The 57218-nt window shown below is 71.2% G+C and carries 51 protein-coding genes (2 of these 51 running past the window's edge); 22 read left to right on the top strand and 29 right to left on the bottom strand.

Annotated features, from left to right (window positions below; all coding sequences use genetic code 11):
- The 4 genes from ACFY1E_RS33450 to ACFY1E_RS33465 form a co-directional block, all read left to right on the top strand.
- Positions 1-204: the 3' portion of an SH3 domain-containing protein gene (locus tag ACFY1E_RS33450; protein ID WP_389082637.1), read on the top strand. The gene continues 195 nt to the left of window position 1, outside the view; the window shows 204 of its 399 coding nt (coding positions 196-399); its start codon lies off the left edge, out of view; it ends in the stop codon at positions 202-204.
- A gap of 43 nt (positions 205-247) precedes the next feature.
- Positions 248-1627, top strand: coding sequence for an FtsW/RodA/SpoVE family cell cycle protein (locus ACFY1E_RS33455; RefSeq protein WP_389082640.1), 1380 nt, complete (start codon positions 248-250; stop codon positions 1625-1627).
- On the top strand, positions 1627-3102 hold the full coding sequence (locus tag ACFY1E_RS33460; protein ID WP_389082642.1) for a penicillin-binding transpeptidase domain-containing protein: 1476 nt from the start codon (positions 1627-1629) through the stop codon (positions 3100-3102). The genes ACFY1E_RS33455 and ACFY1E_RS33460 overlap by 1 nt, the downstream gene beginning before the upstream one ends.
- An 89-nt stretch (positions 3103-3191) precedes the next feature.
- Positions 3192-3701, top strand: coding sequence for a DUF3291 domain-containing protein (locus ACFY1E_RS33465; RefSeq protein ID WP_389082644.1), 510 nt, complete (start codon positions 3192-3194; stop codon positions 3699-3701).
- Here ACFY1E_RS33465 and ACFY1E_RS33470 read toward each other — a convergent pair.
- Positions 3698-4813: a ferritin-like domain-containing protein gene (locus ACFY1E_RS33470; RefSeq protein ID WP_389082646.1), complete on the bottom strand. Its 1116-nt coding sequence runs from the start codon at positions 4811-4813 to the stop codon at positions 3698-3700. The genes ACFY1E_RS33465 and ACFY1E_RS33470 overlap by 4 nt on opposite strands.
- A gap of 127 nt (positions 4814-4940) precedes the next feature.
- Between ACFY1E_RS33470 and ACFY1E_RS33475 the strand changes: the two genes are divergently transcribed.
- The 4 genes from ACFY1E_RS33475 (at position 4941) to ACFY1E_RS33490 (ending at position 8138) form a co-directional block, all read left to right on the top strand.
- Positions 4941-5879 carry a diiron oxygenase gene (locus ACFY1E_RS33475; protein ID WP_389082648.1) on the top strand — a complete coding sequence of 313 codons (939 nt, stop codon included), beginning with the start codon at positions 4941-4943 and terminating at the stop codon, positions 5877-5879.
- A gap of 114 nt (positions 5880-5993) precedes the next feature.
- Entirely contained in the window at positions 5994-6641 is a 648-nt protein-coding gene (locus ACFY1E_RS33480) for a TetR/AcrR family transcriptional regulator (protein ID WP_389082650.1), read from the top strand.
- 10 nt (positions 6642-6651) lie between these two features.
- Positions 6652-6981, top strand: a complete 330-nt coding sequence (locus ACFY1E_RS33485) for a hypothetical protein (protein ID WP_389082653.1) — start codon at positions 6652-6654, stop codon at positions 6979-6981.
- A gap of 104 nt (positions 6982-7085) precedes the next feature.
- Positions 7086-8138: an NlpC/P60 family protein gene (locus ACFY1E_RS33490; RefSeq protein WP_389082655.1), complete on the top strand. Its 1053-nt coding sequence runs from the start codon at positions 7086-7088 to the stop codon at positions 8136-8138.
- Here ACFY1E_RS33490 and ACFY1E_RS33495 read toward each other — a convergent pair.
- The 5 genes from ACFY1E_RS33495 to ACFY1E_RS33515 all read right to left on the bottom strand — a co-directional run bounded on the left by ACFY1E_RS33495 (position 8135) and on the right by ACFY1E_RS33515 (position 13860).
- Positions 8135-9385 (bottom strand): styrene monooxygenase/indole monooxygenase family protein, encoded by a 1251-nt coding sequence (locus tag ACFY1E_RS33495; RefSeq protein ID WP_389082658.1) that lies wholly within the window; start codon positions 9383-9385, stop codon positions 8135-8137. The two genes, ACFY1E_RS33490 and ACFY1E_RS33495, sit on opposite strands and share 4 nt — an antisense overlap.
- Positions 9386-9454: 69 nt before the next feature.
- Entirely contained in the window at positions 9455-10081 is a 627-nt protein-coding gene (locus ACFY1E_RS33500; RefSeq protein WP_389082660.1) for an ATP/GTP-binding protein, read from the bottom strand.
- Entirely contained in the window at positions 10062-10472 is a 411-nt protein-coding gene (locus ACFY1E_RS33505; protein WP_115905942.1) for a DUF742 domain-containing protein, read from the bottom strand. Before ACFY1E_RS33505 ends, ACFY1E_RS33500 begins: the two co-directional genes overlap by 20 nt.
- Positions 10469-10972 (bottom strand): roadblock/LC7 domain-containing protein, encoded by a 504-nt coding sequence (locus tag ACFY1E_RS33510; protein ID WP_389082663.1) that lies wholly within the window; start codon positions 10970-10972, stop codon positions 10469-10471. Before ACFY1E_RS33510 ends, ACFY1E_RS33505 begins: the two co-directional genes overlap by 4 nt.
- Complete coding sequence (locus ACFY1E_RS33515) at positions 10969-13860, bottom strand: nitrate- and nitrite sensing domain-containing protein (protein ID WP_389082665.1); 2892 nt, start codon at positions 13858-13860, stop codon at positions 10969-10971. The genes ACFY1E_RS33510 and ACFY1E_RS33515 overlap by 4 nt, the downstream gene beginning before the upstream one ends.
- Before the next feature lie 379 nt (positions 13861-14239).
- Between ACFY1E_RS33515 and ACFY1E_RS33520 the strand changes: the two genes are divergently transcribed.
- A complete protein-coding gene (locus ACFY1E_RS33520; RefSeq protein WP_389082668.1) occupies positions 14240-15028 on the top strand; it encodes a protein phosphatase 2C domain-containing protein in 789 nt (262 codons plus the stop codon).
- 1 nt (position 15029) lies between these two features.
- Here ACFY1E_RS33520 and ACFY1E_RS33525 read toward each other — a convergent pair whose 3' ends face one another.
- Both ACFY1E_RS33525 and ACFY1E_RS33530 read right to left on the bottom strand, forming a co-directional pair.
- Positions 15030-15170, bottom strand: a complete 141-nt coding sequence (locus ACFY1E_RS33525) for a DUF397 domain-containing protein (protein WP_389082670.1) — start codon at positions 15168-15170, stop codon at positions 15030-15032.
- 288 nt (positions 15171-15458) lie between these two features.
- A complete protein-coding gene (locus tag ACFY1E_RS33530; protein WP_389082673.1) occupies positions 15459-15950 on the bottom strand; it encodes a MarR family winged helix-turn-helix transcriptional regulator in 492 nt (163 codons plus the stop codon).
- A gap of 236 nt (positions 15951-16186) precedes the next feature.
- Between ACFY1E_RS33530 and ACFY1E_RS33535 the strand changes: the two genes are divergently transcribed.
- Complete coding sequence (locus ACFY1E_RS33535; protein ID WP_389082675.1) at positions 16187-17011, top strand: lysozyme; 825 nt, start codon at positions 16187-16189, stop codon at positions 17009-17011.
- Between the two features lie 70 nt (positions 17012-17081).
- Here ACFY1E_RS33535 and lon read toward each other — a convergent pair whose 3' ends face one another.
- The 5 genes from lon to ACFY1E_RS33560 all read right to left on the bottom strand — a co-directional run bounded on the left by lon (position 17082) and on the right by ACFY1E_RS33560 (position 25145).
- The gene (lon, locus tag ACFY1E_RS33540; protein WP_389082678.1) at positions 17082-19496 is read right to left on the bottom strand and encodes an endopeptidase La; all 2415 of its coding nucleotides are present in this window, start codon (positions 19494-19496) and stop codon (positions 17082-17084) included.
- 236 nt (positions 19497-19732) lie between these two features.
- Positions 19733-20497: a rhomboid-like protein gene (locus ACFY1E_RS33545; RefSeq protein WP_389082680.1), complete on the bottom strand. Its 765-nt coding sequence runs from the start codon at positions 20495-20497 to the stop codon at positions 19733-19735.
- A gap of 145 nt (positions 20498-20642) precedes the next feature.
- On the bottom strand, positions 20643-21065 hold the full coding sequence (locus ACFY1E_RS33550; RefSeq protein WP_389082683.1) for a hypothetical protein: 423 nt from the start codon (positions 21063-21065) through the stop codon (positions 20643-20645).
- Positions 21062-21436, bottom strand: coding sequence for a hypothetical protein (locus tag ACFY1E_RS33555; RefSeq protein ID WP_389082685.1), 375 nt, complete (start codon positions 21434-21436; stop codon positions 21062-21064). Before ACFY1E_RS33555 ends, ACFY1E_RS33550 begins: the two co-directional genes overlap by 4 nt.
- A gap of 82 nt (positions 21437-21518) precedes the next feature.
- Positions 21519-25145, bottom strand: a complete 3627-nt coding sequence (locus ACFY1E_RS33560) for an ATP-binding protein (RefSeq protein WP_389082688.1) — start codon at positions 25143-25145, stop codon at positions 21519-21521.
- A 197-nt stretch (positions 25146-25342) separates the two neighbouring features.
- Here ACFY1E_RS33560 and ACFY1E_RS33565 point away from each other — a divergent pair, with 197 nt between their 5' ends.
- The 4 genes from ACFY1E_RS33565 (at position 25343) to ACFY1E_RS33580 (ending at position 32091) form a co-directional block, all read left to right on the top strand.
- Positions 25343-26020 carry a spermidine synthase gene (locus ACFY1E_RS33565; protein ID WP_389082827.1) on the top strand — a complete coding sequence of 226 codons (678 nt, stop codon included), beginning with the start codon at positions 25343-25345 and terminating at the stop codon, positions 26018-26020.
- Between the two features lie 132 nt (positions 26021-26152).
- A complete protein-coding gene (locus ACFY1E_RS33570; protein WP_123967420.1) occupies positions 26153-26890 on the top strand; it encodes a response regulator transcription factor in 738 nt (245 codons plus the stop codon).
- Positions 26887-27993 (top strand): ATP-binding protein, encoded by a 1107-nt coding sequence (locus ACFY1E_RS33575; protein ID WP_389082691.1) that lies wholly within the window; start codon positions 26887-26889, stop codon positions 27991-27993. The genes ACFY1E_RS33570 and ACFY1E_RS33575 overlap by 4 nt, the downstream gene beginning before the upstream one ends.
- A gap of 291 nt (positions 27994-28284) precedes the next feature.
- Positions 28285-32091, top strand: a complete 3807-nt coding sequence (locus ACFY1E_RS33580) for a multifunctional oxoglutarate decarboxylase/oxoglutarate dehydrogenase thiamine pyrophosphate-binding subunit/dihydrolipoyllysine-residue succinyltransferase subunit (RefSeq protein WP_389082693.1) — start codon at positions 28285-28287, stop codon at positions 32089-32091.
- Between the two features lie 66 nt (positions 32092-32157).
- On the opposite strand, the gene fxsT is transcribed toward ACFY1E_RS33580, so the two are convergent.
- From fxsT to ACFY1E_RS33615, 7 genes are all read right to left on the bottom strand, one after another.
- Complete coding sequence (gene fxsT / locus ACFY1E_RS33585) at positions 32158-35118, bottom strand: FxSxx-COOH system tetratricopeptide repeat protein (RefSeq protein ID WP_389082695.1); 2961 nt, start codon at positions 35116-35118, stop codon at positions 32158-32160.
- A 101-nt stretch (positions 35119-35219) separates the two neighbouring features.
- On the bottom strand, positions 35220-36419 hold the full coding sequence (locus ACFY1E_RS33590; protein ID WP_389082697.1) for an FxsB family cyclophane-forming radical SAM/SPASM peptide maturase: 1200 nt from the start codon (positions 36417-36419) through the stop codon (positions 35220-35222).
- Entirely contained in the window at positions 36416-36568 is a 153-nt protein-coding gene (locus ACFY1E_RS33595; RefSeq protein WP_389082700.1) for a hypothetical protein, read from the bottom strand. Before ACFY1E_RS33595 ends, ACFY1E_RS33590 begins: the two co-directional genes overlap by 4 nt.
- Entirely contained in the window at positions 36565-39900 is a 3336-nt protein-coding gene (locus ACFY1E_RS33600; protein WP_389082702.1) for an SAV_2336 N-terminal domain-related protein, read from the bottom strand. The genes ACFY1E_RS33595 and ACFY1E_RS33600 overlap by 4 nt, the downstream gene beginning before the upstream one ends.
- A 2-nt stretch (positions 39901-39902) precedes the next feature.
- On the bottom strand, positions 39903-40913 hold the full coding sequence (locus ACFY1E_RS33605; RefSeq protein WP_389082705.1) for an AAA family ATPase: 1011 nt from the start codon (positions 40911-40913) through the stop codon (positions 39903-39905).
- Positions 40914-41061: 148 nt separating this feature from the next.
- The gene (locus tag ACFY1E_RS33610) at positions 41062-43026 is read right to left on the bottom strand and encodes a trypsin-like peptidase domain-containing protein (protein WP_389082708.1); all 1965 of its coding nucleotides are present in this window, start codon (positions 43024-43026) and stop codon (positions 41062-41064) included.
- On the bottom strand, positions 43023-43406 hold the full coding sequence (locus tag ACFY1E_RS33615) for a CU044_2847 family protein (protein ID WP_389082710.1): 384 nt from the start codon (positions 43404-43406) through the stop codon (positions 43023-43025). Before ACFY1E_RS33615 ends, ACFY1E_RS33610 begins: the two co-directional genes overlap by 4 nt.
- Positions 43407-43591: 185 nt before the next feature.
- Here ACFY1E_RS33615 and ACFY1E_RS33620 point away from each other — a divergent pair, with 185 nt between their 5' ends.
- On the top strand, positions 43592-43771 hold the full coding sequence (locus tag ACFY1E_RS33620; protein ID WP_023586593.1) for a DUF6104 family protein: 180 nt from the start codon (positions 43592-43594) through the stop codon (positions 43769-43771).
- 114 nt (positions 43772-43885) lie between these two features.
- On the opposite strand, the gene ACFY1E_RS33625 is transcribed toward ACFY1E_RS33620, so the two are convergent.
- A complete protein-coding gene (locus tag ACFY1E_RS33625; RefSeq protein WP_389082713.1) occupies positions 43886-44695 on the bottom strand; it encodes a hypothetical protein in 810 nt (269 codons plus the stop codon).
- Positions 44696-44842: 147 nt separating this feature from the next.
- Between ACFY1E_RS33625 and ACFY1E_RS33630 the strand changes: the two genes are divergently transcribed.
- Positions 44843-45859, top strand: coding sequence for a DUF4097 domain-containing protein (locus ACFY1E_RS33630; protein WP_389082715.1), 1017 nt, complete (start codon positions 44843-44845; stop codon positions 45857-45859).
- A gap of 1 nt (position 45860) precedes the next feature.
- Positions 45861-46913 (top strand): PadR family transcriptional regulator, encoded by a 1053-nt coding sequence (locus ACFY1E_RS33635; RefSeq protein WP_389082716.1) that lies wholly within the window; start codon positions 45861-45863, stop codon positions 46911-46913.
- Positions 46914-46965: 52 nt separating this feature from the next.
- Here the strand turns inward: ACFY1E_RS33635 and ACFY1E_RS33640 are convergent, their stop codons facing one another.
- The 5 genes from ACFY1E_RS33640 to ACFY1E_RS33660 all read right to left on the bottom strand — a co-directional run bounded on the left by ACFY1E_RS33640 (position 46966) and on the right by ACFY1E_RS33660 (position 50962).
- A complete protein-coding gene (locus ACFY1E_RS33640) occupies positions 46966-47571 on the bottom strand; it encodes a hypothetical protein (protein WP_389082719.1) in 606 nt (201 codons plus the stop codon).
- A 110-nt stretch (positions 47572-47681) separates the two neighbouring features.
- Complete coding sequence (locus tag ACFY1E_RS33645; RefSeq protein ID WP_389082721.1) at positions 47682-48251, bottom strand: Clp protease N-terminal domain-containing protein; 570 nt, start codon at positions 48249-48251, stop codon at positions 47682-47684.
- On the bottom strand, positions 48251-48460 hold the full coding sequence (locus ACFY1E_RS33650; RefSeq protein ID WP_016437953.1) for a helix-turn-helix domain-containing protein: 210 nt from the start codon (positions 48458-48460) through the stop codon (positions 48251-48253). The genes ACFY1E_RS33645 and ACFY1E_RS33650 overlap by 1 nt, the downstream gene beginning before the upstream one ends.
- Before the next feature lie 103 nt (positions 48461-48563).
- Complete coding sequence (locus ACFY1E_RS33655; RefSeq protein WP_389082724.1) at positions 48564-49529, bottom strand: zinc-binding dehydrogenase; 966 nt, start codon at positions 49527-49529, stop codon at positions 48564-48566.
- Positions 49530-49738: 209 nt separating this feature from the next.
- Positions 49739-50962 carry an NADP-dependent malic enzyme gene (locus ACFY1E_RS33660; RefSeq protein WP_389082726.1) on the bottom strand — a complete coding sequence of 408 codons (1224 nt, stop codon included), beginning with the start codon at positions 50960-50962 and terminating at the stop codon, positions 49739-49741.
- A 579-nt stretch (positions 50963-51541) separates the two neighbouring features.
- Between ACFY1E_RS33660 and ACFY1E_RS33665 the strand changes: the two genes are divergently transcribed.
- From ACFY1E_RS33665 to ACFY1E_RS33675, 3 genes are read left to right on the top strand one after another with little or no spacing between them, the layout of a single operon-like run.
- The gene (locus ACFY1E_RS33665) at positions 51542-52501 is read left to right on the top strand and encodes an ABC transporter substrate-binding protein (RefSeq protein ID WP_389082728.1); all 960 of its coding nucleotides are present in this window, start codon (positions 51542-51544) and stop codon (positions 52499-52501) included.
- Between the two features lie 29 nt (positions 52502-52530).
- Positions 52531-53457, top strand: a complete 927-nt coding sequence (locus ACFY1E_RS33670) for an amino acid ABC transporter permease (RefSeq protein ID WP_389082730.1) — start codon at positions 52531-52533, stop codon at positions 53455-53457.
- A gap of 3 nt (positions 53458-53460) precedes the next feature.
- On the top strand, positions 53461-54222 hold the full coding sequence (locus ACFY1E_RS33675; RefSeq protein ID WP_389082733.1) for an amino acid ABC transporter ATP-binding protein: 762 nt from the start codon (positions 53461-53463) through the stop codon (positions 54220-54222).
- 67 nt (positions 54223-54289) lie between these two features.
- Here the strand turns inward: ACFY1E_RS33675 and ACFY1E_RS33680 are convergent, their stop codons facing one another.
- Entirely contained in the window at positions 54290-55069 is a 780-nt protein-coding gene (locus ACFY1E_RS33680; protein ID WP_389082735.1) for a class I SAM-dependent methyltransferase, read from the bottom strand.
- 98 nt (positions 55070-55167) lie between these two features.
- Between ACFY1E_RS33680 and ACFY1E_RS33685 the strand changes: the two genes are divergently transcribed.
- On the top strand, positions 55168-55797 hold the full coding sequence (locus tag ACFY1E_RS33685) for a CGNR zinc finger domain-containing protein (protein ID WP_389082737.1): 630 nt from the start codon (positions 55168-55170) through the stop codon (positions 55795-55797).
- Here the strand turns inward: ACFY1E_RS33685 and sodX are convergent.
- The gene (gene sodX / locus ACFY1E_RS33690; RefSeq protein WP_389082830.1) at positions 55701-56135 is read right to left on the bottom strand and encodes a nickel-type superoxide dismutase maturation protease; all 435 of its coding nucleotides are present in this window, start codon (positions 56133-56135) and stop codon (positions 55701-55703) included. The genes ACFY1E_RS33685 and sodX overlap by 97 nt on opposite strands.
- A gap of 145 nt (positions 56136-56280) precedes the next feature.
- Here sodX and sodN point away from each other — a divergent pair, with 145 nt between their 5' ends.
- The gene (gene sodN, locus ACFY1E_RS33695) at positions 56281-56676 is read left to right on the top strand and encodes a superoxide dismutase, Ni (protein WP_115905969.1); all 396 of its coding nucleotides are present in this window, start codon (positions 56281-56283) and stop codon (positions 56674-56676) included.
- 283 nt (positions 56677-56959) lie between these two features.
- Here the strand turns inward: sodN and ppk2 are convergent, their stop codons facing one another.
- Positions 56960-57218: the end of a polyphosphate kinase 2 gene (ppk2, locus tag ACFY1E_RS33700; RefSeq protein WP_389082740.1), read on the bottom strand. Its footprint extends 647 nt past the window's final position; only the last 259 of its 906 coding nucleotides appear in the window; its start codon lies off the right edge, out of view; its stop codon occupies positions 56960-56962.

Here is a 57218-nt window from a genome sequence, read left to right on the forward strand (position 1 = left end):
TTGTTCCTGCGCAGTGCGCCGAACCGCGGCAGTCAGGTGATCCGGGTGGCGCACCGGGGCGATCGGGTCTCGATCTTCTGCAAGACCCCGGGCCAGAGCGTCGACGGCGACAACATCTGGTACCTCCTCCCGGACGGCACCTGGGCGTGGGGCGCGGCCCGCTTCATCGAAGTCATCGGCCACGAACAACCGCGCTGGTGCTGAGACGCTGAGATCACAAGACCGACTATTTGGGTAGGTTCCGGACATGACCAACGCCGGACCCACCGTGGCACAGGCGGACGCCCCGGCCACTCCGGCCCAAGTGACCCGCCTGCCCCGGCGCCGCGGCGTCGAACTCGCCCTCATCGTCGTCGCCGTACTGCTGTGTGTGTACGGCTACTGCGCCGTGGGCCTCGCCAGGAACGGCACCGTCCCGCCCGGCGCCGCCGGTTACGGCGCCGGGCTCGGCGTGCTCGCGCTGCTCGCCCACTGGGCGGTGCGGATGCGGGCGCCGTACGCCGACCCGCTGCTGCTGCCCATCGGGGTACTGCTCAACGGCATCGGTCTGGTGCTGATCCACCGGCTCGACCTGGAGACTCCGCACGACCAGGCCGCCCCCACCCAACTCGTGTGGTCCACGCTGGGTGTGACCCTGTTCATCATGCTCGTGCTGATGGTCCGGGACTACCGGGTGCTCCAGCGGTACGCGTACGTCTTCGTCGTCGCCGCGCTCTTCCTGCTGGCGCTGCCGATCCTCTTCCCGGCCGTGAACGGCGCCCGGATCTGGGTGCGGATCGCCGGATTCTCCATCCAGCCGGGCGAGTTCGCGAAGGTGCTGCTCGCGGTGTTCTTCGCCGCGTATCTGGCGGCCAACCGCAGCGCGCTCGCGTACACCGGGCGTCAGGTCTGGCGGTTGCGGAGGGTGCAGCTGCCCAAGGGTCGGGCGCTCGGGCCGATCCTCGCGATCTGGCTGGTGAGCGTGGGTGTGCTGGTGCTGGAGCGGGACCTCGGCACCTCGCTGCTGTTCTTCGGGCTGTTCGTGGTCATGCTGTACGTCGCCACCGGGCGCATCGGCTGGATCGCGGTCGGACTGCTGCTGGCCGCCGCGGGCGCGGTGGCCGTCGGCTGGCTGGAACCGCATGTGAACAGCCGGGTCCAGGACTGGCTGCACCCCTTTGCGACGATCGAGGCGGGGCAGGGCCCCAACCAGATCGCACAGTCCCTGTTCGCCTTCGCGGCGGGCGGCGTCCTCGGCACCGGCCTGGGCCTCGGCCATGCCGTCCTCATCGGCTTCGCCACGAAGTCCGACTTCATCCTCGCGACGGCCGGGGAGGAACTGGGCCTCGCGGGCCTGTCCGCGCTCTTCCTCCTCTACGGCCTCCTCGTGGAGCGCGGTTACCGGGCCGGCCTCGCCCTGCGCGACCCCTTCGGCCGGCTGCTGGCCGTGGGGCTCGCCTCGATCGTGGCGCTGCAGGTGTTCGTGATCGCGGGCGGGGTGACCGGGCTGATCCCGCTGACCGGCATGGCGATGCCGTTTCTCGCGCAGGGCGGCTCCTCGCTGGTCACCAACTGGGCGATCGTGGCGCTGCTGATCCGGGTGAGCCATTCGGCACGGCGGCAGTACAACGGGGAGGTGGCGCCCTGATGGCGAGGCACATCCGGCACGCCGCCTTCTTCTGCGCCCTCCTGCTCGTCGCGCTCCTCGTCAACGCGGTGCGCATCCAGATCTTCAGCGCCAGGACCCTGGACGACAATCCCGCCAACCGCCGTGCCACCATCGCCCGTTACGAGCGGCCGCGCGGCAACATCCTGGTCGGCGGGCGGAGCGTCACCGGCTCCCGGGACTCCGGCGAGCAGCTCCGCTACGAACGGACGTACACGGACGGCCCGTTGTACGCGCCCGTCACCGGCTTCGCCTCGCAGGTGTACGGCACCACGCTGCTGGAGCACACCGGGGACTCGGTGCTGTCCGGCACCGACCCGATGCTCGCGCCGTTCCCCCTGGTGGGCGACCTCACGCGGACCCTGGGCCGGGGCGGCAACGTCGTGACGACACTCAACCCGGCGGCGCAGCGGGCGGCCTACCAGGGGCTCGACGGGCGCCGGGGTGCGGTGGCGGCGATCGAGCCGGCGACGGGGCGGGTACTGGCGCTGGTGTCGAGCCCGTCCTACGACCCGGCCGTGCTGTCGGGGAACGCCGCGGCGACGGAGCGGTCCTGGACGCGGCTGAACGAGGATCCGGACAAGCCGATGCTCAACCGGGCGGTGCGGCAGACGTATCCGCCGGGTTCGACGTTCAAGGTGGTCACCGCGGCGGCCGCGCTGGACGCCGGTGTCGTCCTGGACGTCGACCGGCCGACCGAGTCGCCGGATCCCTACCGGCTGCCGGGTACCACGACCCTGCTGATGAACGAGGGCGACGGCTGTGAGGACGCCCCGCTGCGGGATGCCTTCGCCTGGTCCTGCAACACGGTGTTCGCGAAGCTCGGCGTGGATGTGGGCGTGAAGCGCATGGGGGCCGCGGCGAAGGCCTTCGGCTTCAACGACCCCCGGCTGCGGATCCCCTTCTCCGTGGCGCCGAGCACCTTCGACACCCACGTCGACCGGGCGCAGCTCGCGCTGTCGTCGATCGGGCAGTACAACACGAGGGCCACGCCGCTGCAGATGGCGATGGTCGCGGCGGCCGTGGCGAACGGCGGGCAGGTGCGCTCGCCCTATCTGGTGGAGCGGACGACCACGGGCAACGGCGCCACGATGACGACGGCGGGCTCGCGCCCGGTGCGCCAGGCGATGCGCCCGGAGACCGCCGACGTCATGAAGCAGCTGATGGAGGACGTCGTGACGGAGGGCACCGGCACGAACGCCGCCATCCCCGGCGCGATCGTCGGCGGCAAGACCGGCACCGCCCAGCACGGCATCGGCAACTCCGGTATGCCGTACGCCTGGTTCGTGTCCTGGGCGCAGAGCGAGCGCGAGGTGCTGCCGAGGGTCGCGGTGGCCGTGGTGGTGGAGGACGCGTCGGCGGACCGCGACGACATCACCGGGGGCGGGGTGGCCGCGCCGATCGCCCGGGACGTGATGCGGGCGGTACTGAACTCCTCACCCGACAACAGCAGTTGACCGTGGCTCCTGGACGGGCTCGGCCGACAGGGCTCACATGCTGAGACGGGGTCTGGGATCACCAGGAACCCCGACCTATCGTTCGGTCCATGACGACACCCGATGCCGCGTACCAACTCGCCCAGGTCAACATCGGACGCCTCAAAGCCCCTCTGGACTCACCGCAGTTGAAGGACTTCGTCGACAACCTCGACCCCGTGAACGCGGACGCCGACGCGGCGGACGGTTTCGTCTGGCGGCTCGAGAGCGACTCGGGCAACGCGACGGACGTGCCCGTCTTCGGCGACGAGTGGCTGATCATCAACATGTCGGTGTGGCGCGACAGCAACGCCCTGACCGCGTACATGTACCAGGGCCGCCACCGCGAGATGCTGGCCCGCCGCCGCGAGTTCTTCGAACGGGTGCAGGAGGCGATGGTGGTCCTGTGGTGGGTCCCGGCGGGACACCGGCCGACCGTCGCGGAGGCCGAGCAGCGGCTGCTGCACCTGCGCGCGAACGGACCCACGCCGTACGCCTTCACGCTGCGCACGTCGTTCCCGGCGCAGGGGGCCGAGCCGGTGCCGCTGGTGGTGCCGGACGACCTGGGGTGCTCGGTCTAGCTCTCGCCCGCGGCCGCGGCCGCCTCGATCGCGTCCGTCACCTCGGCCACGCGTTCCTGCTCCTCCGCCGCGAACCGTTCCGCGTCCAGCTGTTCCGCGATCTCCTCGTCCTGGGCCATCAACAGGTCCAGGTTCGAGTCGCCCATCTCGAACACGCCCATGTCGACGTACGCCTGCTGCAGCCGCTTGCCCCACAGGCCGATGTCCTTGACGCAGGGGACGATGCGGGAGAACAGCAACTGCCGGAACAGCGCGAGGAATTCGGACTGTTCGCTGTACTCCTCCGCCTCGGCGGTCGGGATGCCGAAGTTCTCCAGGACCTCGACCCCGCGCAGCCGGTCCCGCATCAGATAGCAGCCCTCGATGACGAACTCCTCGCGTTCGCGCAGTTCGGCGTCGGTGAGCTGCTTGTAGTAGTCGCGCAGCGCCATCCGCCCGAAGGCCACGTGCCGGGCCTCGTCCTGCATGACGTAGGCGAGGATCTGCTTGGGCAGCGGCTTGTCGGTGGTGTCGCGGATCATGCCGAAGGCGGCCAGGGCCAGGCCTTCGATGAGGACCTGCATGCCGAGGTAGGGCATGTCCCAGCGGCTGTCGCGGAGGGTGTCGCCGAGCAGCGACTGCAGGTTGTCGTTGATCGGGTAGAGCATCCCGATCTTCTCGTGCAGGAAGCGGCCGTAGATCTCCGCGTGCCGTGCCTCGTCCATGGTCTGGGTCGCCGAGTAGAACTTGGCGTCCAGGTCGGGGACGGACTCCACGATCCGGGCGGCGCAGATCATCGCGCCCTGCTCGCCGTGCAGGAACTGGCTGAACTGCCAGGAGGCGTAGTGCTTGCGCAGCTCGCCCTTGTCCTTGTCGGTCATCCTGGCCCAGTGCTTGGTGCCGTACAGCGACATCGCCTCGTCGGGGGTGCCGAGGGGGTCGTAGGGATCGACTTCGAGATTCCAGTCGATGCGCTTCTGGCCGTCCCACTGCTTGTCCTTGCCCTTCTGGTACAGGGCGAGGAGGCGGTCGCGGCCATCGTCGTACTCCCAGCTGAAACGGGCCGCGCCGGTCGCCGGCACCTGCCAGAGAGGGTCTCCCGCGTCCATGGCGTACAGGTCGTAAGTCGGCATGCTTCGCAGGCTCACACGTGGTAGACGCCGGGTCAACAAGTCGCGCGCAGGGGATTGACGAGCTTGCTGACAAGCAGTCTCATAAGCGGTGGAGGATGTGACCCCGGGTAACAGAGGTGGGAGAACGATGACGACCCTGACGGAAGCCGACGCGCCGGCCGGTCTGCGCGACGCGCTCGGGCTGCTCAAGGACCGCGAACAGGTGGCCGAACGGCTCCTCGCCTCCTCCGCCAGGCACTCCTTCGACCCCGACGAGGAACTGGACTGGGACGCGCCCTTCGAGGACGGCAAGTGGTTCTGGCCGCCGGAGCTGGTGTCGCTGTACGACACGCCCCTGTGGAAGCGGATGGGCGAGGAGCAGCGGATCCTGCTCTCGCAGCACGAGGCGGCCGCGCTGGCCTCCCTCGGCATCTGGTTCGAGCTGATCCTCATGCAGCTGCTGGTACGGCACATCTACGACAAGGCGGCCACGAGCGCACATGTGCGGTACGCGCTGACCGAGATCGAGGACGAGTGCCGGCACTCCAAGATGTTCGCGCGGCTGATCTCGCGCGGCGACGCGCCGTGGTATCCGGTGGCCCGGGTGCACCAGAACCTGGGGCGGCTGTTCAAGACGATCTCGACCACGCCCGGCTCCTTCACGGCCACCCTCCTCGGTGAGGAGGTGCTCGACTGGATGCAGCGGCTGACGTTCCCGGACGAGCGGGTGCAGCCGCTGATCAGGGGGGTCACGCGGATCCATGTCGTGGAGGAGGCCCGGCATGTGCGGTACGCACGGGAGGAGCTGCGGCGGCAGATGGTGACGGCGCCGCGGTGGTCGCAGGAGTTCACCAGGGTGACGTCCGGTGAGTTCGCGCGGGTGTTCTCCGTCGCCTTCGTCAACCCCGAGGTGTACACGAATGTCGGTCTTGACAAGCGGGAGGCGATGGCGCAGGTTCGCGGCAGCGGGCACCGGAGGGAAGTCATGCAGACCGGTGCGAAGCGGTTGACCGACTTCCTGGACGACATCGGTGTGCTGCGGGGTGTCGGGCGACGGCTTTGGAAGAGCTCGGGGCTGCTTGCTTGAGTGCAGAGTGCGCGCCGGTGGGGGTTGCTCGCGCAGTTCCCCGCGCCCCTGAGGGGCGCGGGGAACTGCGCGACCAGCCACGACGCACCCGCAGCCGCCGACTACGCTGCACCCATGACCCCTGCCGCGCCGGCCTACCGCCGCCTCAGCGTCGAGGAACGCCGCAGCCAGCTGCTCGAAGCCGCGCTGACCCTGTTCGCTCACCGCGCCCCTGAGGACGTCTCCCTCGACGACGTGGCGGAGGCGGCCGGGGTCTCCCGCCCCCTGGTGTACCGGTACTTCCCCGGCGGGAAGCAGCAGCTCTACGAGGCGGCGCTGCGGTCCGCCGCGGACGAGCTGCAGCAGTGCTTCGACGAGGCGCGGGTCGGGCCGCTGCTGCCCCGGCTGGCCCGGGCCCTGGACCGGTATCTCGCGTTCGTCGACCAGCACGACGCCGGGTTCAGTGCGCTGCTGCAGGGCGGCAGCGTGGTGGAGACGTCACGGACGACCGCCATCGTGGACGGGGTGCGGCGGGCCGCCGCCGAGCACATCCTCAGTCATCTGGAGGTTCCGGACCCCGGGCTGCTGCTGCGGATGACCGTGCGGATGTGGATCACGGCGGTCGAGGCGGCCTCCCTGATCTGGCTCGACGAGGACAAGCATCCGCCGCTCGACGAGCTGCGGGACTGGCTGGTCGAGCAGTTCGTGGCCGTCCTCTCGGTGACCGCGGCCCGCGACCCGCAGACCGCCGCGCTGGTGCAGGCGCTGGCCGAGGATGTCTGAGACTGGTGCCGTGAAGAGCGAAGAGACACCGTTCGTGGGCGGGCCGATGGACGGCCGGGTGCTGCCGGTCCTCGTGGGCCCCACCGGGCACCCGCCCAAGACGTACCGCATCCCCGTGCCGGACGCGGCCGGTGGCCCGCCCACCGTGCTCGTCTACCGGCGCGTCCCGCGCGGCCACAGCAAGCGGCTCGGGCTGCCGCAGGGCTGGAAGTACGAGTACGACCCCGAGGGCTGGAAGGACAGCGGGAAGCCGAAGTGGCCGTGGTCCAGGCCGGACACTGCTCCGGACGCCGATCCAGACGCCACGCCGGGCCGCAAGCCGGACGACACGGACGGGTGACGAGCTTGCGCCGGCCGGCGCACACGCGGCGCGTTTTCGGCCGTGGAGACGTCAACACCTGACAGTGCGGAGCAGAGGGGCTGCCCCGCACCGGAGGTGATGATGTGTCAGGAAAGCTGCTGCGCCTGGTCTGCTCGGTGGCGATGGCCGCCGGCGCGCTCCTCGTACCGCCGCCCGCCGCGGCCGTGCCCGGGGCGGAGCCCGGCGGGCGTACCGTCGCCCAGCAGCTGACGGATCTCCAACGGCTGTACCGGGAGGCCGAGAAGGCCACCGAGACCTACAACGCCACCGCGGAGAAGCTGACGAAGCAGCGCGCGGAAGTGGCCCGCCTCGACCGCGAACTGGCCGGCGCCCGTCGCTCGCTGCACGACAGCCGGGCCGCCGCGGGACGTCTGGCCAGGCAGCAGTACCAGGGCAGCACCGAGATCTCCGCGTACGTACGGCTGCTGCTCGCCCGCAACCCCCAGCAGGCGCTCGACGAGGGACATGTGATCGGCCAGTTGGCGCGGGAGCGGGTCGAGGCGGTCGGACGGCTGACCGCGAGTGAGAAGCAGACCGGCGAGCTGGACCGCGCGGCGCGGAAGGCCCTCGACGAGCAACTGGCCCTCGCCGAGCGGCAGAAGAAGGACCGCGACGACGTACAGGCGCGGCTGAAGGACGTCGAGAAACTCCTCACCTCCCTCACCCCGCGACAGCTGGCCGCGCTCGGCGAGCTGGAGGAGAAGGGCACCGCCGCGGCGCAACAGCGGCTGATGGCGTCCGGTGTGCTGAGCAGCGCACGCCGCCCCTCGAAGAAGGGCGCCCGGGCCCTCGGCTACGCCGTGCGGCAGCTCGGGAAGCCGTACCGGTGGGGCGCCCAGGGCCCGAAGTCGTACGACTGCTCGGGCCTGACCTCCCAGGCCTGGGCCAAGGCCGGCAGGCCGATCCCCCGCACCAGCCAGGAGCAGTGGGCGCAGCTGCCGCGGATCCCGCTGAAGAAGCTGCGCCCGGGCGACCTCGTGATCTACTTCCCGGAGGCCACGCATGTGGCGATGTACCTGGGCGAGGGCATGGTGATCCAGGCGCCGCGGACGGGCGAGACGGTCAGGGTCTCGCCGGTCGCGTCCTTCCCGATCCTGGGAGCCGTGCGTCCGGACCGGCGCCCCAAGGGCACCTAGCCGGTCACTTCCGCGAGGTAGGCGGCCGTCTTCTCGGGCTCGTAGAAGAAGTTCTCGAAGTCGGCCGGGTCGTTGAAGGCGTTGGCGAAGCGGTCGGCGACCGGCTGGAGCTGGCCGGCCGCGCCGATCAGGTTGAGGATGTGCTCCGGCGGCGGGGCGAGCATCGCGTTCGTCCACTTGGTGACGTGCCGGGCGGTCTCCCAGTAGCGGTCGAACGTGCCCTGCATCCAGGTCTCGTCGAACTCCTTCTCGCCGTTCTCCAGGATCGACGCGAGATACGAAGCCGCGCACTTGGAGGCGGAGTTGGAGCCCTGTCCGGTGATCGGGTCGTTGGCGACGACGACGTCCGCGACGCCGAGGACCAGTCCGCCGCCGGGCAGCCGGCCGATGGGGTTGCGGACGGTGGGGGCGTAGCGGCCGGACAGCACGCCGCCCGCGTCGGTCAGTTCGACCCCCTTGGCCCGCTCGAACTCCCAGGGCGTGAACTTCTCCATGAGTTCCAGGGTCAGGGAGAGGTGCTCCGCCGGGTCCTTGACGCCGTTGAAGACGTCGAGCGGGCCGCCGGGTATGCCCTCCCAGAAGAGGATGTCGGCGCGGCCGGAGGTGGTGAGCGTCGGCATGACGAACAGCTCGCCCACGCCGGGGACCAGGTTGCAGCGGACCGCTTCGTGGTCGGGGTGCTCGGGGCGGGGGCCGAGGCCGTGGACGTACGAGACGGCCAGGGCCCGCTGCGGCTCGCTGTACGGCGAACGGGAGGCGTCGCGGCCGAACATGGACACCAGCTCGCCCTTGCCCGCCGAGACGAGGACCAGGTCGTACGTACGCGAGAAGTAGTCGAGGTCGGAGACCGCCGCGCCGTGGATGACCAGCTGGCCGCCGCGCTGGGCGAAGGTCTCCATCCAGCCGGCCATCTTCACCCGCTGGTCCACCGACTGCGCATACCCGTCGAGCCTGCCCACCCAGTCGATCGCACGCTGCGTCGGCCCCGGGTCGTGCGAGCCGGGGGCCGCCACCGAGACGCCGAGTCCTTCGATCTTCGGGGCCTGGGACTCCCAGAAGTTCAGCTGGAGATCGCGCTCGTGCTGCAGTGCCGTGTGGAACATGCACTGCGTCGACATGACCCGGCCGGAGCGGATCTCGTCCGCCGTCCGGTTCGACATCAGGGTGACCTCGTACCCGTGCGACTGGAGTCCGAGGGCGATCTGGAGACCGGACTGGCCGGCTCCTACGACGAGTATCTTCCGCATGCGGGGCTGTTCTCCTACTCGGGGACTGCTCGTGGACTGCTCGGGGACTGCTCCGGGGGCTGCCGGGGGCTACTCGGGGGTGACGTCCAGGGCGTGGCCCACCAGGGACAGCAGGGTCTCGATCACCGAGATCCGGCGGCGCGCGTCCATGATCATTACAGGTATGTGCGCGGGGATCGTCAACGCCTCCCGCACGTCCTCCGGTTCGAACAGCTCACTGCCGTCGAAGTGGTTGACCGCGACGACGTACGGCAGTCCGCAGCTCTCGAAGTAGTCGAGGGCGGGGAAGCAGTCCTTCAGGCGACGGGTGTCGGCCATGACGACCGCGCCGATCGCGCCGCGCACCAGGTCGTCCCACATGAACCAGAACCGCTGCTGGCCCGGCGTGCCGAACAGATAGAGCACCAGGTCGTCGTCGAGCGTGAGACGGCCGAAGTCCATGGCCACCGTGGTGGTCAGCTTGCCCGGTGTGGCGGTGAGGTCGTCGGTCTCCTCGCTCGCCTCCGTCATCAGCGCCTCGGTCTGCAGGGGCGTGATCTCCGAGACGGCGGTGACCAGGGTGGTCTTGCCGACGCCGAAACCGCCCGCCACGACTATCTTCGTCGCGATCGGGGCCCGGGTGCGGTCCGTCTGCCAGGACTTCAGGTCCTCGTCGGTGTCCGTGAAGGCGGTGTCTCTAAAGACGACGGAGTCCACTCAGCACCCTTTCCAGCAGAGCGCGGTCCGGGCGGCCCGTGCCGTGACCGGTACCTGTTCCGTACACGCGGATCCTGCCCTGGTCCGCGAGATCGCTGAGCAGCACGCGGACCACGCCCAGCGGCATCTTCAGCAGTGCTGCGATCTCGGCCACCGTGCGCATACGGCGGCACAGTTCGACGATGGCCTGCATCTCGGGCATGACCCGGGTGCTGAGGGAACCATTCGTCAGCTCTTTGCGCTCCTCCGGGGCGTCGAGCGCGGCCACGAACGTCTCCACGAGGAGGACGTGGCCGAAGCGGGTACGGCCGCCGGTGAGCGAGTACGGGCGCACGCGGGCCGGCCTGCGGTCGCCGCCGCGGACGGGAAGCTTCTTGGGCGAACTGCTCATCGGTGGCTCCCGGCGGACTCCGACTCCAGGGATTTTCGTAGCTCGCTGCGGAGTTCGGGCGTCAGGACGTGTCCGGCGCGGCCCACGAACAGGGCCATGTGGTACGCCACCACGCTCATGTCGCAGTCCGCGGAGCCGTGCACGCCGAGGAGGCTGCCGTCGCTGATCGACATCACGAACAGGCTGCCCTCGTCCATCGCGACCATCGTGTGCTTCACGGGGCCGGAGTCCATCAGGCGGGCCGCGCCGATGGTGAGGCTGCCGATGCCCGAGACGATGGTGGCGAGGTCGGCGGAGGAGCCCCGGGGGCCGGTCCGCCGCTGCTTGGCCTGGTCCTTGGCCGCTGCGTTCCGGCCGGGGTCCGAGGAGAGCAGGAGCAGGCCGTCCGAGGAGACCACCGCTACTGACTGGATGCCCGGCACCTCCTCGACCAGGTTCGTCAGCAGCCAGTGCAGGTTGCGGGCTTCACTGCTCAGTCCGAAGGTACTGGGCGCGGTCAACTGCTTGCCTCCTCGACGGTGCCCCCCGTGGTTTCTTCGGATACGGCTGGTGCGGTGCCCGGCATCTGGTCCTGGGCGGTCTGTTCGGCGATCTCCGCCTCCACGGCGCGGTAGCCGGCCTGGGCGCCGGTGCGGAAGCCGCCGAGTCGTCGGCGGAGGGCGTCCGCGTCCACCGTGCGGGGGCGTTGCGCCGGGGGCGCGGCCGGGGTGGTGATCTTGGGGGTGCGCTTGGGCAGGCCCTTGTCGGTGAGCTGCTCCTCGTCCGGGGCGCGGGTGTGCTCCGCCTCGGCTTCACCTTCGGCGGGGACGTTCCCAACCGCACTACCCGTACCACTTTCGTCGTCGGGTGCGGGTGGCCCCTGTGGGGTGGACTCGCCGTCGGCGGCTGCCGGTCGGGCTTGGGGCGGGATGGTCCCGGACGCGAGACGCGGGTGGGCCTCGGTCGCCTCGGGCGCGGGCCCCCCATGGCTCTCCGTCCCCTCGGCGGCCGACCGGCCATGGGCCTCCGTCCCCTCGGCGGACGGCTCGCCATGAGCCTCCGTCCCCGCGGCGGACGGCCGGCCATGGGCCTCGGGCGCCAGGTCCGGGAGCAGGAGTTCCATCGTGGTTTCGGCCGGCGTCGGCGCCTCGTGCTGGAGGGCCTTCTCCGCCAGGGCCACCAGGGGATCCGTCGGCTTCGGGCGGGCCGGCAGCTCGTTGGAGTTGGCCTCCGCGTCCGCGCCCGGGAGGGAGAAGGTGAGCGTGCCGCCGGTCGTCGGGGAGGAGGACGACGGGACCGCTGCGGGCGGGGCCGCCGCCAGCAGGGGGTTCGGCAGGACCACCACCGCCGCCACGCCGCCCTGCTTCTGTTCGCGCAGCTGGACGCGGACGCCGTGGCGGTGGGCGAGGCGGGCGACGACGTAGAGGCCGAGGCCCAGGCCCTCCTCGCCCTCCTGGTCGTAGGGGGACTCGGGGTCGAACTCGGCGAGGCGGGCGTTGAGGCGGGTCAGGCGTTCGGCGGTCATGCCGATGCCCTCGTCCTGGACGGAGAGCATGACCTCGCCGCTCTCCAGGAGCCAGCCGGAGACCTCGACGGGCAGGTCCGGCGGGGAGAACGAGGTGGCGTTCTCCATCAGTTCGGCCAGCAGGTGCGAGAGGTCGTCCGCGGCGAAGCCCGCCACATGCGCGTGCGGCGGCAGCACGGCGATGCGGACGCGCTCGTAGCGCTCGATCTCGCTGACCGCGGCACGCACGACGTCGACGAGCGGGACGGGCCCCGCGTGCTGCTGGACGTGCTCGGTGCCGGCGAGGACCAGGAGGTTCTCGCTGTGGCGGCGCATGACCGTCGCGAAGTGGTCCAGCTTGAAGAGGGTGGCCAGGCGCTCGGGGTCCTGCTCGCGCTCCTCCAGGCTCTCGATGACGGCGAGCTGGCGCTCGACCAGGCCGAGGGTGCGCAGCGAGAGGTTCACGAACGTGCCGCCGATGCTCTCCCGCAACCGCTCCAGCTGGGCTGCGGACTCGGCGAGTTCGGCGCGCAGTTCCTCACGGGCGTCCGCCATCATCTGGCGCTGGCCGACCAGGTGCTTGCGGTCGGCCTCCAGGGTGACGATCCGCTCGCTCAGGGCGGCCGCGTGCGCGTGCAGGGCGTTGACGGAGCGGACGACCTGCGCGAACTCGTCGTTGCGGCCGGTGAAGGTGATGGGCTCCTCGGCGGCGGGGTCCGCCGCCTCCGCGAGCCGGGCCGAGCCGCGGCGCAGCACGGACAGCGGCCGGGTGAGGGTGCGGGCCATCGCCGTGGCGATGCCGACGGCGAGCAGCATCAGGGCGCCGAGGACGGCGATCCGCAGCTCCAGCGCACTGACGTCGTCGTCGCGCAGCTGGGCCAGGTCCTTGGTACGGCGGTCGTAGAGGGCGGACTCCGCGCCGCGCATCGCGTCGATACGGGCGGAGAGCGCGGCGTCGACCTTCGAGGCGCTGGTGCCGAGTTCCGACTCGGAGAGCGTCGGCTGGTCCGTGAGCCTGGCCAGGTACTTCTCGGCGGAGTTGACCTCCGGGCCGGTGACCGTGGAGTCGTACGACGTCCGGGCGGCCTTGGTCGCGGTGTCGTGGAAGTCGGCCAGGGCCGCGTCGGAGCGCAGCCGGGCCTGCTGGGCGGCCACGGTCAACGCGTTGCGTTGCTTGGTGTCGGCGGCCGAGGAGGAGCTGACCGTGGTCGGCAGTCCGGTGACCGGGCTGATGACCGTCTGGGTGGTGCTGGGCACGTTGAGAGCCGCGAGGAGCAGTCCGCGAGCAGCGGCGGCCTGCTGCACGGCCGTGTCCAGCTCGGCGAGGGCGTACGCGCCCGATCCGGCCCGGGGCGGCATCTGCTGCGCCAGCTGCTCGGCGAGCCGGTGCAGCTCGGTGATGGCGGCGGAGTAGGCGTCGTGGGTCTGCAGGGCGTCGCTCTTGCCGGTGAGCGCGGCGCGGCGCAGCGCGGCGATGCCGTCCAGGTCACCGCGGAGGGCGGCGGGGGTGTCGGTGTCCTGCTGCAGCTCCTCCACCTGCCGGTCGACGCGGGTGCTGCGCTGCTCGGAGGGCGCCTTGGACTTGGGCCGTCCCGCGGCGATGTAGGAGGTCACCTCGTCCCGCTCGTCGGCGAGCGAATGCGCCAGGGCGAGCGCGTTCTGGGTCTGTCCGGCGAGCGTCACCAGGTCCTGGGAGTCGCTGAGCTGCCCGGAGGCGGTGAGGACGGAAGGGACACCGGCCCCGGCTATCGCGGCGGCCACCACGGCCACGGCGACGACGAGCCGGTTGCGTACATGCGTGGGCCGGCCCTTGCCGGTGGTGGTGGCGGTGCTGCCGGACGTGTGCTCCACGCCCGCTGCGGGGTCCGTCTGCTTGCCTGTGCGACGAGGCCGCGTCTTCTGCACCGGTGCTCGCAATCCTGACTCGTGGTACTCATGGGCCCGGGTGTGACGCTCCGTCAACCGACGTCGACTGTACGTACGCCCAGTACGGTGCCGACCCTCCCAGTGCCGGTGGGCAGTGGACGAGCATCACCTGACCCGCCACCCGAAGGAGTGAACATCGGAGGGGAGTTGGCGAGCAAGTTCCTGGGAAGGGTTCAGCGCCCCTGTGCGGCAGGCCGGTTGGACGTCCGCGCCGGGCGGTGGCAGTATTCGCCGACACGGCTTCCCGGAACAACGGATTCCACCCCAAACAGGGCGCCTGACCTGCACGAGTGCGTCAATTCCGCGACCGATGCCAGGCTTTGGCGAACCTTGTGAAGACGTCGTGCAGACTGGCCGAATGCATACGGAACTTGTCTCGGAGCCGGGTGATCCCACCTACCCCAACGAGGACTTCGCCGCGGCCACGCTCCCCGCTTCCGGCCAGGGCGGGACCCTCGTCGTCCTGGACGGGGTGACGCCACCGCGCGGTGGGGCGGGCTGTCTGCATTCAGTCCCCTGGTTCACGTCCCGTCTCGGCGGCGCCCTGACCGAACTGACCGTTTCCCTCCCGGATGTTCCGCTGCAGGAGGCGCTGGCCCGCGCCATCACTCGTACGGCCGAGGCCCATGCGACCACCTGTGACCTTTCTCACCCACGCACCCCACAGGCAACGGTGGTCGTGGCGCGGTGGGGCGTGGAGACGCTGGAGTACCTGGTCCTGTCGGACTCGGCCCTGCTGGTCGAGTCACCGGAGGGCACGGTCACCTCCCTCCTGGACGACCGCCTGTCCCGGCTGCCGCGCTCGTCCCTGGCCACGGACGCCATCGTGGACTCGACGGTCCGGAACAAAGAGGGCGGCTTCTATACGGCCGCCGCGGATCCGTCCGTGGCGGCACGGGCGGTGACAGGGGTGCTGTCGCGGGGCGATGTGCGGGCCCTGGCCGCCCTGACGGACGGCGCCACACGGTGGGTGGAGAAGTTCCGGGAGGGCGACTGGGCGGACTGCTTCCGTTTCGTACGGAAGGAGGGGGCACAGGCGCTGGTCGACCGGGTACGGATGCTGGAGCGGGCCGACGCGGAGGAGCGGAGGTATCTGCGGCGCAGCAAGACGCATGACGACGCGACGGTCGTGTACGTCGTCCTGTGACCTACTTGGCGGCTGCGTGGATGAAGGACGACCAGGCCGCGGGCGACAACAGCAGGATCGGGCCGTCGGGAACCTTGCTGTCGCGGACTGGTATGACGCCGGGGAGGCCGTCGGCCCCTCGACGCACTCCCCCCGTCCGCATTGCTGTACGACGACTTGCGCCGGCGCGCGGAATGCAGGTCGTGCGTGCTCTTCACGGTCCGTAGTCCTCCGCGAGCAGTACAGCAGGTCTCCGAGACCGGACTGAGAGCCCCGCACCCTCGCGGCGGCGCGGCAACTCGCAAACTCGCTCGCCGTAGAACTCCTTCGTGACTCCTCCACGCCCGGAAGGGGTGGCTTCTCGCTGTGCAATTCGTCGGGGGCCCGCCGCCTGAAGCGCGGCCGGCCAGGCACGACTGCTCGGCGCCCGCCTGAGGCAGCCGGGCGAGGCCTACTTCTCCATGCCCCGGTTCAACTCCCCCAGCAGCCGCGCCAGTTCGGCCACCTCGCGCCGGTCCCAGTGGGCCAGTTGGCTGACGTAGCGCGCCCGCCGGGCATCCCGGACCCTGCTCACCCGGCGGTGTCCCTCCTCGGTGAGGTGGACGAGCCAGGCCCGGCCGTCCGCCGGGTCGGGTTCGCGGGCGACCAGGCCCAGGTCCTCCAGGGCGCGCAGCTGCCGGGACATGGTGGCCTTGCCCACGCCGATGTAGGCCGCGAGCTCGGTGGCGCGCAGCCGGTCGTGCTCGTCGAGGCGCACGAGGAGGCCGTACGCGGCGGACTCCAGGTCGGGGTGGACCTCGCGGGCCATCTCGCCCTGGCTCGCCCGGGCGCGCCGCAGCAGAACCGTCAGCTCGCGCTCCAGGGACAGGTACTCCTGGTCCGCGCCGCTCGGTGCCGACCGGTCCGGGAGCCGGCTCTCGTCCCCGTTTCCGCCTTCGTGCACGTCAGCCCCTGCCTCGGTTTTCCCGATCCTGAAAGTTTCCGCCAGACCCCGTCGTTGCCGCAGCTCCTCAAGTATTTCGCAGGGCTAGACCAACGGCAGACTCCGGGCCCCCTTCCCACCCGCTCTTCTACGTGCGTAGCTTCCTTACCAGGAAATGGCCGACATGCCCACGCCAACAGCATCTCGGCGCTGCAGCGCTTCCCCACCGAGCATCACCGAGCCTTCGGAGGCACGCTATGCCCGTGCACAGACCCGGATCGGTCCGCCCCCGGCGCCTCTTTCTCGCCGCGCTCCTGCTCGCCGCCCTCTCCCTCGCACTGCCCTTCGCCGTCCCGGCCTCCGCCGCTGACCAGCCCGCCCGCGGCTCCGCCCACATGGGCATGGGCGTCCTCGCCCACGACGGGCGGAAGGGCAGCCCCGCCCCGACCGCCGTCACCCAGACGGAGGGCGTCGACGTCTCCGCCCACCAGGGCAACGTCGCCTGGTCGACGCTGTGGAGCAGCGGGGTCAAATGGGCCTACACGAAGGCGACCGAGGGGACGTACTACACGAACTCGTACTTCGCCCAGCAGTACAACGGCTCGTACAACGTCGGCATGATCCGCGGCGCGTACCACTTCGCCACCCCCGACACCACCAGCGGCGCCACCCAGGCGAACTACTTCGTCGACCACGGCGGCGGCTGGTCCAGGGACGGCAAGACCCTCCCCGGGACCCTCGACATCGAGTGGAACCCGTACGGCGCCGAGTGCTACGGCAAGTCGGCGAGCGCGATGGTCAGCTGGATCGCCGACTTCCTGAACACGTACAAGGCGCGCACGGGGCGGGATGCCGTGATCTACACGGCGACGAGCTGGTGGAGCGACTGCACCGGGAACTACGCGGGCTTCGCCTCGGCGAACCCGCTGTGGATCGCACGGTACGCATCGGATGCCGGGACGCTGCCGGCGGGCTGGGGGTACTACACCATGTGGCAGTACACCTCGTCCGGCCCGACCGTCGGCGACCACGACAAGTTCAATGGAGCGCTCGACCGGGTCCAGGCACTCGCCAACGGCTGATCCCGTACACACGGGCGAAGGCCCGGGCCTCCCTCACGGGACCCGGGCCTTGCCTGTCCGGTGGCGTCCGTCACGCCGCCACCGGAACCTCCGGCTTCGCGTCGCTCGTGGCAGGCGCGAGGGCCAGCTCCAGGACCTGGCGGACGTCGGTCACGGTGTGGACGTCGAGCTTGTCCAGCACCTCCGCGGGGACGTCGTCCAGGTCGGCTTCGTTGCGCTTGGGGATGATCACCGTGGTGACACCCGCCCGGTGCGCGGCGAGCAGCTTCTGCTTCACGCCGCCGATGGGCAGGACACGGCCGGTCAGCGAGACCTCGCCGGTCATCGCCACGTCCGTGCGGACCAGCCGCCCGGACAGGAGGGACGCCAGGGCCGTCGTCATCGTGACACCCGCGCTGGGGCCGTCCTTCGGGACCGCGCCCGCCGGGAAGTGGATGTGCACTCCACGGTCCTTCAGGTCCGCGACCGGCAGCTCCAGTTCGGCACCGTGGCTGCGCAGGAAGCTCAGCGCGATCTGCGCCGACTCCTTCATCACGTCACCCAGCTGGCCGGTGAGGGTCAGACCCGCCGCACCCGTCTCCGGGTCGGCCAGGGACGCCTCCACGTAGAGGACGTCGCCGCCCGCGCCGGTGACCGCGAGACCCGTCGCCACGCCCGGAACCGCCGTACGGCGCTCCGCCGGGTCCTGGGCGGACTCGGGCACGTGGTGCGGCCGCCCGATCAGACCGCGCAGCTCACCCTCCGTGATGGTGAACGGCAGCTCCCGGTCGCCCAGTTCGTGCTGCGCCGCGACCTTGCGGAGCAGCCGGGCGATCGAGCGCTCCAGGGTACGGACGCCCGCCTCGCGGGTGTACTCGCCGGCGAGCTTGCGCAGCGCGCTCTCGTCGATGGTGACCTCGTCCGACTGCAGCCCCGCGCGCTCCAGCTGACGCGGCAGCAGGTGATCCCGCGCGATGACCACCTTCTCGTCCTCGGTGTAGCCGTCCAGGCGGACCAGCTCCATACGGTCCAGCAGGGCCTCCGGGATGGCCTCCAGGACGTTCGCCGTGGCGAGGAAGACGACGTCGCTGAGGTCGAGTTCGACCTCCAGGTAGTGGTCGCGGAAGGTGTGGTTCTGGGCCGGGTCCAGGACCTCCAGGAGGGCGGCCGCGGGGTCGCCGCGGAAGTCCGAGCCCACCTTGTCGATCTCGTCGAGGAGGACGACCGGGTTCATCGAACCGGCCTCCTTGATGGCGCGGACGACACGGCCGGGCAGCGCACCGACGTACGTACGGCGGTGGCCGCGGATCTCCGCCTCGTCGCGCACACCGCCGAGGGCGACGCGGACGAACTTGCGGCCCATGGCGTGCGCGACGGACTCGCCGAGCGAGGTCTTGCCGACGCCGGGCGGGCCGACGAGGGCCAGTACGGCACCGCCGCGCCGGCCGCCCACGACGCCGAGGCCCCGCTCGCTGCGGCGCTTGCGCACCGCCAGGTACTCGGTGATGCGCTCCTTCACGTCCTCCAGGCCCGCGTGCTCGGCGTCGAGGATCGCCTTGGCGCCCTGGATGTCGTACGCGTCCTCGGTCCGCTCGTTCCAGGGGAGTTCGAGGACGGTGTCCAGCCAGGTGCGGATCCAGGAGCCCTCCGGGGACTGGTCGCTGGACCGCTCCAGCTTGTCGACCTCCTTGAGCGCCGCCTCGCGGACCTTCTCCGGCAGGTCGGCGGCCTCCACACGGGCCCGGTAGTCGTCGGACTCCTCGCCGTCCTGCTCGCCGTTGAGCTCGCGCAGCTCCTTGCGTACGGCTTCCAGCTGGCGGCGGAGCAGGAACTCGCGCTGCTGCTTGTCGACGCCCTCCTGGACGTCCTTGGCGATGGTCTCGGCGACGTCCTGCTCGGCGAGGTGGTCGCGCAGGTGCTGGGTGGCGAGCTTGAGGCGGGCGACCGGGTCGGAGGTCTCCAGCAGCTCGACCTTCTGATCGGTCGTCAGGAAGGGCGAGTATCCGGAGTTGTCGGCCAGGGCGGACACGTCGTCGATGGCCTGCACCCGGTCGACCACCTGCCAGGCGCCGCGCTTGCGCAGCCAGGCGGTGGCAAGGGCCTTGTACTCCTTGACCAGTTCGGTGACGTGACCGGGCAGCGGCTCGGGCACGCTCTCGTCGATCCTCGTCCCCTCGACCCACAGCGCCGCACCCGGGCCGGTGGTGCCCGCGCCGATCTTCACGCGGCCGCGGCCGCGGATCAGGGCGCCCGGGTCACCGTCGGCGAGCCGGCCGACCTGCTCGACGGTGCCGAGCACACCGGTGCCCGGGTATGTGCCGTCGATGCGTGGCACCAGCAGGACCCTGGGCTTTCCCGGCTCGGAGCGGGCGGCGGCCTGGGCGGCCTCCACCGCGGCGCGTACGTCGGTGTCGTTCAGGTCCAGCGGCACCACCATGCCGGGCAGCACGACCTCGTCGTCGAGCGGCAGCACGGGCAGGGTGAGCGGTGTGGACGTCGATGCCATGATCTACCCTCCGGCAGTCAAGTTGAGTTATGCCGACTCAATGCATGGCGCTCCGCTAATGTTCCCGGGGTCCCGTTCGCTGTCAGCGATCACGGCGGTGAGGTGCGCGTGTGCTGAGGGCTGCCGCCCCCAGACCCCCGCCTTTCGGCCCTTGAGGGGCCTCGTCCTCAAACGCCGGACGGGCTGAAAAGAGACAACGCCGGGCGAGGTGAAAAGAATCCGCGGTCGGGCGGCAGTCAGGCGGTCGCCGCGCGGTACCAGCGGCGGATCATCGGCCAGGTCGCGATGCCTATGGCCAGGGAGATCAGGTGGCCCCAGTTGCTCAGCGGGTCCGTGAACTCGATCAGGTCCTGGACCAGCATGCCGCCGAACAGGACCAGCATCGGCCAGCGCAGCCAGGGTATGAGCAGTCCGGCCAGGGCGCCGACGCTGGCGGCCACCCCGAAGCTGATGCCGTAGTCGAAGCGGTGGAGTGAGCTGTCGGGGAGGTGGCCGACGAGCACGGCCAGGCCCACGGGGACCTCGGTCGCGAGGGTGGCGAGGACATGGCCGAGCAGGAAGACGACGGCCGTGCGCGCCCCGCCTATGCGCCGCTCCAGCGCCGTCAGGACGAGCAGAAAGCAGACCACGTACGGCGACACGACCCCGCCCGCGATCCACAGCGCGCTGGCGAGCAGCACCAGCACGGGCGTCTGCACGAGGTGTGCGACGTCCGTGCTGGAGGCCTGGAGCAGGCTGTCGACGAGCGACGGGGCGGCGTAGTCGGCGATCAGAGTGGTGACCGCCAGGACCGTCGCGTAGGCGAAGGTGAACGGCGTACCGGTGGGGGTCGGCAGAAGGCGCCAGGGGCGCAGGGCGCGGGCCGCGGGGGGCGGCACCTGAACGGTCGGTGCGGCGACGGTGACCGCGCCGCGCTGACGCGGCATACCGTCGAGAAGTTCGGACACGTCGGGAAGGGGCGCGACCGAGGGTTCGTTGTCGGCCGTCGCGATGGGTTCCACGTTGCGGCGCTCCTTCCGTTGCGCCCCACCCTTCGCAACCACAGGGGTCCCTGTCTGTGACCGACGCCACGCGAGAGGCGATTCACAGCAACCTCTCATGCTTTTCATGCGTCAGAGGACAACCCCTGCTTACTGTTTCGTCCTGCTACGGCCTCAGCAGGTCGACCTCCTTGGCGTGTGCCGCGCGTGTCGCGGGGTCCCAGTCGCCGGTGCAGTAGACGGACACCTCGCTGATGGCGCCGTCGCGGATGTCGGCGCGCATCAGCTCCCTGCAGTACCAGGTGCCGTCCTGCTCGTCCTGCCACTGCTCCTCGACCTCGAGGACGAGTCCGGTGGGCGTGGCGTCGACGCGGTGGCGCGGCACGGTGCCCAGGAAGGGGTGACTGTGGCGGCGCGCTGCGACGACCTCGTCGCGGCCGACGGCCTGCAGCCGCCACTGGGGAACGGTCATGTCGAGGAAGACGTCGTCCGTGAACAGCCCGTCCGGGGCTGTGTTGGTCTCCAGGAACCGGACGAAGAGATCGGCGAGTTCCTTGACGCGGGTGCCGGTGTCGGTGTCGGTGGTCATGACTGCGCTCCCGCGAGGTTGCGGCCGACGGTCTCCATCGTGCGGTTGAGTTCCGCGGTGGGGCTGAACTCGACGATCTCGGTGCCCGCGAAGATCAGGGGGAGATGGCCGGGGGCGCCGTAGTAGGCGTCGCCGGCGTGGAAGACCTCGTCGTGGTCGGCGTACCGGAACACGATCTTGCCGGAGACGACCTGGCCCCAGTGCGGGCACTGGCAGCGGTCGTCGGGCAGGCCCCGGAAGAGCGGGGCGGGGTCCATGTCCTGCTTCATCGACTCGTACGCGACGGTGTACGGGCCGAGCTGGGCGTAGCGCCCCTCGATGACGGGCTCGTCGACCTTGAGTTCGGCCTCGGCCTTGGCGGTGCGTGGCATGGTGTCCTGCCTTCCCTGGGTTCTGGCTCGGGTGCTTCACCCAGGGGGCGTGAGATCGGACATCACAGTGTGGGGCGGGGCCTCACAGCCGCCACTCGGGCGTCTGTTCCGGCTGGTAGACGCAGAGGGTGCCGGTGTGCAGGGAGGTTTCGAGGTGCCGGCCCAGTTCCGGGTGGGCCGCGGCGATCCGCCGTACGGCGGCCCGGATGCGGGCGGTGACGGTGGTGCGCGCGCGCTCGGCGTCCGATCCCGTACGGCGCACCCGGCCCCCGATGCCGAACGCGGCCGCGAGCTGTCCGACCAGGGCGTCCCGCTCGACGGCGATCCGCTCCGAACGCCCGGCGTCCCCGGCCTCGTCGGCGTCCCGGGCCTCCTCCTCCAGCTCCCGCAGCCTGCGCCGGTATGCGGAGCGCGCGGTGGCGTCGATGACCTCCCCGGTGTCGCCCTGCGGATGCAGACCCTCGACGTGCTCCCCCCTGCCGCCCGGCGCCGCCAGCTCGACCGCGGGCACGGGCGTGCCGGGACGCGCCAGCAGGACGGCGATGTCGTTCAGGCCCTTGCTGTCGGGGAGACGTGTGTCGTGACCGGCGTAGCGGAGGTGCCAGAGGGGGCCTTCCCGCCGGAAGAGGGCGGAGCCGGGGGTGCCGGACGGGGTGTCGGCCTGCGCCTCGCCTTCCCGCTGCCTGCCGTTCGTCTCACCCGCCATGCGTTCCGTCAGCGCGACCGCGCCCGCCGCCGCGGCCGCCCGCAGTGCCCTCTCGCGGTGCTCGCGGGTGCGGTCCGGGTCGCCCATGGCTGCCGCCAGCAGCGCCAGATGGCGGTCGATCGGGCCGCGTACCGCCGCGCCGATGCCCTCCACGGCGAAGAGGCCGGCGTACGGGGTGAGGAGGTCGTAGAGGGCGGGCGCGCAGGGGTGGGAGCCCAGTGCGGCGACCGTCTCCGCGGCCTGTGCCAGCATCGGCAGCCACTCGCTGTCCTTGGGCGCACCGTCGAGCCGGGGTGCGACGGCCGACAGGCGGCGGGCGGCCTCGTCGAACCGGCCGAACTGTGCCGCCACGAGCGCGAGGCTGACCCGGGGCCAGAGCATCGGGGAGCGTTCCAGCATGGTCGCCTCCGCCCGCACCCGCTGCAGGCCTGCCGTGTCGCCCGTCTCGGCGTACAGGCACCAGCGCTGGGTGACGGCGAGCATGGCGGCGTTGGCGCTGCCGGCTCTGCGGCCCAGGTCCTCGACCTCGTCGAGCGCGGCGGCGCAGTCCTCGTACCGGCCCTCCATCAGCGCCCGCGCGCCGCGCCACAGGGGCACGTACCAGGCGTACAGGGGCCGCCGCAGCGGTCGTACGGCCGTCTCGTACGCGAGCGCCTCCGCGTCGGCCCCGGCGAAGTCGCCGGTCTCCATCAGCGCGACCAACCGGAGCCGCCGGCCGAGGAGTTCGAGCACGGGGTCGCGCAGGTCGCGGGCGGTCGTCACGATCTGCGTGGACCAGTCGAGCCGGTCCCGGCAGTGGTCGGGGCCGGGCCGGGCGTCGCACAGCGCGGCCAGGGCCGGTCCGAGGGTCGCCGGATCACCGGCCTCGCGGGCGGTGCCGACGGCCTCCTCGGCGAGGGCGATGCGGTGCTTCTCCGGTTCGACCAGCCCGGCGGCGAGGGAGAGCCGTGCGGTGACGGCGGCGCGCAGGGCCGCGTGCCGGGGTTCGGCGGCGAGCGCGGCGCGGGCCTCGGTCAGCAGGTCGAGCTGCTCACGGTCCTGGAGGTCGACCTCGAACCCGACGGGCCCGGTCCCGAGCCCCAGCGCGGCCCGCGCCAGCAGATCGGCCCGCCCGGCCTCCCGCGCCAGCCCGGCGGCCCTGAGCAGCGCGCCCCGCGCGGCCTCCGGCTCCCCGGCCCCGAGCCGCGCGGAACCCAGCCCGAGAAGGGCTTCCACGAGCTCGACGCGGTAGGCGCAGGAGGCCGACCCCGGTCCGGGACCACGCCCCTGATCAGCACCGCCACCGAACCCGCGATCACCCCCACCGCCGGGTCCCCCGACTTCGCCGGCCCCCACGACGCCGACACCCGAAGCCTCGGCCGCCACACCACCGGCACCCGCGACCCCCCTGCCATCGCCCTCGGACCGGCCACCACCCCCACCGCCAGGCCCTCCAACTTCCCCGACCCCCACGACAACAACACCCGAAGCCCCTCCCACCGCACCACCGGCACCGGGAGCCCCGACCCCCCTGTCACCGCCACGGGACCCGCGGTCACCCCCACCGCCAGGCCCCGCAACTCCCCCGACCCCCACGACACCAACACCCGAAGCCTCGGCCCCCGCACCACCGGCACCCGCGACCCCGACCCCCCTGCCATCGCCCTCGGCCCCGCCATCACCCCCACCGCCAGGCCCCGCAACTCCCCCGGCCCCTGGGCCCCCGGCCCCCCTGTCATCACCGCCGGCCCGGACAGCGCCCCCGTCCCACAGCTCCACCGCGCGCTCGTACCACCGGGCCGCATCCTCGAAGGCGAACAGTGCCTCCGCCCGGGCCGCCGCCTCGCGGGCGTAGCTCGCGGCCTCCCGTGCCTGCTCGGGGCCGGACAGCAGCAGGTGGTGGGCCACTTCCGCGGGGCCGGTGTCGCGGCCGCGGCGGGCGTAGCCGGCGAGGACCTCGGCGGCCGCGTGGTGCAGGGCGGCGCGTTCGGCCGGGGTGAGGGTGTCGTGGACCGCGTCCCGGAGCAGGTCGTGCCGGAAGGCGCCCCGGTCGGCGCCGGCCTCGGCCAGCAGACCGGCACCGGCGGCCTCCCCGAGCAGCGTGCGCAGCTCGCCGAGGGGCACCTCCGCGGCCTCGGCGAGCACATCGAGCCGGAACCGGGTACCGAGGACCGCCGCCACCTCCAGCACGCGCGCGGCCCGCGGGGTCAGGTCGTCCAACCGGGCGCGTACGGCGGCCCGGACGGCGACCGAAGGGACACCGGGGCCGCCCCCGTCCCCGGGTGGCGCGGCGCCCCAACTCCCGGCCCGCAGCAGCTCGGTGACGAAGAACGCGTCGCCGCCCGTACGCCGTACCAATGCATGCACCGCATCCGCCTCCGGAGCGGCCCCCGTCACCGCCTCGACCAACACCGCGACGTCCCGCTCCCTCAACGGCCCGAGCCCCAACGCCCGCCCCCGTCGCAGCAGTTGCGCCCGAGCCCAGCCGCCGTCCCCCCAGGCCGCATCCTCGTCGCGAGCCGTCGCCAGCAGCAGGACCGGGCAGGTGCGGGCCGCGTCCGCGGTCTCCAGCAGCAGCCGTAGCGAGGAGGCGTCGGCGGCGTGCACGTCGTCCAGCACCAGGAGCAGCGGGCGGCGGCGCGCGGCCGTGGCCAGGAGCTCGGAGACATCGCCTGCGAGCCGCAGCCGCGCGGTCTCCGGGTCGGCACCGCGCAGGGCACCGGCCGCCGCCCCCGAGACCAGCGCCCGTAGCGGCGGCGACGCGGCCACCAGCCGCCCGCAGGCCACATCCTCCGCGACCAGCACCCGCAACAACCGCGACCAGGGCCGAAAGGCCCGCCCGGCGGTCTCCGGCGGACACCAGGCCCACAGCACGCGAGAACCACCGGCCTGCGCGGCGACCTCCTCGGCGGTACGGGTCTTACCGGCGCCGGCCGGCCCGGTGAGGGTGACGAGCCCGCCCCGCCCGGACGCAGACCGCTCCAGGGCCGCACGGAGCTCCCCCAGCACGTCTTCACGTCCCACGAACGGGTAATTCGAGGCCATGGCAGCCACCGCGCACTTCCCACAGGCCTGACGGCCCTCCCACGCGACTCTCACGCTGCTTCGAGCGTAAGCACGCGAGGCGGAGTCCGCTGCGCATCGCCGACGCCCTGAGCGTCCGCAGTCCCCCCGCGGCGCAATTCGGCACAGCCGGCGGAGCGTTCATGCAGGATGAACCCATGACCGCCACCTACGACACCCCTGTGGTCCTGGACCGTCGCGAGGGCCCGTACGGCGAGGTCGTGCTCCGCCGGCACGGCGAGTTGCTGCAGATCATCGCCAACGGCTGCTTTCTGATGGACACCTCGGACGGCCGCTCGGAGCGGCTCCTCGTGGACGCCGCGCTCGACGCCCTGGGCCCCCGCAGGGCGCCGGACGTGCTGATCGGAGGCCTCGGAGTGGGCTTCTCGCTCGCACACGCGGCGGCCGACCCGCGCTGGGGCGCGATCACGGTCGTGGAGCGCGAGCGCGCGATCATCGACTGGCACCTGAACGGCCCCCTCGCCGCCCTCTCGGCCCGGGCGGTCGCCGATCCGCGCACGGAGATCGTGGAGACGGATCTGATCGAGTACGTCCGTGAGACATCCGCCACTTATGACGCCCTGTGCCTGGACATCGACAACGGCCCCGACTGGACCGTCACCGAGGGCAACGACGACCTCTACTCGCCGGCCGGACTGACAAGCTGCGCAAGGGTGTTGAAGCCGGGCGGGGTGCTGGTGGTGTGGTCCGCACAGCCCTCTCCGGATTTCGAAGAAACCTTGCGGAATGCCGGGTTCCAACAGGTGCGTACCGAAGAGATCCCGGTTGCCCGTGGCGTTCCCGACGTTGTGCACATCGCCGTCCGACCTGGATAGCCGTGGGACGGTGACTCCCCGTACTCTGCTTCTCTGGCGCAGATCATTCAAGCGTCAATCGCAAGCATGCGCAGGCATGAGCCAGGTAACGGATCACCCCACGGATTCCGGAAAGCAACTCAGGGGCGGGCGATGGAGCAGACCCACACATCCCACAACGGCACGACGGCGACCCCGGGCGCACAGCGCAGGGTACTGGTGGTCGAGGACGACGCGACCATCGTCGACGCCATCGCGGCCCGCCTGCGCGCAGAGGGCTTCCTCGTGCAGACCGCGGGTGACGGCCCGGCCGCCGTCGACACCGCCGAGGCCTGGCAGCCCGACCTGCTGATCCTCGACATCATGCTGCCCGGCTTCGACGGCCTGGAGGTCTGCCGCCGTGTGCAGGCCCAGCGCCCGGTGCCGGTGCTGATGCTGACCGCGCGCGACGACGAGACCGACATGCTGGTCGGGCTCGGCGTCGGCGCCGACGACTACATGACCAAGCCGTTCTCCATGCGGGAGCTGGCCGCCCGCGTGCATGTGCTGCTGCGCCGGGTGGAGCGGGCCGCACTGGCCGCCGCGACGCCCAGAAGCGGCATCCTGCGCCTGGGCGAGCTGGAGATCGACCACGCCCAGCGGCGGGTGCGTGTGCACTCCGAGGACGTGCATCTGACGCCCACCGAGTTCGACCTGCTGGTGTGCCTCGCGAACACCCCGCGCGCGGTGCTCTCCCGTGAGCAGTTGCTTGCCGAGGTGTGGGACTGGGCGGACGCCTCCGGCACCCGTACGGTCGACAGCCACATCAAGGCGCTGCGCCGGAAGATCGGCGCCGAGCGGATCCGCACGGTGCACGGCGTGGGCTACGCGCTGGAGACCCCGACGCCATGAGCGGCGATCCGGCCGGCCGGAGAAGCCCCGGGGAGCCCTGGGGCGGTGTGAGCCCGTTCTCGATCAAGACCAAGCTGGGCGCTCTGGTCGTCATCGCGGTCCTGATCACCACCGGGCTGATGATGATCGCCATGCGCACGGCGACGGAGCTGCGCTTCATCACGGTCTTCTCGATGATCGCCACACTGCTCATCACGCAGTTCGTGGCCCATTCGCTCACCGCGCCACTGGACGACATGAACGCGGTGGCCAAGGCCATCTCGCACGGCGACTACACCCGCAGGGTGCGCGAGAACCGCCGCGACGAGCTCGGCGACCTGGCGCAGACGATCAACCGCATGGCCGACGACCTGGAGGCCCAGGACCGCCAGCGCAAGGAGCTGGTGGCGAACGTCTCGCACGAGCTGCGCACCCCCATCGCGGGCCTGAGGGCGGTACTGGAGAACATCGTCGACGGTGTCTCCCCGGCCGACCCGGAGACCATGCGTACGGCCCTGAAGCAGACCGAGCGGCTCGGCCGGCTGGTGGAGACGCTGCTGGACCTGTCCCGGCTGGACAACGGCGTCGTACCGCTGCGTCGGCGGCGCTTCGAGGTCTGGCCGTACCTGTCGGGCGTGCTGAAGGAGGCCAACATGGCCGTGCCCGCGCGCGCCGGCATCGCCTCCGGCTCCGGCAGCCACACCCGTACGGACGTGCATCTGCACCTCGACGTGTCCCCGCCGGAGCTGACCGCGCACGCGGACCCCGAGCGGATCCACCAGGTAGTGGCGAATCTCATCGACAACGCCGTCAAGCACAGCCCGCCGCACGGCCGCGTGACCGTGAAGGCGCGGCGCGGGACGCTGCCGGAGTCGCTGGAGCTGGAGGTGCTGGACGAGGGCCCCGGCATTCCGCGCTCGGAGTGGCACCGGGTCTTCGAGCGGTTCAACCGGGGCGGCGCGGGAGCCTCCAACGGTCAGGGCGGCGACGGCGGTACGGGGCTGGGCCTGGCGATCGCCCGCTGGGCCGTCGACCTGCACGGTGGCAGGATCGGAGTGGCCGAATCCGAGCGGGGTTGCCGGATTCTCGTCACCCTCCCGGGAGAGACATCCGTTCAAAGTTGACGTAAAGTCCGAATCGGAGCCTCAAGATCCACCGCGGTCCGCGCCGACGGACACGTGTGATCAGGCACACGCCCGCACGCTGAGCGTGCAGGGCCTGCTTCGGCGTTTCCCGTCACCCTCGTTCCGTACCGGAACCGCGTTTGTTTCCCGCCATTTCCAGGCCCGAAACGCGGTTTCCGATGTGACTTACACGACGATGAACCTGCCCGGCCTGACCTTCTGGGTCTTGGAGGCGTAGCCTTTATTCCCGCTGTCCATCACCTTGTGAAGCGGAAGAGGGCGGTTGCCGCCGTGTCGCCACAGTCCCCCAGTAACTCGAGCATCTCGACCGACGCAGACCAAGCGGGCAAGAACCCCGCGGCCGCGTTCGGACCGAACGAGTGGCTCGTCGACGAGATCTATCAGCAGTACCTCCAGGACCCGAATTCGGTAGACCGAGCCTGGTGGGACTTCTTCGCCGACTACAAGCCCGGGGCCCCTGCCGCCCCGGCTCCGGCGGGTACTGCGGCCGCGGGGGCCGCAGAGACCACCACTCCGGCGCCCGCGGCGCCCGCCGCCCCGGCTGCGCAGGCCCCGGCCGCCCCCGCGGCGCCCGCTCCCGCGCCGGCCCCCGCGGCCCCGAAGCCCGCGGCCGCCGCTCCGGCGCCCGCTCCCGCGAAGGCCGCCCCGGCTCCGGCGCCGGCCAAGCCCGCCGCTGCCGCCAAGGCCGCGCCCGCGACCGAGGCCGCCGACGGCCCCGAGCTGGTGACCCTGCGCGGTCCCGCCGCCGCCGTCGCGAAGAACATGAACGCCTCCCTGGAGCTGCCCACGGCCACGTCCGTGCGCGCGGTCCCGGTGAAGCTGCTGTTCGACAACCGCATCGTCATCAACAACCACCTCAAGCGCGCCCGGGGCGGGAAGATCTCCTTCACGCACCTGATCGGCTACGCGATGGTGCAGGCCATCAAGACGATGCCGTCGATGAACTGGCACTACGCGGAGAAGGACGGGAAGCCCACCCTCGTCAAGCCGCCGCACGTCAACTTCGGCCTCGCCATCGACCTGGTGAAGCCCAACGGCGACCGCCAGCTGGTCGTCGCGGGCATCAAGAAGGCCGAGACGCTGAACTTCTTCGAGTTCTGGCAGGCCTACGAGGACATCGTCCGCCGCGCCCGCGACGGCAAGCTGACGATGGACGACTTCACCGGCGTCACGGTCTCCCTGACCAACCCCGGCGGCCTCGGCACCGTCCACTCGGTCCCGCGTCTGATGCCCGGTCAGTCGGTCATCATGGGCGTCGGCTCCATGGACTACCCGGCGGAGTTCCAGGGCACCAGCCAGGACACCCTGAACAAGCTCGGCATCTCGAAGGTCATGACGCTCACGTCGACCTACGACCACCGGGTCATCCAGGGCGCCGCCTCCGGCGAGTTCCTGCGGATCGTCGCGAACCTCCTCCTCGGCGAGAACGGCTTCTACGACGAGATCTTCGAGTCCCTGCGCATCCCCTACGAGCCGGTCCGCTGGCTCAAGGACATCGACGCCTCGCACGACGACGACGTCACCAAGGCCGCCCGGGTCTTCGAGCTGATCCACTCCTACCGGGTCCGCGGCCACGTCATGGCCGACACCGACCCGCTGGAGTACCGCCAGCGCAAGCACCCCGACCTGGACATCACCGAGCACGGCCTCACCCTGTGGGACCTGGAGCGCGAGTTCGCCGTCGGCGGCTTCGCCGGCAAGTCGATGATGAAGCTGCGCGACATCCTCGGCGTGCTGCGCGACTCGTACTGCCGCACCACCGGCATCGAGTTCATGCACATCCAGGACCCCAAGCAGCGCAAGTGGATCCAGGACCGGGTGGAGCGCCCGCACTCCAAGCCGGAGCGCGAGGAGCAGCTGCGCATCCTGCGCCGGCTGAACGCGGCGGAGGCCTTCGAGACCTTCCTGCAGACGAAGTACGTCGGCCAGAAGCGCTTCTCCCTGGAGGGCGGCGAGTCCGTCATCCCGCTGCTCGACGCGGTCATCGACTCCGCGGCCGAGTCCCGGCTGGACGAGGTCGTCATCGGCATGGCCCACCGCGGCCGCCTGAACGTGCTCGCCAACATCGTCGGCAAGTCGTACGCGCAGATCTTCCGCGAGTTCGAGGGCAACCTCGACCCGAAGTCGATGCACGGCTCCGGCGACGTGAAGTACCACCTGGGCGCCCAGGGCACCTTCACCGGCCTGGACGGCGAGCAGATCACGGTCTCGCTGGCCGCGAACCCCTCCCACCTGGAGACGGTCGACCCGGTCATCGAGGGCATCACCCGCGCCAAGCAGGACATCATCAACAAGGGCGGCACGGACTTCACGGTCCTGCCGATCGCCCTGCACGGTGACGCGGCCTTCGCGGGCCAGGGCGTGGTGGCCGAGACCCTGAACATGTCGCAGCTGCGCGGCTACCGCACGGGCGGCACGGTCCACATCGTCATCAACAACCAGGTCGGCTTCACCGCGGCCCCCGAGTCCTCGCGTTCCTCCATGTACGCGACGGACGTGGCCCGCATGATCGAGGCCCCGATCTTCCACGTGAACGGCGACGACCCGGAGGCCGTGGTCCGCGTCGCGCGGCTGGCCTTCGAGTTCCGCCAGGCGTTCAACAAGGACGTGGTGATCGACCTCATCTGCTACCGCCGCCGCGGTCACAACGAGTCGGACAACCCGGCCTTCACCCAGCCCCTGATGTACGACCTGATCGACAAGAAGCGCTCGGTGCGCAAGCTCTACACCGAGTCCCTGATCGGTCGCGGCGACATCACCCTGGAAGAGGCCGAGCAGGCCCTGCAGGACTACCAGGGCCAGCTGGAGAAGGTCTTCACGGAGGTCCGCGAGGCCACCTCGCAGCCGGGCGCCGCCCCGGTCTCGGACCCGCAGGCCGAGTTCCCGGTCCCGGTGAACACCGCGATCACCTCGGAGGTCGTGAAGCGGATCGCCGAGTCCCAGGTCAACATCCCCGACCACTTCCACGTCCACCCGCGTCTGCTGCCGCAGCTGCAGCGCCGGGCGGCGATGGTCGAGGACGGCACGATCGACTGGGGCATGGGCGAGACGCTGGCCGTCGGCTCCCTGCTCCTGGAGGGCACCCCGGTGCGCCTCTCCGGCCAGGACTCCCAGCGCGGCACCTTCGGCCAGCGCCACGCGGTCCTCATCGACCGCGAGACGGGCGAGGAGCACACCCCGCTCCAGTACCTCGCCGAGGACCAGGCCCGCTACAACGTCTACAACTCGCTGCTCTCCGAGTACGCGGTCATGGGCTTCGAGTACGGCTACTCGCTGGCCCGCCCCGACGCGCTCGTGATGTGGGAGGCGCAGTTCGGCGACTTCGTCAACGGCGCGCAGACGGTGGTCGACGAGTACATCTCGGCGGCCGAGCAGAAGTGGGGCCAGACGTCCGGCGTCACCCTGCTCCTCCCGCACGGCTACGAGGGCCAGGGCCCGGACCACTCCTCGGCCCGTGTCGAGCGCTTCCTCCAGCTGTGCGCGCAGAACAACATGACGGTCGCGATGCCGACCCTCCCGTCGAACTACTTCCACCTCCTGCGGTGGCAGGTGCACAACCCGCACCACAAGCCGCTGGTGGTCTTCACCCCGAAGTCGATGCTGCGCCTGAAGGCCGCCGCGTCGAAGACGGAGGAGTTCACCTCGGGTCAGTTCCGCCCGGTCATCGGCGACTCCACGGTCGACCCGGCCGCGGTCCGCAAGGTCGTGTTCGTCGCGGGCAAGCTGTACTACGACCTGGAGGCCGAGCGCACCAAGCGCGGCGCCACGGACATCGCCATCGTCCGTGTCGAGCGGCTGTACCCGCTGCCGGGTGCCGAGCTCCAGGCGGAGATCGCCAAGTACCCGAACGTCGAGAAGTACCTGTGGGCCCAGGAGGAGCCGGCGAACCAGGGCGCCTGGCCGTTCATCGCCCTCAACCTGATCGACCACCTGGACCTGGCGGTCGGCGCGGACGTCCCGCACGGCGAGCGCCTGCGCCGCATCTCGCGCCCGCACAGCTCGTCCCCGGCCGTCGGTTCCGCGAAGCGGCACCAGGCGGAGCAGGAGCAGCTGGTGCGTGAGGTGTTCGAGGCGTAGGTCTCGACAGCAGCGCGGAAGGGTCCGGTCCCCTCGGGGGCCGGGCCCTTCGGCGTTGCAGCGCGGTCAGATCGGCTGGGGTTCGAAGTCCCAGTAGGGGTTGTGCCGTTCGAGGATGTCGTCGGCGTGCGGATGGTCGGCGCCGAGCAGGGCGGTGAGCCGGTTCTCCGCCTCCGTGCGCAGGTTCTCGGCCTCCTCGCGCTCCCCGAGCTCGGCGAGATCCAGCGCCAGTCCTGCCCTGAGGCTGATCGTCAGGATGTGCGAGTCGCCCAGGGCGCGGGCGGACCGCTCGGCGGCCTCCCGCCCCAGGGCGGCCGCGGCATCGGTGTCGCCGACGGTGGCCAGCGCGGCGATCCGGTTCTTGGCGCAGCCTATCGCCCAGGGGTGGTCCTGGCCGACCGCCTGCTCCATCTGGTGCGTGGTGTGCAGGGAAAGTTCCAGTGCCGCCCGCTTCTCGCCCATGTCCCGCATGACGATGGCCACGTTGTCGCGGGCTCCGATCGCGTACGGATGGCCGTCGCCGAGCTGGGAGGCGTATTGCGCGGCGGTGGACTCGGCGAGCTCCCGGGCCTCCGTGCCCAGCCCCATCTGGCGCAGCAGCATGGCGTAGTCGCAGGAGACCATGAGCGTCTCCGGATGCAGCATGCCCCAGCGGCGCAGCAGCTTCTCCCGGACCCCGCGCATCATGGCGTGGGCGAACTGCAGGTCCCCCACGCGCCGGGAGCACAGGGCCAGATTGTGCTCGGCGCGGACGGTCTGGCTGTGGTTGCGGTCGAGGATCTGGCTGTGGACACGGGAGTTGTGACCCTGGATCTGCAGTGCCTCGCGGTACTGGCCGAGCAGTCTCAGCATCCAGGCCGTGTGCAGGGCCGAGTTGAGCGTGGCCGCGTTCTTGCCGCCGAGGAGTTCGACCCGGGCCTCGAAGATCCTCCGGTGCAGGGCGAGCGACTCGGTGTAGCGGCCCTGCAGGCCGATGGCGACGGCGAGGTTGCTGCGGATCGTGAGGGTGCGCGGCACGTTCTCGCCGCCCAGCTCGGCGGCTGCGCTCGCGGCGGCCTCCTCGAACAGGGTGCGTGCCTCGGTGTACCGGCCGAGCGCCATGAGCGTTCCGCCGAGTCCGTCCTTGGCGCGGATCAGCTCGATGGGCCGGGTGTCACCGGCCTCGGTCAGCCGCCTCAGGTTCTCCCGGCCGACCTCCTCCGCCTCTCTGTAACGGCCGGTCCGGCGCAGCATGTTGGCGAGCTGGTGGACGGCGACGAGCACCGAGCGGTCGGTGTCGCCGAAGGCCTCGCGCCAGTTCTCCACGACCTGCCGGCTCAGCCACCAGCCCTCGTGGTACTCGCCGCGCATCCGCAGGTACTCGATGCAGTTGAGGACGAGTTCGCGCACGTCGTCGTCGGCCGATCGCAGCGCCCCGGACGGCTCCAGGTGCGGTATGAGCTCGGCGTACCGGGCCCAGTTGCCCGCCGAGGACGAGTCGCGCGGGTCGGCGGAGACCAGGACCCTGCGGGCCGCGGCCGAGTAGTACGCGATGTCGTCCGGTGACTGGATGGAGCGTACGAAACGGTGGAAGAGCCGGTGCATACGGAGCGTGCTGACGGTCTGGGTGTCCAGGCGCGGGCTCTGCTCGTACTCGATCCGCATGGAGGTGATCTCGGACAGCTTGCGCAGCGCGCTGTTCCAGCTGCTGGGCTCCGCGACCAACTCGGCCAGGTCGGGCGGCAGATCACCGTGACGGGCGGTCTGCAGCAGCCGTACCGGCACCACGTCGGGCGAGAAGCACGCGAGCAGGTTGAGCAGCTTCCAGGCGGGCTCGAAACCCTCGCGCAGCGTGTTGACGAGCTTCGCCCAGGCCACCTCGAAGCGCGGGTACCCGCCGGAGTGCACCACTCCGAACCGGTCCGGCCTGCCCTCGCCGATGTCGCGTATGTAGTCGCCCACGGACGCGGTCGGGGTCTGGTCCAGCCAGGCGGCCATCTGGTCGAGCAGCAGCGGCATGTCCTCGACGGCCTCCGCGAGCCGTTCCGCCTCGTCGTCGGTCAGGCGATCGGCCCGGCGCCGGACGAACGCGACGCTCTCCCGGCGTTCGAAGGCCGGCACGGTGATCGTCTCGGCGTGGGCGCCCCACTCCGTGCGGTGGGTGGTGACGAGGACGTGCCCGTGCCCCTGAGGCACGATGTCGAGCAGTCGCTCGGGATCGCCGGTCGCTCCGTCCAGGACGAGCAGCCAGGGACGTGCGGTGCTGTCGAGTTCGCGCCGTACGGCCTTGATCGTCGCCGACAGGTCGCCGCCGTCCGGCACGCCGAGCCGCGGGGCGAGTTCGGCGAACTGCTGGCGGGCGGTGATGCGTTGGGCGGCGGTGACCCACCAGACGATGTCGTACTCGCCGGCGAAGCGGTGCACGTACTCCAGTGCCAGCTGGGTCTTGCCGAAGCCGCCGGGGCCGAGCAGGGCCACGGCGGCGCCGTCCCGGCCGGCCGCGGAGAAGGTGCCGTAGACCTTCTCCAGGAGTTCGGCACGGCCGATGAAGCGGCGGTTGCGGCGGGGTGCCTGCCACACCTCGGGCGGGTCGTCGGGGAAGCGGGGGCCGCGGGAGAGCGCGATGAGGGTGCCGGGGGCCGGGATGCCCGCGCACTCCAGGACGCGGCTGCGGGCCACCTCCGGCCTGAGGCCGCGCAGTTCGACGGGGGCCAGGGCGATGACGGCCTCCGGCATGGGCTGTGCGGTGATGCTCACTGCGGCGATCCGGTCCCGGTGCGCCGGGAGCACCTGCCGCAGGACGTCGGCCCAGGCCTCGAACCTGCCGTGCCCGAGCCGTTCGTACCAGTCGTCGATGACGAGGAGGATGCGGCCGGGCGCGCTCAGCAGGTCGGTCAGCGAACCGGGGGTCGGCGGACGGCGCAGCGGATTCCAGCGCACCAGGGTGGTGGCGCGCCCGGCGGCCCGTATCTGGTGGTCGATCCATTTGGCCCAGGACTCGCTCTGTCCGGCGAAGACCACCGTGACGTGGCCGAGCTCTGCCGCCATCTCTCAGTTCCCCTCGACCGATCCTGGCCACAACTGTGCACAGGCTATTCGATTGTGCGTCAAAAAGGTTTTCAAGATGAAGATTTGGGGCCTGCTTGGTCTCATGCGGATCCCCGAGCGGTCCGGTTCAGCCGGTGCGCGACATGGCGGATGAGTCGTTCCAGGTCCGCGCAGTACACGCTGGGGTGCAGAAACCCGCTGCCGGGTACGTAGCGGTGCACATAGTTGCCACCGCCGCACACTTTGCCCACCGGGCACCCACGGCACTCGTCCGCCAGTCCCCGCTCGCCCAACTGGCGTGCGGCGACGCCCGGATGGCGCAGGGCCTGGTCGAAGCTGTGCCGGAAGACGTCGAGGCCCGTCCGCGAAGCCCCCGCGTACGCCGAGCGCAGCGAGTCGACCTGGTCGATGGAGCCGTCGGTCTCCACGACGACGGCGGCCAGCGGGGACAGCCCCACCGCCTCGGCCCCGCTCGGCGCCCCGAGCAGCAGCGCGGCGATCTCCTGGAAGAGCCGCACCCGCGTCCGCAGCCGGCCCTCGTCCCACCAGGCGTCGAAGACGGCCGCGAGCCAGTCACCGTAGGGCGTGGCGCGCGGGCGGTGCCGGCCGGGCGGTGCCGGGGCGAGGCCCGGTGGCGGGTGGGCCCAGTTGGCGTGCGGGAGGAGGAAGTCGACGCCGGGCGGCCCCAGTTCGAGCAGCGACCGGTACACGTCGAGCGGGTCCGCCCCGAGGTCGATCGTGCAGAGGATTCCGGCGTACGTCTCCGGGCGCGCCGTCAGCCGCTGCGCCGCGGCGCGGGCAGCCGGCCAGGCGGGACGGCCGGCGCGGTCCACGCGACGGGCGTTGTGGCCGGCACGCCCGCCGTCGAGGCTGAGCCCCACCCGGATGCCGGCGGCGGCCAGCCGCTCGAGGGCGGCGGCGGTGAGGCGGGTGCCGTTGGTCTGGACGGTGGCGGTGACGTGGCAGTCCGCGGGGACGGCCTGCCGTACCACGCGGGCGTAGGCGAGGACGGGGTCCGGGCCGGTGAGCAGCGGTTCACCGCCGTGGAGTTCGATGCGGATACGGTCGAGGCGGTGGGCTCGTACGTGTTCGGCGATGCGGTGCGCGGTGCGCACCATCGTGGTGTCGGGGGTACGGGCCGGCCGGTCGCGCCAGCCGTGGTCGGGGCCCTGGTACAGGTAGCAGTACGAGCAGTCGAGATTGCAGCGGCCGTGGACCTTCAGCACGAACTGGTGGAAGGGGGTGGGCCGATGGGCCGCGGTGTCGAGCTCGGCGTAGGGCCAGCGCGGGTGTGTGGTCATGGGGCGTCTTCGTAACGGGCGACGACGACGGGCTCCGCTTCCCTGGCGCGGAGTTCGGCGAGGATGGCGGAGAGAACCGGATGGTCGGTGTGGTCCGGGCGGGGGATGTCGGGCAGGGGTATGGGCGTGTCCTGGGGTGGTGCGGTCACTCGGGGGCCGTTTCGGGGTTCAGGCGGGCGAGGGCGGCCCTGACGTCCCTGGAGAGCTCGGGATCAGTGGTGCGCCGGAGGGCCTCGGCATAGTCGCTCACGGCCTCCCGGGGAGAGCCGAGCAACTCCCGTGCGCCGCCACGATGCATCAGCGCGCGGGCCATCAGCTCGTCCTCGCCGGCTTCCCGGGCCTCGTCGACACCCTGTGCGTAGTGGCCGGCCGCCTTGTAGAGGTCACCGACCTCGCCCGTACGGTCGTGCAGGGCCGAGCACACGTTGCCGCGCTCCAGCCAGCACAGCGCGAGGAAGCCATGTGCCTCCGGATCGGCGCCGCGCACGGCCTCGCCCAGTATCCAGTCCGCTTCGTAGAGATCGGACAGGACCTCGTGGAGCAGGAAGCGCCTCCAGTGGGCGAGCGCCAGCTGCCGCTGCCTCGACGGCAGCCGGGGATCGCCGGACGTCGTCTCCTCGACGGCGGTGCGCAGCAGGTGCACGGCCCGGTTCACGTCCTCGGCGGATCCCGTGGACTCGCCCCGTCTGAGCAGGTCGACGCCGAAGTCCGTCAGTACCTCGTGGCGCCGCGCATCGTCCTCGCCGAGCAACAGGTCGGCCGCCGTCCACGCCTCGACGACACGGTCCAGATGGGCGGGGTCCCGGGTCCGCTCGAAGCGGTCCCGGTAGACCCGTGCGGCCCACAGATGGCAGTCGAGCAGCAGTTCCTCGTCGTCACCGGCGGCCTCCAGGGCCTGGTCCACGGCCGACTGGATCAGCCGGCGCTCCCGGCGGTCGTCGCGCGGCGGCTGGAGGATCTCGGCGGCCGACGCCACGGTCAGCCAGATGCGGCAGCGTTCGGCGGACGGCAGCACGGTCCGGTCGCGGACCGCAACCAGCAGGTCCTCCACAGCGTGCTCGGCAGCCACGGACGCGCGCTCGGGGCGGGGCCGTACGGTGATCGGGCCCGACCCCGCGTGCTGCTGTGCCACTTCGAACCACAAGGCGCCCCGCAGTGCGTACGCGCCCTCCGGCTGAGGGAACCGGATGCGTGTCCCGGCCGCCTCGATGGCCCGGTCCAAGTGCGCGAGGTACCACTGCTGGGGATCCGGCACCGGGAGGGAGCCGTCCTGGTCCTCCGCCTGCGGCACGGAGCCCGCGACGGCCCGCCGGACGTGCACCAGCGCCTCGGCTGCGATCCGCCTGCGGTCGAGCGCGTCCGGAGTGGTCTCCGTGTCGTCGAGGACCGCGGTGAGGTCCCGGTCGGCCAGGTGGAGCAGGACTGCGTGCGCACGCTCCGTCCCGTGCGGCTCACTTCCGGCCCATTCGCGCAGGCTGTCGGGGATCCCGGAGAACCCGAGGCCGACCCGGGTCGCCTCGCGCCACTGCAACCAGCAGACCGTCCCACGGATGAGTTGCGCCCGCATGGTCACCGGCCCGTCGCCGACCGCTTCCCACGCGTCCCGGAGGTCGTCCCCCACTCCTCGTACCCGCCACCGGGCCAGGAGCGCGTTGGCCAGTTCCTCGGCCGCGGACGTCCACTCCTTTTCCGTTCGTGCGGCCGCCAGCGCCTGCCGCAGGTACTCCACCGCGGCGTCGAGTTCCCGGGTGGACCCCTGTGTCTCGTACCGCCCGATCGCCTCCCGCCCCTTGCTGAGCAGTTCCCGGGCGTTCGGGGCGAGCGACGTCGACACCGGCACCGGCACCGCCGGAATCCGCGCGCCGAGGTCGCGGAGCACGTCGGCGGACACCTCCGCGAACGCCCGCAGCCCGGCCGGCTCGTGCGCGTCCGTGCGGGGGTCCGCCACGGGCACCACACCCGGGTCGACGGCCCCGCGCAGGAACGCGCCCGCCAGCGCAGGGAAGTTGCGCACGCTGCGGCCGAACTTCCGCTCCACATAGTCGGAGAGGTGCTTGAACAGCAGCTCGGCCTCGTCGACCGCCAGCCGTTCCCGCAGCCGGGGCGCCACCCCCGGCAGGAATTCGTAGCGCACCGCCTGCGGGTCGTCCGCGTCGTCACGGCGCCGTACCAGACCGCCGAGCAGCACCTCGGAGAGCACCTCGGGGCCGGTCCCGGCGAGCATCGCGTGCTGCACCAGCTGCATCACGGGCAGGTACAGCGGCACCGCGGACAGGTGCACGGCCAGCCTGCGGGCCTCCCGGGAAGCGTTGCGCCGGAAGGCCCGGACGCGTTCCTCGGCGCTCAGGTCCTGCGCCGCCCGCACCGGTGCGCTGGACGCCGCGTGGTCGGCGCGCACCCAGCCCGCAGCGGCCGTCAGGGACTGCCCGCGGGCCCCCGACAGCAGCCGGGCCCAGCCCTCCACGGAGCCGCGCCGCAGGGCCAGCACGGGGATCGGCGTCGCGGCCCGGTCTACATGCCCCTTGTCGGGCGTGAACTCCAGCGTCCCGGCGGGCCCTTCGCGCCGGTGCAGCACCCCGCGCCGGGCCGGCAGATGGGTGCGCAGCCACATGCGCTGCGGCAGCGGCTGTACGACGGCCACCGGCGCGGTCGCGGCCCAGCGGTGCAGCAGCTGCTGCATCCGCCCGCTGCGCCACATGGGGCCCGCGCAGTCGCTGAGCACCAGGGTCAACCTGCGACCGGTCGGGTCGCTGAGCTGCTCCGGGGCATGCAGCGGACCGGTGCGCTCGGGGCCGACGGCGAGCCCGGGCAGGCCTGAGTCCGTCTCGTGGAGGTACTGCATCTGGACCTCACGGAAGGCGCCGGCGCGCTCGCAGACCTGGCGCAGCTCGTCGAGCACCTGCTGCCACACCGCCATGGAGGTCGAGACGTCCATCACGAGCAGCAGACGTGCCTCACGGCGGCGGTCGGCGCGCAGCACGGGCAGCACGAGCCCGGACTCGGCGGCCCGTTCGGCGGTGGCCCGCTCGTCCAGCGTCCTCGGTACGGGGCGTACCGGAGCGCGGTACCGCTGCAGGGGGCGTAACCCCCGTTGCAGTGCGAGGGGTTCGGGCAGTGCAGGGGCGGCGGGTACCCGGACCGGCGTCATACGGACGGCCGCCTGCTCGTCTCCCGCTCCCGGCGCGAACAGCGCCGCCCTGTCCTGCTGTTCGCTCTCGACGGGTGGCGCGACGGATCCCGCCTGCGACACCGGGGGCGCGGTGGTGTCCCGCGTCTCGTCGGTCGTGGTCGTCAGGTCCGGTGCTCCGCGGGCGGCCTGCGGGGCGGTACCGCTCGGCCCGGGCAGCCAGCGGGCCAGCCACAGGGCGTCGGCGAGCTCCTCGACCCCGGGCGGGACGCCCGCCTCGCGCAGCCGCGCGACCAGCGCGGTGAGCTCGGGGCTCACCTCGCCGGGCGACGGGTCCGGGGCTCGGGCCGGCATCGCTACCTGGGCCCCTGGTCCAGGGGCCGCATCAGCAACTGCGAGATCTCCTCGCGACCGATCGCGTCCCGGGCCGCGTGCTGGGTGAGGAAGATGGCGTTGAGCAGCTGGTCGGTGGGGCGCATCGCCCCGTCCGCCTCCACCTCGGTGAACTGCTCGACGATGTCGCGGTTGTCGTCGTACGAGCTCTGCCCGAAGTGGGCCTGGACGAGCGCGGCGAGGCGCTGGTCGCGGGGTGCCCTCAGGTCGAGAGGAATGCACCGGCGCAGCAGCGGGGCGGGGAAGTCGCGCTCGCGGTTGCTGGTCATGACGACGAACGGGAAGGCCCGGCACCGCACCTGACCACCCGTCACCTCGACACGACGCCCGTCGTCGGTGAGCACCTTCACCACCGGTGTCCGGTCGGAGATCCGCTCCAGTTCGGGGATGGGGAACTTCCCCTCCTCCAGGACGTTGAGAAGGTCGTTCGGCAGGTCGATGTCGCTCTTGTCCAGCTCGTCGATGAGCAGCACCCGGGGCCGTTCGGCGGCGAGCAGGGCGGTGCCGAGCGGACCGAGCCTGATGTAGCGGCCGATGTCCTCGGACACCGGCGCACCGGTGGCGGTGCTGCGCTCCAGCTGTGCGTCCTGCAGCCGGCCGATGGCGTCGTACGTGTAGAGCCCGTCCCTCAGTTCGCTGCGGCTGACGATCGGCCACTCCAGGACCCGGCCGAGGCCGAGTTCGTGCGCGACGGAGTGCGCGAGCGTGGACTTGCCGACGCCCGGCTCACCCGTGACGAGGAGGGGGCGCCTGAGGTACAGGGCCGCGTTGACGAGTTCCAGGGTCTCGGTGTCCTGGATGGGCAGGGGGACGGTGCGCTCGCCCAGCCGGCGGCGGGTCGAGGAGTCCAGGTCCGGGACCTCGTACGGAACCGGCGGGGCGTCGAACGCCCGCCACGGCGGCGGGACCGGCAGCCGGCCGATCTTGTCCGGATCCTGCTCCCCGGTCCCCTCGTAGACGAACCACTGGCTCATGGTGTGCTCCTCGCCGACGGTCGGTGGTGTTCCACGGCCTGGCCGGCGGGGGCATGGGGCGCCCACAACGGGCCCCTGGAAATGTACCCGGACCAGCGCTGTGTCACCGCCGGTTTCGGCCAGCCGTCGTATACGTACCGGATGCCGTTCACAGGGGGGCGTCCAGTGGTCCGGAGTCCTCAGCGGGCAGTGGCCGCCGGGGGTCGTCGTAGAGCAGCGCCAGCGGTTCCGCCCAGCGGCTCTCGGCGTGCTGCTCGCTGATCTCCTGCCGTACGGACCTGAGCCGGTCGGGGAGTTCGGCGAGGGAGCCGAGGGTGCCGAGCAGGGTCCCGGCCCGGACGTGCAGCGTGTCGCACTCGTCCGAGCAGGTGTGGGCGGCCTGGCCACCGATGCGCCACAGAGCGACGCCGTGGCCGTTCTCCAGAGCGAGCCTCATCGCGTTCCGGCCGGCGCCGCGCCCGGCCGGGCGGCACATGACGGGCACCAGGCTGTGATCGGCGCTGTGGTAGTCGCGGGGGTTCTGGACGACGCCCCGCACGGGGATGCGCCAGCCTCTGAAACGGGGCTCGGCGGTCATGGCCTGCCAGCGGTCGGTCCAGAGTTTGTCCGGTTCTCCCCGGCGCTCGAGGGAGCGCAGTACGACTCCCCGGCGTGCGCCCAGGGCTCCGGGATCGTCCAGTTCGGCGACGTCCTCCAGCCGCCAGCGATGCACGGCGGTGTCGAAGAGGTCGGCGGGCAGGGCGACTTCGAGCGGCACCGGCCGGCCCGCCCGGTCCTTGCGGCGCAGCAGATCGTTCAGGGGAGCGCGCAGTGCCTGCACGAGGTCACGGGGCAGCACTCCGTCCGCCGAGTCGTCCGCCTCGACGAGTTCGGGTTCGCTTCCGGGAGTGCCTTCGTCGAACCAGATCTGCCAGAAGAAGCGGCTGGGATCATCGATCACGGGATCGAGCAGGACGGCGACGGTGGGGCCCTCGCCGGGTCCGGGATAGGGGATCACGATGCGTTCCGGCAGCTCCCCGGGCGCCGGCAGCAGGGCCTCCGGGAGGCTGGCCTCCCGGACGAAGTCGTGCATGGGCCGGTACGGGTGCCTGCGCAGCCGCTTCTCGATCCACTTGGTCAGCTCTTCGCAGTCACCGCCTCGGGAGCGGGTGTACTCCGCCGCGAACCTCAGGTACCGCAGGAATGCGAGCGAGTCGAGCGGATGCGTCCCCTCATAGAGCAGACCGTGTCCGTCGCGCCAGGTGAGCAGGGCCGGGGTCTCACCCGGCCACCGGTTGTTGCTGCGGGCGCGGGCCGCGAGGATCTCCACGGTGTGCGTGTCGGGCGGTGTGGGCAGCGAGGCGAGCAGGCGCAGCGCCTCACGCCGGTCGCCGGGCGTCCACCGCTCGCCGTCACCGGCCCGCGGGCCGGCCTGCAGGTCGATCCAGTTGTCCCCGGCCTCGGAAACCGGTTCCTCGCCGTGCCAGCGGTCATGGGCGGCCATGACCGTGCGGTACGTCTCCTCCCCGAAGCGGCGCAGGGCTGAGATCGACACCGCCATTCCGCCGTCCTTCTGCACACGGCGCGACTTGACCAGTCCGACGACGGCTCCGGTGCCGGGATCGACCAGCGGCCCGCCCGACATCCCGGCGGGAAACTCGATGTCCGGCTTGATGATCAGCCCGTACGTGTCCTCGTGGCCGTTGATCTCGGCGATCACCGGCCGCTCGTGGATGTACGGCGGAGCGGGGTAGGAGCCGTAGACGTGGACGACGCCGAAGTGCTGCACGGCCCGGTCGGGCAACCACATGCACTCGTGGGGATGGTCCTCGGGGTCGCCGGTCAGCCGGACCAGGGCCAGGTCCTCCTCGAGCGGGATGCGGGCCCGGCCCGGATCGGTGAGCAGCCACTGTTCCAGCCGGGCCGCGGCGTCGATGCCCACGCCGCGCACCCGGAACTCCTTCTGGTGATCGCCCTTGAGGTTCGCGCTCAGTACGTGCGCGGCGGTGAGGACCCAGCCCGGCGCGACGAAGAACCCGCTGCCCCACGTGGGCCCGTCGCCGGCGCCGGTGCCCAGTATCTGCACGGTGGCGGCTCTGGCGAGCGCGTCCAGGCGGTCGTTGACGCCGTTCACTGCGCGGAGGGGTCGAGGGAGGCGTCTGTCGCGGGTGAGGCTGCGGACGGGGCCGGTTCGGGCGGGCCGTCGAACTTCCAGGTCAGCGTGACCTCCAGGGACGCCTTGGCCTCCCCGCGGGCGAGTACGGCCACCGCCAGGCCCTCCTTGGCGGTGAGCTCGACCCCGAAGGTGATGGCGGCCTCGGAGGGCCTGGCCGCGCGCGCGGCATCGAGCACGGTGCCGCCGACCCCCTTGATCAGCTCCTGGAGCTGCTCGACCTTGGCGAGGGCGGCTTCCGTGAAGCCGACGTCCTCCTGGTCCCCGTAGGCGTCCCCGGCACCGATCCTTGCGGTGACCACCGTGCCGTCAGGCAGTTCGATGTCCTGGATATGACTCATCCCGCTCCCCCGTCGAGCTCGCACCGCCCGGTCAACAGACCAGGACCGACGTCCACTTGAACTGCGACGAGGCTAGTGCGCCGCTCGGTTGCACGCGACCCCGCCTGCCGTCCGGACCCGGCCGTGCACGGCACGGAATATCCTGGAGAGGCAGGCCCCAGGCTCGTCCGCATCAGGAGCAAGAGTTGTACTTCACCGACCGAGGCATCGAAGAGCTGGAGAAGCGGCGCGGCGAGGAGGAGGTCACCTTCGAGTGGCTTGCGGAGCAGCTGCGTACGTTCGTCGACCTCAACCCGGACTTCGAGGTGCCGGTGGAGCGACTGGCGACATGGCTGGCGCGGCTGGACGACGAGGACGAGGAGTAGGTGCCCGGGGGATCCGACTGCGGGGGCGTCCGCGTGGCGCCCCTTTTTCATGCCCGCTGCACGACCCACAGCCCCAAGGCTTCGCCGCCCGCAGTCCCAAGGCCTGCCTCGCCCTCAGTCCCACGGCCGCACCAGGTCGTACGACAGTCCGACCGCCCCGTGCGCCAGCAGCAGCGCCCCCGCCGCGGTCCAGCCGCCGCTGCGGCGTCGTAGGCCCCAGGCCGTGAGCGGGAGCCCGGCCGCGACCTGGGCCAGGGCCAAAGCTCGCGCCCGGGGCGTCCCCGACCAGGGCAGCCACGGGCCCGGGTGGCCGCTCTCGACGGCGCCGGGTTCCGCCCGTACCGCCTCGCGCCGGCCCGGCCACTCTGCGGGGCGGACGTCCGGCAGGGCGTGTGCGGCCTCGCGGAGGCGGGCGGCGGGTTCGCCCGGGGTGATGCCCTCGGGAAGCGCGACTCCCGCGCGCGTGAGGACCGCGACCAGGGCGCGCAGGCGGGCGCGGGCATCGGTCCCGGGGTCGGGTTTCGTGAGGCGGTCCAGGTCCTGAACGTCGAGCACCGGGTCCAGGCCCAGGCGGTCGGCGAACGTGCGCATGGCCTCGTCCTCGGCGGCCGGGGTGCCGTTCGCGAGCCAGACATAGCCCACCGGGCGGCGGAAGCCTGAGGCGAGGGTGAATCCGGCACGGTCGGCGTCCCACCACAGGGCGAGTACGGGCCAGGGGGCGCCGACGGCGAGAGCGGTGGCCCAGCCGGTCAGGACGCGGTCGACGGGCTCGCCGCCGTGCAGCCAGGGCCGGCCCTCGGGAAGGAGCACGCTCCAGGCGTCGCCTGCCGGGGCGAGCAGCATGCGGTCGCGCAGCAGGTGGGCGGCGGGGGCGACGGACTCGGGCTGCGCCCGGCACAGGAGCAGGGCGCCGACGTTCGACATGCTCACACGCTAGGGCGGTTCGACCGCTTTGGTCATTTCCGAGGCCGCGCAGATCACCGGAACGAGTGCCTTGACTTTCACCGTCCGCGATATATCGTGAATTGCAGGAGACGCGATATGGCGCGTTGCAACGGGGAGGTCTGCACCATGTCCGAGTGGTCTGTCGGTGAGCCGCGGAAGCTCACCTTCGACAAGCCCGTCCGCGAACTCCACGTACGCATCGTCAACGGAACGGTGAACGTGGTGGGCACGGACGAGGGTTCCGCCCGACTGGAGGTCTCCGAGATCGAGGGACCACCACTGCTGGTGAGCCAGCAGGGCGGCACCCTCACCGTCGCGTACGACGACCTGCCGTGGAAGGGCTTCCTCAAGTGGCTCGACCGCAAGGGATGGCGGCGCAGCGCCGTCGTCTCCCTCGCCGTCCCTGCCGACACGCGCGTGGAGGTGGGCGTGGTCGGCGCCGCGGCGGTCGTCTCCGGGATCGACGGGCGTACGGAGGTGAAGGGGGTCACCGGGGACACCACCCTGGTGGGGCTGACGGGCCCGGTGCGCGCCGACACCGTCTCGGGGAACCTGGAGGCGCAGGCCCTGCGCGGCGACCTGCGCTTCAACTCGGTCTCCGGGGACCTGACCGTGGTCGAGGCGGGCTCCTCGGTCAAGGCGGACTCGGTGAGCGGCTCGATGATCGTCGACCTCGATCCGGCGAGCCGCCCGACCAACATCGTCCTGGCGAACGTCTCCGGCGAGATCGCCATCCGGCTGCCCCACCCGGCGGATGCGGAGGTGGAGGCGAACACGGCCAGCGGGACGGTGTCCAACGCCTTCGAGGACCTGCGGGTCAGCGGCCAGTGGGGCGCCAAGAGGATCACCGGGCGGCTCGGCTCGGGCAGCGGAAGCCTGAAGGCGACGACGGTCTCCGGATCGATCGCCCTGCTGCGGCGACCTCCGGCGGAGGAGGAGCCGTGGGACGTGGCGCCGGAGGACATCGGCCCCCTGATCGAGGACACACCTCCGGCGGCTGCGGAGCCGGCCGCGGAGACCGGCCCGGCGAGCACCCCGGCAGACGGACCACGCAACGACTCGGGGGACAATTCCGTTTCCGGCCAGGACGACGGCTCTACCGACGACCCTGCCGACGGCACGACCGACAAGAAGGTGCTCTGACATGCCTCCCGTCTTCGCCCACGGCCGCCTCCGCCTCTACCTGCTGAAGCTCCTGGACGAGGCCCCGCGCCACGGCTACGAGGTGATCCGCCTCCTCGAGGAGCGCTTCCAGGGGCTGTACGCACCGTCGGCGGGCACCGTCTACCCCCGCCTGGCGAAGCTGGCGGCCGAGGGCCTGGTCACCCACACCACCGAGGGCGGCCGCAAGGTGTACGCGATCACGGACGCGGGCCGCGCCGAGCTGGCCGACCGCAGCGGCGAGCTGGCCGATCTGGAGCTGGAGATCCGCGAGTCGGTCGCGGAACTGGCCGCCGAGATCCGGGCCGATGTGCGCGGCGCGGCGGGCGATCTGCGGCGCGAGATGCGGGCCGCGGCCACGGAGGCCCGGCGCGGCACCGGCGACAAGGGGCGCGGCGAAGGGGACGGCTCCCTCGGTGACTTCGGGGAGTACGGCGACAAGGAGTCCTGGCGTGCCGCGAAGGAGGAGATGCGGCGCGTCAAGCAGGAGTGGAAGGAGCAGGCCCGGCGCGCCAAGGACGAGAGCCGCAGGGCCCGCGAGGAGGCCCAGCGTGCCCGGCGCCAGGCCAAGGAGGCACAGGAACAGGCCCGGGCCCAGGCCCAGGAGGAGCTGCAGCGCATCGCCAGGCGGGTGCAGGAGCAGGTGCAGGACCACTTCGCGCGGGGCGACTGGCCGACGGGGGTGCGGGAGGGCCTGACCGAACTGGCCAAGGAGTTCGGGGACTTCGGGAAGGACTTCGGCAGGGAGTTCGGAAAGGACCTCGGGTTCGGACGGGCCGGCACCGCGGCACCGCGGCCGGAGTACTCGCACACCAAGGAGGACTTCCCCGCGGAGTACGAACCGTCGTGGGCGCACGAGGCCACCACCGGAGACCCGTCCCGCGACCTCGACCGCCTGCTGGACCGCTTCCGGGACGACATCCGTGATGCGGCCCGGGACCACGGTGTCACGGACGAACAGCTCCGCGACGCCCGCCGCCATCTGTCGACGGCGGCGGCACACATCGGAGCGATACTGCGCGCACCGAGGGTGTAGCGGGCCGGCGGGCCGCTTACCGCGGAGGCGGAGGCGAAGGCGAGGGCAGTCGTCAGGTGCACTGCCAGAGGAAGCGGCCCTCCTTGCCGTCCGGGGAGGCGAAGGCGTAACCGACGCCTGCGTCACCGAAGTTGACGTCGAAGGGCAGCTTCCCGGAGTCGAGCTGGACCACCAGTTGCCATCCGTCGCCGGGCGTCTCGTCGCCCTGGAGCCAGTGCGGTTCGACACCGGGCCCGCCGAGGAACTGCCAGGGCCTGCGGTCCTCTTCCTCGTCGGAGGGCTCACCGGAGTGCTCACCGGAGTCGATGTGCCGCGGCAGATGGTCGGCCCCCGCGCTCGGCCCCTCGGCCCGTTGCTCGACGGTCACGAAGTCCGGGACGTGGCCGCCGGGTTGGATCACCAGGGCGTTCTCCCCGCCCTCCGGCTCCCAGGTGCCGTCGACGTACTCCCCCTCGTCCCCGGTCATGAACAGACAGGCGAGCCGGCCGCCCTCCAGGGCGAACTGGCCCAGGAACTCCATGGGCCGGCCCGTCCGGCGCGACAGCGGCCACTGGGGCTCCTCCAGCCACACGGGCTGCCCGCCCACCTTGGTCACCGCCTCACGCACGGCCCCGTCCGCAGGGACGAACACGAGCGGCACGGGCTCGGACACGGTCATGAAAGCTCCTTCGAAGGACCAGGCCAACCTCGGCAGGCCCCACCCTAGGACCCACCACTGACCCCTCCGGCCCAGCACAACCGCCTGCCGACCCCGTCACGTGCGCCCGGTCACCCGGCCTTCGCCTCACCGCCCCCGCCGAACAGCACCCGCATCAGCGACTCGTATGTCACCCCGCGGTCGGCGAGGATCTCGGCGGGGATGCCGGGACGGGCGGTCAGCGCCAGGAGGATGTGCTCGTCGCCGATGTGCCGGTCGCCGTGGGCGACGGCGGTGCGCAGCGACGTCTCGAGGATCTGCTTGGCGCCCCGGCCGAAGCTGCGGCGCCCCGACCACCAGCCCTTGTCCCTGCGGTCACCGGACATCGCGCCGACGCCGTGCACCGCCTCGACACGGGCGACGATCTCCGACACGTCGATCCCCAGCCCGGCGAGAGCGTCGGCCTCGGAACGGGACAGCCCGGCCCGCCGACGGGACTCGGCCACCGCCTCCCGTATCGACTCCTTGCGTTCAACGGTCACCCCGAGGGAGGTGAACGCGAACGAGGCGCGACTGCCCTCGCGTTCGAGCAGCGCGAGCAGTATGTGCTCGGCCTCGACGGACGACGCCTCTGCGCGTTCCGCTTGCTCGACCGCCGCCTGCACCACCCCACGGGCGTCTTTCGTGAACCGCTCGAACATCAATGCCTCCCGTACTTCTTGTGCACGGCCTGCCTGCTGACTCCGAGTTCCGCGGCGATCTCCTGCCACGACCAGCCCTGGTTGCGCGCACTGCGCACCTGCACCGCCTCCAGTTGCTCCAGCAGCCTGCGCAGTGCGGCGACGGCGCGCAGTCCGACCCGTGGATCGCGGTCGCCCGCGCGCTCGGCGAGATCCGTTGCTTCGGTCATGGCGTCAACCTACGTTGACATGCCGACCCTGTCAACCCTGGTTGACAAACGCCGACGGCCGGCCCGAAGCCGGGCCGGCCGTCATGCGCGCGGATACGAGACGTCAGTCGTTGGTGAGCACGATCTTCCCGAACTGCTCGCCGGAAGCCATCCGTTCGAAGCCCTCCCGCGCCCGGTCCATCGGCAGCATCTCGTCGATGACAGGACGTACCCCGGTGGCGGCACAGAAGGAGAGCAGGTCCTCCAGCTCGTCCTTGGTGCCCATCGTGGAGCCGACGACCTTGAGTTCGAGGAAGAAGATGCGGGTCAGTTCGGCGTGCGAGGGTCGGTCACCGCTCGTCGCGCCCGAGATGACCAGCGTGCCGCCCGGCCGCAGCGACTTCACCGAGTGCGACCAGGTGGCGGCGCCGACCGTCTCGATGACGGCGTCGACGCGCTGCGGCAGCCGCGCCCCCGACTCCAGCGCCTCGACGGCACCCAGTTCCACGGCCCGCTTCCGCTTGGCCTCGTCCCGGCTGGTGGCGAAGACCCGCAGTCCGGCCGCCTTCCCGAGCACGATCGCGGCCGTCGCGACCCCGCCGCCGGCGCCCTGCACGAGGACCGAATCGCCGGGCCGTACGCCCGCGTTGGTGAAGAGCATGCGGTACGCCGTCAGCCAGGCCGTCGGCAGACAGGCGGCCTCCGCGAAGGAGAGCTCCTTGGGCTTGGGCAGGATGTTCCAGGTCGGCACGGCGACCCGCTCGGCGAACGTGCCCTGGTAGTGCTCGGTGAGGATGGAACGGGGCTCCCTGGGGCCGACGCCGTGACCGCTCTGTCCGATCACGGAGTGCAGGACGACCTCGTTGCCGTCCTCGTCGACACCGGCGGCGTCGCAGCCGAGGATCATCGGCAGTTTGTCCTCGGACAGGCCCACACCCCTCAGGGACCAGAGGTCGTGGTGGTTGAGGGAGGCGGCCTTGACGTCGACGACACTCCAGCCGGGCCGGGCCTCAGGAGCGGGCCGGTCCCCCAACTCGAGGCCGTTCAGTGGCTGGTCACGGTCGATTCGGGCGGCGTAGACGGCGAACATGACCTTGACGATAGGCGGCCCACCGGCCCGGCGGAACCGCAGAGCCCTGTGACACACACCCTCTTGCACTACCGGCCCCCACCCGCACGCACCCGCCGACGGCGACCCCACCCACGGGAAAAGCCCAGCCCTCAAACCACCCGAACGGGTGGGCGGGGCAGAGAAATGGCCCCGCCCAGCCGGGCGGGGCCATCAAGGCCGACGGCACGTCAGCGCCGGGCAACACCCTCCGCACGGGCCGCCGCAGCGACAGCCGCCGTGACGGCCGGAGCCACCCGCTCGTCGAACGGCGACGGAATCACATAGTCCGCAGCAAGGTCGTCCCCGACGACCCCCGCCAGCGCCTCGGCCGCCGCGATCTTCATCCCCTCCGTGATCCGGGAGGCACGGACCTGCAGCGCACCCGCGAAGATGCCCGGGAACGCCAGCACGTTGTTGATCTGGTTCGGGAAGTCCGACCGCCCGGTGGCCACGACCGCCGCGTACTTGTGCGCGACGTCGGGGTGCACCTCGGGGTTCGGGTTGGCCATGGCGAACACGAACGCGCCCTCGGCCATCGAGGCGACGGCCTCCTCCGCGACCGTACCGCCGGAGACGCCGATGAAGACGTCCGCACCCTCCAGCGCCGCCTCCAGCGACCCGGTGATGCCGGCCTTGTTGGTGAAGGAGGCGAGCTCCCGCTTGACGTCCGTCAGGTCGTCCCGGTCCGCCGACACGATGCCCTTGCGGTCGGCCACCGCGACATCCCCGATACCGGCCTCGACCAGCATCTTGGCGATGGCGACACCGGCCGCACCGGCACCGGAGATGACGGCCCGCAGATCCCCGACGGCCCGCCCGCTCAGCCGCGCGGCGTTGCGCAGGGCCGCCAGCGTCACGACCGCCGTGCCGTGCTGGTCGTCATGGAAGACCGGAATGTCCAGCCGCTCCTGCAGCTTCCGCTCGATCTCGAAGCACCGCGGCGCCGAGATGTCCTCCAGGTTGACGCCGCCGAAGGACGGCGCGAGCCGCACCACGGTCTCGACGATCTCGTCGACGCCGGTGCAGTCGAGCGCGATCGGCACGGCGTCGACGCCGCCGAACTGCTTGAACAGAATCGCCTTGCCTTCCATCACCGGAAGGGAGGCCTCGGGGCCGATGTCCCCGAGTCCGAGCACGGCCGTGCCGTCGGTGACCACGGCCACGACGGACGACTTCCACGTGTAGTCGTGGACGAGTTCCGGCTGCTCGGCGATGGCGCTGCACACCTTCGCAACGCCGGGCGTGTACGCCAGGGACAGGTCGTCCTTGTCACGGACCGGCACGGTGGCCTGCACGGCCATCTTGCCACCGCGGTGCAGCGCGAACGCCGGATCGAAGGAATCGAGGGGCTCGGCCCCGCCGTCCTGATCCGTACTGCTGTCGCTGCGAGGATTGACGATCTCCGCTGCCACTTTGTTTTACCCCTTAAGTCTTCATTGGTTGAGGGTGGCCACTCCTGGTGAGGGGTGGGCGGGCACCGCGTCAGTCCCGGTCGGTGTTGCGTACGGGTCCTGCGCGACGGGCGCGCCGCACACGCGCCCTGAGCCCCGGATGAGGGGTGTAAAGAACCTTCTTACCGGACCACCGGGCCGAGGACGAGTCCAATAAGGGCAAGGTCACATCGCGGAACCCGAAGGTCACATCTCGGCCACAAGGTTCGTCCCGAAATATAGGCACTCGCCCTCGACGAAACCTCGACGGGCCCTGGACCGGCGGCCGAACAGTGATCAACGCCTCGGAGGTGCAGGTCCGCATCCCGAGATGCGTCGAAGATCTTCCGGCCGGAGGGCCGGATTCCCGCAGATGGTCCGGCCATGTTGTACCGGCCTGGTGCAGTTCGGGGGTCACCCGTTATCCGATTTTGACATGACGGGTCCCCTGAACGGCTTAGTCCGAATGGCAAGATGCCGTAAACCCACGAGGTCGCGACACCCGAAGGTGTGTGTTCCCGACCCATCGGCAACTGCACCCATCAGCCGGAGGAACCCAAGATGACCGCAGGCTCCACCCGTCGTACGGCCGCCGCACGCACCCGTCTGGCAGCGGTCGGTGCGACCGCGGTCGCAGGCGCCCTGATCCTCACCGGCTGCGGTGACCACACGGACAAGGGCAGCAGCGGCAGCAGCTCCGGCACATCCTCGGCTCCCCTCGCCTCCAAGCTCCCTGCCGACATCCGCAAGGCAGGCGTCATCAAGGTGGGCTCGGACATCGCCTACCCGCCGGTCGAGTTCGTCCAGAACGGCAACACCGTCGGTATCGACCCGGACATCGCGGACGCCCTCGGCAAGCAGCTCGGCGTGAAGTTCGAGTTCCAGAACGGCAAGTTCGACAACCTGATCGTGGGCCTGCAGGCCAACCGCTTCCAGGTGATCATGTCGGCGATGAGCGACACCAAGGACCGCCAGAACGGCATCAACTCCGACAACGGCCAGAAGGTCGGCAACGGGGTCGACTTCGTCGACTACTTCACCGCCGGTACCTCGATCCTGGTGCAGAAGGGCAACCCGAAGGGCATCAAGTCGCTCGACGACCTGTGCGGCAAGGTCGTGGCCCTGCAGAAGGGCACCACCTCCGAGGGCATCGCCAAGACGCAGAGCAAGAAGTGCACCAAGGACGGCAAGAAGGCCATCGACCTGCAGACCTTCGACACCGACCCCGAGGCGCTGCTCCGTCTGAAGCAGGGCGCCTCCGTCGCCGACCTGAACGACTTCCCGGTGGCGGCGTACAACGCGAAGACCTCCAGCGGCGGCAAGGACTTCGAGGTCACCGGCGACCAGATCGAGGCGGGTCCCTACGGCATCGCCGTCAGCAAGACCAACACGCAGCTGCGCGACGCCCTCCAGGCCGCGATGAGCGCGATCATCAAGAACGGCGACTACACCAAGATCCTGCAGAAGTGGAACGTCACGGACGGCGCGGTGACCGAAGCGAAGATCAACGGCGGCTCCTGAGCCACGCGCAGCACTGAAAGGCAGTCACCGTGACTGACATTCTCGACAAGGCTCCGGCGGCCGTGCCGCCGGAGCAGATCAAGGCCATCCCGGTGCGCCACTACGGGCGCTGGGTGGCCGGCGCCCTGGTCATCGCGGTCCTGGTGCTCATCGGCATCGCCTTCTCCAACGCCAAGATCAACTACAGCATCATCCCGGACTACCTGTTCGACCAGGGCATCGTGAGCGGTGCCTGGACGACGCTGTACATATCCGTGCTGGCGATGGTGCTGGGTGTCGCCCTCGGCATCGTCCTCGCCGTGATGCGGCTGTCCTCGAACCCGGTCACCAGCACCGTGGCCTGGTTCTACATCTGGTTCTTCCGCGGCACCCCGGTGCTGGTGCAGCTGCTGCTCTGGTACAACATCTCGCTCGTCTTCCCCATCCTGAACCTGGGGTTCTACAAGGACGAGATGAACCAGGTGATGACGCCGGTCCTGACGGCCCTGCTGGGGCTCGGCCTGAACGAGGCCGCGTACATGTCGGAGATCGTCCGGGCCGGCATCCAGTCGGTCGACGAGGGTCAGACGGAGGCCTCGCACGCCCTGGGCATGACCCACGGCCAGACGCTGCGGCGTGTGATCCTCCCGCAGGCCATGCGGGTCATCGTGCCGCCGACCGGCAACGAGTACATCAACATGCTGAAGACCTCGTCGCTGGCGTACGCGGTGCAGCTCCCCGAGCTGATCAAGAAGGCCACGGACATCTCCAGCACCTCGCTGGCGGTCGTGGAGATGTACTTCGTGGCCTGCATCTGGTACCTGTTCCTGACCACGATCTTCAGCATCGTGCAGTACTACGTCGAACGCCGTTACGCCCGCGGTTCGACCCGCAACCTGCCGGCGACTCCGTTGCAGAAGGTCAGAGCCAACTTGACCAAGATGAACATGCTCTCCCTCTCCAACTGGCGGCGGTAACCCATGAACCCAATGGTGAAGGCCGAGGGCGTGCACAAGTCCTTCGGTCTCGCGCACATCCTCAAGGGCATCGACCTGGAGGTGAACCCGCGCGAGGTGTTCTGCCTGATCGGCCCGTCCGGTTCCGGCAAGTCCACGTTCCTGCGGTGCATCAACCACCTGGAGAAGATCAGCGCCGGCCGGCTGTACGTCGACGGTCAGCTGGTCGGCTACCGGCAGAACGGCGACAAGCTCTACGAGCTGAAGGAGAAGGAGGTCGCCGCGCAGCGACGGGACATCGGCATGGTGTTCCAGCGCTTCAACCTCTTCCCGCACATGACGGCGCTGGAGAACGTCATGGAGGCTCCGGTCCAGGTCAAGCGCGAGTCGAAGGCGGTCGCCCGGGAGCGCGCGGCGCGGCTGCTGGACCGTGTGGGCCTCGGCGACAAGACCGGCCACTACCCCTCCCAGCTCTCCGGCGGTCAGCAGCAGCGCGTCGCCATCGCCCGGGCGCTGGCGATGGAGCCCAAGCTGATGCTCTTCGACGAGCCGACCTCGGCCCTCGACCCGGAGCTGGTCGGCGAGGTCCTGGACGTGATGCGGGACCTCGCGGAGGACGGCATGACCATGATCGTCGTCACCCACGAGATGGGCTTCGCCCGTGAGGTCGGTGACTCGCTCGTCTTCATGGACGACGGCGTGGTGGTCGAGTCCGGCCACCCGCGCGAGGTGCTGACGAACCCGCAGCACGAGCGCACGAAGTCGTTCCTGTCGAAGGTGCTGTAGCGGTACGACGGGAAAGGGGCGGTACGGGCATCCCGTACCGCCCCTTCTCAGTTCCGGCCCGCCGACGTCACTTCAGCGCCAGCAGCAATGTGTCCGCCGGCGAACACCACACCGCGCGGGCCTCCGCGAAGCCCTTCTCGCGCAGCACGCGCGCGTGCCACTGCGGCGAGGGCATGTCGCCGTCCGCGTGATCGCCGTAGATCTCGAAGCGGCGGGCGGTCGGGCCGGCGAGCGCGGGATCCTCGGCGGCGAGCTGCCACCACTGGGCCCAGTCCAGGGCTCCGTCCCGCGTGGCCTGATCCATGCGGGCGTGGCGCAGGGCGCGCTCGGCCGCGTTGATCCGGGGCGTGGTCTCGTCGATCATGTGGTCGGCGTTCATGAAGACGCCGCCGTGGCGGACCAGCCCGGCGATCCGGCCGTACAGGGCCGCGAGGGGGGCGCTGTGCAGCCAGTGGAGGGCGGTGGCGGTGAGCACCGCGTCGTACGTCTCGTACGGCAGCCGCGTCGGCCAGTCGGGGTCCTTGAGGTCGGCCTCGACGAAGGTGACCCGGTCGTCGCCCTCGAAGGTGCCGCGGGCGATGGCGAGGAGCGCGGGGTCGAGGTCGATGCCGGTGCTGGTGGCGCCCGGGAAGCGGGCGAGCAGCCGGGCCGTGATGCTGCCGGTGCCGCAGGCGAGGTCGAGGACGCGCGGCTCGGTCCCGACGCAGGCCTCGACCATGTCGAGCATGATGCGGAACCGCTCCTCGCGGTCTGGCATGTACCACTCCTGCTGGCGGTCCCAGCTCTCCTGCCAGGCCTGCCAGTCGGTCCCCGTCGTACCGGTTCCGGTTGCCGTGGTTCCCGTCATGGAATCCCTCTCCCCTCACCCGCGTAATACCCTGGAAGTACAGGCAGTCGTTACCTCTTCGCACCCACGACCATAGAGCCCCTCCGTAAGGACCACAAGTGGAACTGGCCTATTACTCGGACTACGCCGTACGACTCGTCAACAGCGAGGAACCGGCCCGGGGCAAGGACGACCTGACCTCCGTCGAGGCCGTTCGTGACCTGTTCGGCGGCAACGCCTCGGCGGCCCGCCGCGCCACCGACGCCGACGTCACCCGCTTCCGCTCGGTCAGGGCGCGGCTGCGCGCGGTCTTCGAGGCCGCCGACAAGGACGACGAGACGCTCGCGGTGGACCTGCTGAACTCACTCCTGCTGGAGTTCCCGGTCAGCCCGCAGATCTCGGGCCACGACTTCCGGGACGAGGACGGCCGCCCGCTGTGGCACATGCACCTGGCCGACCACCCCTCGAACGCGACCGCCGGCTACGCGGCCATCGCGGCGATGGGCCTGGCCTTCCACCTCACGGAGTACGGCGTCGACCGGCTGGGCCTGTGCGAGGCGGCGCCGTGCCGCAACGCCTATCTGGACACCTCCACCAACCGCTCCCGGCGCTACTGCTCCGACCGCTGCGCGACCCGGGCCAACGTGGCCGCCTACCGCGCCCGCAAACGCCTGGAGGCCGACCGGTCCGACAGCACGGGCCTCGCGGCCGACAGCACCCAGCGCGCCAGCGCGAACGGCGAGCGCTGATCCGCCCTCAGCGGCCGGTACCGAAAGCGCACCTTGCCGAGGACCAGGTCCTCCGGGACGGTCCCGTAGTCCGTGCTGTCGCCGCCCGCGTAGGCGTTGTCGCCGAGCACCCACCAGCCACCGTCGCGCCGCTCGGCGGCCCGCTTCACGACCAGCAGGTCCTGCTGGAACGGATGCCGCAGCACGACCACGTCTCCTGGCCTGATCCGGGCGCCGTACTGCACCACGAGCCGGTCCCCGTGGTGGAGCGTGGGCACCATGGACGGACCGGTCACCTCTGCCGCCCCGAAGGGCAGCAGCGCCCGCCCGCGCTCGATCTCCTGCGACAGCTCCGGCATGCCCGGCACCTCCCCGGTACGTTCCTCCACCAGTCTCAGTCTGACCCCGGACTTTTGTCCTAAGCCCATGGGGGCACTCGCGAAAACCCGTCTCGCAGGGAGTAATGTCCCACCTGAGAAGACGATCACGAGGAAGGAATGCTCCATGCTTTCCCGCCTGTTTGCCCCCAAGGTCAAGGTCAGCGCACACTGCGACCTGCCCTGCGGTGTGTACGACCCGGCCCAGGCCCGCATCGAGGCGGAGTCGGTCAAGGCCATCCAGGAAAAGATTGCCGGTAACGACGACCCGCACTTCCAGGCTCGCGCCACCGTCATCAAGGAGCAGCGCGCCGAGCTCGCGAAGCACCACGTCTCCGTGCTCTGGAGCGACTACTTCAAGCCCCCGCACTTCGAGAAGTACCCGGAGCTGCACCAGCTGGTCAACGACACCCTGAAGGCCCTCTCGGCCGCCAAGGGCTCGACCGACCCGGCCACGGGCCAGAAGGCTCTGGACTACATCGCCCAGATCGACAAGATCTTCTGGGAGACCAAGAAGGCCTGACGAACGACCCGTTCGCGTGGACCCGCGATCGGTGCACCATCGCAGGTCCACGGGCGTTCCGAAGGGCCCGGCCGGGAACCGGCCGGGCCCTTCGGCTGGATGCCGCTCCGGCAGCCGATCTCGAACGCCCGCTGCCGGTCGATGTGGTCCGCGAGGAGGGCGCGGGCGCGCCCGACGGTCGCGGCGAACGGCACGTCGCGCCGGTCCGCCCACGCCCGGTACGAGGCCATGTGGGCGACGACCGGCCCGGGGTCGCGGAAGGTGCCGAGGACGTCGCCGGCGGCTACCGACCCCCTGCCGGCCCCCCGTCGTCGTCCTCCCCCACCTCCAGCAGACCCGCCGCCGCCCCCACGATCCGCGGATCGGGACGGCCGACGACCTCCTCGTCCTTGCCGGTGTAGTCGAAGCGGGCGAGCACGCTGCGCATGGCCTCGACGCGGGCCCGTTTCTTGTCGTTGCTCTTGACCACCGTCCAGGGCGCGTGCTCCGTGTCCGTCTCGCGGAACATGGCGACCTTCGCGGCGGTGTAGTCGTCCCAGCGG

Origin of the sequence: Streptomyces sp. NPDC001604 (genome assembly GCF_042893475.1) — a bacterium.
Taxonomy (GTDB): Bacteria; Actinomycetota; Actinomycetes; order Streptomycetales; family Streptomycetaceae; genus Streptomyces.

Coding starts and splice junctions, on each gene's coding strand:
- ACFY1E_RS33455 (WP_389082640.1), top strand. CDS start 248: ATGACCAACGCCGGACCCACCGTGGCACAGGCGGACGCCCCGGCCACT.
- ACFY1E_RS33460 (WP_389082642.1), top strand. CDS start 1,627: ATGGCGAGGCACATCCGGCACGCCGCCTTCTTCTGCGCCCTCCTGCTC.
- ACFY1E_RS33465 (WP_389082644.1), top strand. CDS start 3,192: ATGACGACACCCGATGCCGCGTACCAACTCGCCCAGGTCAACATCGGA.
- ACFY1E_RS33470 (WP_389082646.1), bottom strand. CDS start 4,813: ATGCCGACTTACGACCTGTACGCCATGGACGCGGGAGACCCTCTCTGG.
- ACFY1E_RS33475 (WP_389082648.1), top strand. CDS start 4,941: ATGACGACCCTGACGGAAGCCGACGCGCCGGCCGGTCTGCGCGACGCG.
- ACFY1E_RS33480 (WP_389082650.1), top strand. CDS start 5,994: ATGACCCCTGCCGCGCCGGCCTACCGCCGCCTCAGCGTCGAGGAACGC.
- ACFY1E_RS33495 (WP_389082658.1), bottom strand. CDS start 9,385: ATGCGGAAGATACTCGTCGTAGGAGCCGGCCAGTCCGGTCTCCAGATC.
- ACFY1E_RS33505 (WP_115905942.1), bottom strand. CDS start 10,472: ATGAGCAGTTCGCCCAAGAAGCTTCCCGTCCGCGGCGGCGACCGCAGG.
- ACFY1E_RS33520 (WP_389082668.1), top strand. CDS start 14,240: ATGCATACGGAACTTGTCTCGGAGCCGGGTGATCCCACCTACCCCAAC.
- ACFY1E_RS33525 (WP_389082670.1), bottom strand. CDS start 15,170: ATGCGGACGGGGGGAGTGCGTCGAGGGGCCGACGGCCTCCCCGGCGTC.
- ACFY1E_RS33535 (WP_389082675.1), top strand. CDS start 16,187: ATGCCCGTGCACAGACCCGGATCGGTCCGCCCCCGGCGCCTCTTTCTC.
- lon (WP_389082678.1), bottom strand. CDS start 19,496: ATGGCATCGACGTCCACACCGCTCACCCTGCCCGTGCTGCCGCTCGAC.
- ACFY1E_RS33550 (WP_389082683.1), bottom strand. CDS start 21,065: ATGACCACCGACACCGACACCGGCACCCGCGTCAAGGAACTCGCCGAT.
- ACFY1E_RS33555 (WP_389082685.1), bottom strand. CDS start 21,436: ATGCCACGCACCGCCAAGGCCGAGGCCGAACTCAAGGTCGACGAGCCC.
- ACFY1E_RS33565 (WP_389082827.1), top strand. CDS start 25,343: ATGACCGCCACCTACGACACCCCTGTGGTCCTGGACCGTCGCGAGGGC.
- ACFY1E_RS33570 (WP_123967420.1), top strand. CDS start 26,153: ATGGAGCAGACCCACACATCCCACAACGGCACGACGGCGACCCCGGGC.
- ACFY1E_RS33575 (WP_389082691.1), top strand. CDS start 26,887: ATGAGCGGCGATCCGGCCGGCCGGAGAAGCCCCGGGGAGCCCTGGGGC.
- fxsT (WP_389082695.1), bottom strand. CDS start 35,118: ATGGCGGCAGAGCTCGGCCACGTCACGGTGGTCTTCGCCGGACAGAGC.
- ACFY1E_RS33590 (WP_389082697.1), bottom strand. CDS start 36,419: ATGACCACACACCCGCGCTGGCCCTACGCCGAGCTCGACACCGCGGCC.
- ACFY1E_RS33600 (WP_389082702.1), bottom strand. CDS start 39,900: ATGCCGGCCCGAGCCCCGGACCCGTCGCCCGGCGAGGTGAGCCCCGAG.
- ACFY1E_RS33605 (WP_389082705.1), bottom strand. CDS start 40,913: ATGAGCCAGTGGTTCGTCTACGAGGGGACCGGGGAGCAGGATCCGGAC.
- ACFY1E_RS33615 (WP_389082710.1), bottom strand. CDS start 43,406: ATGAGTCATATCCAGGACATCGAACTGCCTGACGGCACGGTGGTCACC.
- ACFY1E_RS33625 (WP_389082713.1), bottom strand. CDS start 44,695: ATGTCGAACGTCGGCGCCCTGCTCCTGTGCCGGGCGCAGCCCGAGTCC.
- ACFY1E_RS33630 (WP_389082715.1), top strand. CDS start 44,843: ATGTCCGAGTGGTCTGTCGGTGAGCCGCGGAAGCTCACCTTCGACAAG.
- ACFY1E_RS33635 (WP_389082716.1), top strand. CDS start 45,861: ATGCCTCCCGTCTTCGCCCACGGCCGCCTCCGCCTCTACCTGCTGAAG.
- ACFY1E_RS33640 (WP_389082719.1), bottom strand. CDS start 47,571: ATGACCGTGTCCGAGCCCGTGCCGCTCGTGTTCGTCCCTGCGGACGGG.
- ACFY1E_RS33645 (WP_389082721.1), bottom strand. CDS start 48,251: ATGTTCGAGCGGTTCACGAAAGACGCCCGTGGGGTGGTGCAGGCGGCG.
- ACFY1E_RS33650 (WP_016437953.1), bottom strand. CDS start 48,460: ATGACCGAAGCAACGGATCTCGCCGAGCGCGCGGGCGACCGCGATCCA.
- ACFY1E_RS33655 (WP_389082724.1), bottom strand. CDS start 49,529: ATGTTCGCCGTCTACGCCGCCCGAATCGACCGTGACCAGCCACTGAAC.
- ACFY1E_RS33665 (WP_389082728.1), top strand. CDS start 51,542: ATGACCGCAGGCTCCACCCGTCGTACGGCCGCCGCACGCACCCGTCTG.
- ACFY1E_RS33675 (WP_389082733.1), top strand. CDS start 53,461: ATGAACCCAATGGTGAAGGCCGAGGGCGTGCACAAGTCCTTCGGTCTC.
- ACFY1E_RS33680 (WP_389082735.1), bottom strand. CDS start 55,069: ATGACGGGAACCACGGCAACCGGAACCGGTACGACGGGGACCGACTGG.
- sodX (WP_389082830.1), bottom strand. CDS start 56,135: ATGCCGGAGCTGTCGCAGGAGATCGAGCGCGGGCGGGCGCTGCTGCCC.
- sodN (WP_115905969.1), top strand. CDS start 56,281: ATGCTTTCCCGCCTGTTTGCCCCCAAGGTCAAGGTCAGCGCACACTGC.